The 57540-nt window shown below is 38.6% G+C and carries 62 protein-coding genes, 3 tRNA genes, 2 pseudogenes and 1 riboswitch; of the genes and pseudogenes, 7 read left to right on the top strand and 60 right to left on the bottom strand.

Features of this window, described 5'->3' with window-relative positions:
* Positions 1–7: 7 nt before the first annotated feature.
* From hprK to OZZ83_RS11120, 22 genes are all read right to left on the bottom strand, one after another.
* The gene (gene hprK, locus OZZ83_RS11225) at positions 8–946 is read right to left on the bottom strand and encodes an HPr(Ser) kinase/phosphatase (protein ID WP_002289568.1); all 939 of its coding nucleotides are present in this window, start codon (positions 944–946) and stop codon (positions 8–10) included.
* Between the two features lie 165 nt (positions 947–1111).
* Entirely contained in the window at positions 1112–1462 is a 351-nt protein-coding gene (locus OZZ83_RS11220; protein WP_002303620.1) for a phage holin family protein, read from the bottom strand.
* Positions 1462–1770, bottom strand: coding sequence for a PspC domain-containing protein (locus OZZ83_RS11215; protein WP_002292752.1), 309 nt, complete (start codon positions 1768–1770; stop codon positions 1462–1464). The genes OZZ83_RS11220 and OZZ83_RS11215 overlap by 1 nt, the downstream gene beginning before the upstream one ends.
* A 175-nt stretch (positions 1771–1945) precedes the next feature.
* Positions 1946–3514: a daptomycin-sensing surface protein LiaX gene (gene liaX, locus OZZ83_RS11210; protein WP_278023356.1), complete on the bottom strand. Its 1569-nt coding sequence runs from the start codon at positions 3512–3514 to the stop codon at positions 1946–1948.
* Positions 3515–3613: 99 nt separating this feature from the next.
* The gene (locus OZZ83_RS11205) at positions 3614–4381 is read right to left on the bottom strand and encodes a YibE/F family protein (protein ID WP_002314682.1); all 768 of its coding nucleotides are present in this window, start codon (positions 4379–4381) and stop codon (positions 3614–3616) included.
* Positions 4378–5412, bottom strand: a complete 1035-nt coding sequence (locus tag OZZ83_RS11200) for a YibE/F family protein (protein WP_278023357.1) — start codon at positions 5410–5412, stop codon at positions 4378–4380. Before OZZ83_RS11200 ends, OZZ83_RS11205 begins: the two co-directional genes overlap by 4 nt.
* Before the next feature lie 221 nt (positions 5413–5633).
* The gene (gene phoU, locus OZZ83_RS11195) at positions 5634–6311 is read right to left on the bottom strand and encodes a phosphate signaling complex protein PhoU (protein WP_002289490.1); all 678 of its coding nucleotides are present in this window, start codon (positions 6309–6311) and stop codon (positions 5634–5636) included.
* Between the two features lie 12 nt (positions 6312–6323).
* Positions 6324–7082: a phosphate ABC transporter ATP-binding protein PstB gene (gene pstB / locus OZZ83_RS11190; protein ID WP_002292757.1), complete on the bottom strand. Its 759-nt coding sequence runs from the start codon at positions 7080–7082 to the stop codon at positions 6324–6326.
* 15 nt (positions 7083–7097) lie between these two features.
* Positions 7098–7904 carry a phosphate ABC transporter ATP-binding protein PstB gene (gene pstB / locus OZZ83_RS11185; protein WP_002308601.1) on the bottom strand — a complete coding sequence of 269 codons (807 nt, stop codon included), beginning with the start codon at positions 7902–7904 and terminating at the stop codon, positions 7098–7100.
* Positions 7905–7918: 14 nt separating this feature from the next.
* Positions 7919–8803: a phosphate ABC transporter permease PstA gene (gene pstA / locus OZZ83_RS11180; protein WP_002292759.1), complete on the bottom strand. Its 885-nt coding sequence runs from the start codon at positions 8801–8803 to the stop codon at positions 7919–7921.
* Positions 8803–9723 carry a phosphate ABC transporter permease subunit PstC gene (pstC, locus tag OZZ83_RS11175; protein ID WP_002292761.1) on the bottom strand — a complete coding sequence of 307 codons (921 nt, stop codon included), beginning with the start codon at positions 9721–9723 and terminating at the stop codon, positions 8803–8805. Before pstC ends, pstA begins: the two co-directional genes overlap by 1 nt.
* A gap of 114 nt (positions 9724–9837) precedes the next feature.
* The gene (locus tag OZZ83_RS11170) at positions 9838–10695 is read right to left on the bottom strand and encodes a phosphate ABC transporter substrate-binding protein PstS (RefSeq protein ID WP_002292763.1); all 858 of its coding nucleotides are present in this window, start codon (positions 10693–10695) and stop codon (positions 9838–9840) included.
* A 336-nt stretch (positions 10696–11031) separates the two neighbouring features.
* Positions 11032–12480, bottom strand: a complete 1449-nt coding sequence (gene cls / locus OZZ83_RS11165; protein WP_002308598.1) for a cardiolipin synthase — start codon at positions 12478–12480, stop codon at positions 11032–11034.
* A 151-nt stretch (positions 12481–12631) separates the two neighbouring features.
* Complete coding sequence (gene ftsX, locus OZZ83_RS11160) at positions 12632–13516, bottom strand: permease-like cell division protein FtsX (protein ID WP_002292767.1); 885 nt, start codon at positions 13514–13516, stop codon at positions 12632–12634.
* Positions 13509–14195, bottom strand: a complete 687-nt coding sequence (gene ftsE, locus OZZ83_RS11155; RefSeq protein ID WP_278023358.1) for a cell division ATP-binding protein FtsE — start codon at positions 14193–14195, stop codon at positions 13509–13511. Before ftsE ends, ftsX begins: the two co-directional genes overlap by 8 nt.
* A 104-nt stretch (positions 14196–14299) precedes the next feature.
* Positions 14300–15401, bottom strand: a protein-coding gene (prfB, locus tag OZZ83_RS11150; RefSeq protein WP_181046553.1) for a peptide chain release factor 2 whose coding sequence is annotated in 2 segments (ribosomal slippage) — positions 14300–15328 and positions 15330–15401 — 1101 coding nt in all. Because the reading frame shifts where the segments join, the coding sequence is not laid out codon by codon here.
* Positions 15402–15527: 126 nt separating this feature from the next.
* Positions 15528–18062 (bottom strand): preprotein translocase subunit SecA, encoded by a 2535-nt coding sequence (gene secA / locus OZZ83_RS11145; protein ID WP_002308589.1) that lies wholly within the window; start codon positions 18060–18062, stop codon positions 15528–15530.
* Positions 18063–18283: 221 nt separating this feature from the next.
* On the bottom strand, positions 18284–18835 hold the full coding sequence (gene hpf / locus OZZ83_RS11140) for a ribosome hibernation-promoting factor, HPF/YfiA family (protein WP_002292771.1): 552 nt from the start codon (positions 18833–18835) through the stop codon (positions 18284–18286).
* Positions 18836–18962: 127 nt separating this feature from the next.
* A complete protein-coding gene (locus tag OZZ83_RS11135; RefSeq protein WP_002308588.1) occupies positions 18963–19682 on the bottom strand; it encodes a ComF family protein in 720 nt (239 codons plus the stop codon).
* Positions 19679–20992, bottom strand: coding sequence for a DEAD/DEAH box helicase family protein (locus tag OZZ83_RS11130; RefSeq protein WP_002308586.1), 1314 nt, complete (start codon positions 20990–20992; stop codon positions 19679–19681). Before OZZ83_RS11130 ends, OZZ83_RS11135 begins: the two co-directional genes overlap by 4 nt.
* A gap of 79 nt (positions 20993–21071) precedes the next feature.
* A complete protein-coding gene (locus OZZ83_RS11125) occupies positions 21072–21392 on the bottom strand; it encodes a PTS sugar transporter subunit IIB (RefSeq protein ID WP_002292778.1) in 321 nt (106 codons plus the stop codon).
* 107 nt (positions 21393–21499) lie between these two features.
* Positions 21500–21787: a DUF7662 domain-containing protein gene (locus OZZ83_RS11120; RefSeq protein ID WP_002292779.1), complete on the bottom strand. Its 288-nt coding sequence runs from the start codon at positions 21785–21787 to the stop codon at positions 21500–21502.
* Between the two features lie 126 nt (positions 21788–21913).
* On the opposite strand from OZZ83_RS11120, the gene OZZ83_RS11115 reads away from it, so the two are divergent.
* Positions 21914–22558, top strand: a complete 645-nt coding sequence (locus OZZ83_RS11115; RefSeq protein ID WP_002308585.1) for a YigZ family protein — start codon at positions 21914–21916, stop codon at positions 22556–22558.
* A 57-nt stretch (positions 22559–22615) separates the two neighbouring features.
* On the opposite strand, the gene OZZ83_RS11110 is transcribed toward OZZ83_RS11115, so the two are convergent.
* The 25 genes from OZZ83_RS11110 to OZZ83_RS10990 all read right to left on the bottom strand — a co-directional run bounded on the left by OZZ83_RS11110 (position 22616) and on the right by OZZ83_RS10990 (position 40959).
* Positions 22616–23323, bottom strand: a complete 708-nt coding sequence (locus tag OZZ83_RS11110) for a GntR family transcriptional regulator (RefSeq protein WP_002292782.1) — start codon at positions 23321–23323, stop codon at positions 22616–22618.
* Between the two features lie 219 nt (positions 23324–23542).
* Positions 23543–23713 (bottom strand): hypothetical protein, encoded by a 171-nt coding sequence (locus OZZ83_RS11105; RefSeq protein ID WP_002292784.1) that lies wholly within the window; start codon positions 23711–23713, stop codon positions 23543–23545.
* A 123-nt stretch (positions 23714–23836) separates the two neighbouring features.
* A tRNA-Gln gene (locus tag OZZ83_RS11100) sits at positions 23837–23908 on the bottom strand.
* Between the two features lie 6 nt (positions 23909–23914).
* Positions 23915–23995: transfer RNA gene (locus OZZ83_RS11095), tRNA-Tyr, on the bottom strand.
* A gap of 87 nt (positions 23996–24082) precedes the next feature.
* A complete protein-coding gene (locus OZZ83_RS11090; protein ID WP_002316425.1) occupies positions 24083–24319 on the bottom strand; it encodes a DUF2969 domain-containing protein in 237 nt (78 codons plus the stop codon).
* A gap of 110 nt (positions 24320–24429) precedes the next feature.
* The gene (locus tag OZZ83_RS11085) at positions 24430–25314 is read right to left on the bottom strand and encodes an ROK family protein (RefSeq protein ID WP_278023359.1); all 885 of its coding nucleotides are present in this window, start codon (positions 25312–25314) and stop codon (positions 24430–24432) included.
* Between the two features lie 81 nt (positions 25315–25395).
* Complete coding sequence (locus tag OZZ83_RS11080) at positions 25396–25866, bottom strand: GNAT family N-acetyltransferase (protein WP_002308582.1); 471 nt, start codon at positions 25864–25866, stop codon at positions 25396–25398.
* A gap of 298 nt (positions 25867–26164) precedes the next feature.
* The gene (yidD, locus tag OZZ83_RS11075; RefSeq protein WP_278023360.1) at positions 26165–26461 is read right to left on the bottom strand and encodes a membrane protein insertion efficiency factor YidD; all 297 of its coding nucleotides are present in this window, start codon (positions 26459–26461) and stop codon (positions 26165–26167) included.
* 131 nt (positions 26462–26592) lie between these two features.
* Positions 26593–26769: a DNA-directed RNA polymerase subunit beta gene (locus OZZ83_RS11070; RefSeq protein ID WP_002292789.1), complete on the bottom strand. Its 177-nt coding sequence runs from the start codon at positions 26767–26769 to the stop codon at positions 26593–26595.
* A gap of 12 nt (positions 26770–26781) precedes the next feature.
* Positions 26782–28083, bottom strand: a complete 1302-nt coding sequence (murA, locus tag OZZ83_RS11065) for a UDP-N-acetylglucosamine 1-carboxyvinyltransferase (RefSeq protein ID WP_002308580.1) — start codon at positions 28081–28083, stop codon at positions 26782–26784.
* Between the two features lie 99 nt (positions 28084–28182).
* Positions 28183–28413 carry a DUF1146 family protein gene (locus tag OZZ83_RS11060; protein WP_002300479.1) on the bottom strand — a complete coding sequence of 77 codons (231 nt, stop codon included), beginning with the start codon at positions 28411–28413 and terminating at the stop codon, positions 28183–28185.
* Between the two features lie 335 nt (positions 28414–28748).
* Positions 28749–29171 carry a F0F1 ATP synthase subunit epsilon gene (locus OZZ83_RS11055; RefSeq protein ID WP_002289005.1) on the bottom strand — a complete coding sequence of 141 codons (423 nt, stop codon included), beginning with the start codon at positions 29169–29171 and terminating at the stop codon, positions 28749–28751.
* 13 nt (positions 29172–29184) lie between these two features.
* Positions 29185–30591, bottom strand: coding sequence for a F0F1 ATP synthase subunit beta (gene atpD, locus OZZ83_RS11050; RefSeq protein ID WP_002289006.1), 1407 nt, complete (start codon positions 30589–30591; stop codon positions 29185–29187).
* 22 nt (positions 30592–30613) lie between these two features.
* Positions 30614–31516, bottom strand: a complete 903-nt coding sequence (locus tag OZZ83_RS11045; RefSeq protein WP_002292792.1) for a F0F1 ATP synthase subunit gamma — start codon at positions 31514–31516, stop codon at positions 30614–30616.
* 13 nt (positions 31517–31529) lie between these two features.
* The gene (gene atpA / locus OZZ83_RS11040) at positions 31530–33086 is read right to left on the bottom strand and encodes a F0F1 ATP synthase subunit alpha (RefSeq protein WP_002292793.1); all 1557 of its coding nucleotides are present in this window, start codon (positions 33084–33086) and stop codon (positions 31530–31532) included.
* A 22-nt stretch (positions 33087–33108) separates the two neighbouring features.
* Entirely contained in the window at positions 33109–33651 is a 543-nt protein-coding gene (locus OZZ83_RS11035) for a F0F1 ATP synthase subunit delta (protein ID WP_002292794.1), read from the bottom strand.
* The gene (atpF, locus tag OZZ83_RS11030; RefSeq protein WP_002292796.1) at positions 33638–34162 is read right to left on the bottom strand and encodes a F0F1 ATP synthase subunit B; all 525 of its coding nucleotides are present in this window, start codon (positions 34160–34162) and stop codon (positions 33638–33640) included. Before atpF ends, OZZ83_RS11035 begins: the two co-directional genes overlap by 14 nt.
* A gap of 90 nt (positions 34163–34252) precedes the next feature.
* Positions 34253–34468, bottom strand: coding sequence for an ATP synthase F0 subunit C (atpE, locus tag OZZ83_RS11025; protein ID WP_002292797.1), 216 nt, complete (start codon positions 34466–34468; stop codon positions 34253–34255).
* A 52-nt stretch (positions 34469–34520) separates the two neighbouring features.
* Positions 34521–35240 carry a F0F1 ATP synthase subunit A gene (gene atpB / locus OZZ83_RS11020; RefSeq protein WP_002300474.1) on the bottom strand — a complete coding sequence of 240 codons (720 nt, stop codon included), beginning with the start codon at positions 35238–35240 and terminating at the stop codon, positions 34521–34523.
* Between the two features lie 301 nt (positions 35241–35541).
* The gene (gene smpB, locus OZZ83_RS11015; RefSeq protein ID WP_002292799.1) at positions 35542–36006 is read right to left on the bottom strand and encodes an SsrA-binding protein SmpB; all 465 of its coding nucleotides are present in this window, start codon (positions 36004–36006) and stop codon (positions 35542–35544) included.
* Positions 36007–36027: 21 nt separating this feature from the next.
* Entirely contained in the window at positions 36028–38385 is a 2358-nt protein-coding gene (rnr, locus tag OZZ83_RS11010; protein ID WP_002308574.1) for a ribonuclease R, read from the bottom strand.
* Between the two features lie 2 nt (positions 38386–38387).
* The gene (locus tag OZZ83_RS11005; RefSeq protein ID WP_002308573.1) at positions 38388–39143 is read right to left on the bottom strand and encodes an alpha/beta hydrolase; all 756 of its coding nucleotides are present in this window, start codon (positions 39141–39143) and stop codon (positions 38388–38390) included.
* Positions 39144–39245: 102 nt separating this feature from the next.
* Positions 39246–39482: a preprotein translocase subunit SecG gene (secG, locus tag OZZ83_RS11000; protein ID WP_002292802.1), complete on the bottom strand. Its 237-nt coding sequence runs from the start codon at positions 39480–39482 to the stop codon at positions 39246–39248.
* 117 nt (positions 39483–39599) lie between these two features.
* A complete protein-coding gene (locus tag OZZ83_RS10995) occupies positions 39600–39878 on the bottom strand; it encodes a GNAT family N-acetyltransferase (RefSeq protein WP_002300467.1) in 279 nt (92 codons plus the stop codon).
* A gap of 112 nt (positions 39879–39990) precedes the next feature.
* Positions 39991–40959: an alpha/beta hydrolase gene (locus OZZ83_RS10990; protein WP_002292805.1), complete on the bottom strand. Its 969-nt coding sequence runs from the start codon at positions 40957–40959 to the stop codon at positions 39991–39993.
* A 214-nt stretch (positions 40960–41173) separates the two neighbouring features.
* Positions 41174–41218, top strand: a riboswitch (PreQ1 riboswitch).
* Between the two features lie 23 nt (positions 41219–41241).
* Between OZZ83_RS10990 and OZZ83_RS10985 the strand changes: the two genes are divergently transcribed.
* Together OZZ83_RS10985 and OZZ83_RS10980 are read left to right on the top strand one after the other, a co-directional pair.
* Positions 41242–42216 (top strand): nucleoside hydrolase, encoded by a 975-nt coding sequence (locus OZZ83_RS10985; RefSeq protein WP_002342840.1) that lies wholly within the window; start codon positions 41242–41244, stop codon positions 42214–42216.
* A 4-nt stretch (positions 42217–42220) separates the two neighbouring features.
* Entirely contained in the window at positions 42221–42796 is a 576-nt protein-coding gene (locus tag OZZ83_RS10980) for an ECF transporter S component (RefSeq protein ID WP_047937050.1), read from the top strand.
* A 64-nt stretch (positions 42797–42860) separates the two neighbouring features.
* Here OZZ83_RS10980 and OZZ83_RS10975 read toward each other — a convergent pair whose 3' ends face one another.
* The 9 genes from OZZ83_RS10975 to rpoN all read right to left on the bottom strand — a co-directional run bounded on the left by OZZ83_RS10975 (position 42861) and on the right by rpoN (position 52512).
* Positions 42861–44000, bottom strand: coding sequence for an ArgE/DapE family deacylase (locus tag OZZ83_RS10975; RefSeq protein WP_002313485.1), 1140 nt, complete (start codon positions 43998–44000; stop codon positions 42861–42863).
* 219 nt (positions 44001–44219) lie between these two features.
* Entirely contained in the window at positions 44220–44582 is a 363-nt protein-coding gene (locus OZZ83_RS10970; RefSeq protein ID WP_002346068.1) for a hypothetical protein, read from the bottom strand.
* Between the two features lie 2 nt (positions 44583–44584).
* Complete coding sequence (locus OZZ83_RS10965; RefSeq protein WP_002292811.1) at positions 44585–44746, bottom strand: hypothetical protein; 162 nt, start codon at positions 44744–44746, stop codon at positions 44585–44587.
* 578 nt (positions 44747–45324) lie between these two features.
* Entirely contained in the window at positions 45325–46623 is a 1299-nt protein-coding gene (eno, locus tag OZZ83_RS10960) for a phosphopyruvate hydratase (protein WP_002292812.1), read from the bottom strand.
* A gap of 115 nt (positions 46624–46738) precedes the next feature.
* Positions 46739–47494 (bottom strand): triose-phosphate isomerase, encoded by a 756-nt coding sequence (tpiA, locus tag OZZ83_RS10955; protein WP_002292815.1) that lies wholly within the window; start codon positions 47492–47494, stop codon positions 46739–46741.
* A gap of 103 nt (positions 47495–47597) precedes the next feature.
* On the bottom strand, positions 47598–48788 hold the full coding sequence (locus OZZ83_RS10950; RefSeq protein ID WP_002292817.1) for a phosphoglycerate kinase: 1191 nt from the start codon (positions 48786–48788) through the stop codon (positions 47598–47600).
* A 109-nt stretch (positions 48789–48897) separates the two neighbouring features.
* The gene (gene gap / locus OZZ83_RS10945; RefSeq protein ID WP_002292818.1) at positions 48898–49899 is read right to left on the bottom strand and encodes a type I glyceraldehyde-3-phosphate dehydrogenase; all 1002 of its coding nucleotides are present in this window, start codon (positions 49897–49899) and stop codon (positions 48898–48900) included.
* 40 nt (positions 49900–49939) lie between these two features.
* A complete protein-coding gene (locus OZZ83_RS10940; RefSeq protein WP_002316430.1) occupies positions 49940–51031 on the bottom strand; it encodes a sugar-binding transcriptional regulator in 1092 nt (363 codons plus the stop codon).
* A gap of 149 nt (positions 51032–51180) precedes the next feature.
* Positions 51181–52512 carry an RNA polymerase factor sigma-54 gene (gene rpoN, locus OZZ83_RS10935; protein WP_002308565.1) on the bottom strand — a complete coding sequence of 444 codons (1332 nt, stop codon included), beginning with the start codon at positions 52510–52512 and terminating at the stop codon, positions 51181–51183.
* Between the two features lie 59 nt (positions 52513–52571).
* Between rpoN and OZZ83_RS10930 the strand changes: the two genes are divergently transcribed.
* From OZZ83_RS10930 to OZZ83_RS10915, 4 genes and pseudogenes are all read left to right on the top strand, one after another.
* Positions 52572–52643: transfer RNA gene (locus OZZ83_RS10930), tRNA-Arg, on the top strand.
* A gap of 708 nt (positions 52644–53351) precedes the next feature.
* Complete coding sequence (locus OZZ83_RS10925; protein ID WP_002347791.1) at positions 53352–54278, top strand: ABC transporter ATP-binding protein; 927 nt, start codon at positions 53352–53354, stop codon at positions 54276–54278.
* Positions 54268–54896 (top strand): annotated as a pseudogene (locus tag OZZ83_RS10920) (ABC transporter permease). Before OZZ83_RS10925 ends, OZZ83_RS10920 begins: the two are co-directional and overlap by 11 nt.
* Positions 54897–54901: 5 nt before the next feature.
* Positions 54902–55105, top strand: a complete 204-nt coding sequence (locus OZZ83_RS10915; protein WP_228840951.1) for a hypothetical protein — start codon at positions 54902–54904, stop codon at positions 55103–55105.
* 159 nt (positions 55106–55264) lie between these two features.
* On the opposite strand, the gene OZZ83_RS10905 is transcribed toward OZZ83_RS10915, so the two are convergent.
* The 4 genes and pseudogenes from OZZ83_RS10905 to OZZ83_RS10890 all read right to left on the bottom strand — a co-directional run.
* Positions 55265–55891, bottom strand: a complete 627-nt coding sequence (locus OZZ83_RS10905) for a sensor histidine kinase (RefSeq protein WP_230309693.1) — start codon at positions 55889–55891, stop codon at positions 55265–55267.
* 547 nt (positions 55892–56438) lie between these two features.
* Complete coding sequence (locus OZZ83_RS10900) at positions 56439–56648, bottom strand: LytTR family transcriptional regulator DNA-binding domain-containing protein (RefSeq protein ID WP_230078816.1); 210 nt, start codon at positions 56646–56648, stop codon at positions 56439–56441.
* A 66-nt stretch (positions 56649–56714) separates the two neighbouring features.
* Positions 56715–57137 (bottom strand): LytR/AlgR family response regulator transcription factor, encoded by a 423-nt coding sequence (locus OZZ83_RS10895; protein WP_002345274.1) that lies wholly within the window; start codon positions 57135–57137, stop codon positions 56715–56717.
* A gap of 188 nt (positions 57138–57325) precedes the next feature.
* Positions 57326–57540, bottom strand: a pseudogene (locus tag OZZ83_RS10890) (polysaccharide deacetylase family protein); the annotation flags it as partial.

Below are 57540 nucleotides of genomic sequence, written 5' to 3'. Positions count from 1 at the left end.
CTCCTTGCTAGTCATTGCCTGAGTTTTCTTCAATCAAGCGACTTAATCTTTCTTCAAATGTTTTCGTTGCGTCAAAGCCCATTGTACGTGCGCGGAAATTCATTGCGGCTACTTCAATGATGATTGCAACGTTTCGTCCTGTTTTGACAGGGATTTTTATTTGTGGAATGCCCACTTCCGCGATTTCAACGGTCGTGTCTTCAGAGCCCAGACGGTCGTATTTCTTATCTTTCGCCCATGCTTCTAGATAAACAGCTAACTGGACTTGCATAGAGCCTCGTACCGCACTCGCACCGAAAAGATTCATTACATCTATGATACCGATCCCTCGAATCTCAATCAGATGTTCCAGGATTTTAGGAGGTTCTCCGATTACCGTCAGTTCATCTTGCTGATAGACATCTACTCGATCGTCTGCGATCAATCGATGTCCGCGCTTAATCAGTTCCAACGCCGTTTCACTTTTCCCTATCCCACTGTCCCCTTGAATTAGTACACCTAATCCGTAGACATCGACTAACACACCGTGGACACTTGTTCGAGGGGCTAAGCGCCCATCTAAATAACTAGATAATTCACCTAGCAGCCGGGACGTTGAGATAGGCGAACGCAGCACAGCTATCCCATTTTCATTGGCTGCTTGGATCATTTCTTCCGGAGCCGGCAATCCTCTTGAAATAATAAATGCGGGCATATCTTCACTACATAATCTTCTCATAATGATCAAACGCTCTTCTGGGATCATCCGTTCCGCAAAACTGATTTCTTTACTGCCAAATAGCTGTAAACGATTATGGGAATAATAATTAAAATAACCGGTCAACTCTAGTCCTGGGCGTGAGATGTCCCCAGTCACGATGACGCGGTCTAAACTTTTCTCGTCGCCTGTGACGATTTCCAAAGATAATTTTTTTACTAATTGGCTAACTTTTACAACTTCTGACATTCATGCTACCTCATTTCTATTAGAGTGTTCTCTATCATTTTATCATTGTCTAGCCAAAAGTACTACCAATTAAAAAAAACGTTTTTATTTAATTACCAATGTAATAGAAAACGCATTCTTTATTCTAAACAAAAAAGCTGCGCCGAGATCTCGGCACAGCTTTTTTTATTTTCTGCTGTTATGTTCACTAACAATTACATTGACAAGTGACATCAAGATAGCTACGAATAACGCTGCACCAAATGAAGAAAAACTAAAATGTTCTGCTCCTACAAAAAAGGAAGTCATTTTAAGAATCGCTGCATTGATAACAAACGTAAACAATCCCAATGTGACTAATGTAAAGGGCAGGGACAGGATCGTCAAAATCGGTTTGACAAACATGTTCAACACAGATAATACGAAGCTGGCAAGAACGGCCGTCCAAATACTGCTCACATGGACCATCGCAGGAAAAAGAACAGCCAACGATATGAATGTTAACGTATTAACCAAAATACGCTGAAAGTACGACATTAAAAGTCACTCCATTCGTCATCATCGATTTTTTCCGCTTCTTTGCGTTTTTTTGTTTGTTCACGATAATTGTTTTTTTCATAATATGCATTGTTATGTCCATAGTTTGTTCGTGCAGAACGCGCAGATGGGATAATCAAAGCTAATAAAATGTATAAAATGATTGGACTTCCAAAAGCAACTAAGCTTAAGAATACATAAAGCACACGGATAACAGTGGGATCAATCCCGATATATTCCCCAATCCCTGCTAAAGTACCTGTCAAAACAACATTTTTATTGGATTTTGTCAACTTTTTTTTCATCATGTCTCACCTCTGTTCTACTATTTTAAATGAAGAAAATCGTTGTGACAACCTTCTTCTTAATCGGTGTTCAAGAGATAGCCTATCGGCAATAAGGCACATTTTTTTAAAATAGGGGAAGCTATTTTAAAAAATCGCTTCTTATTGCTCAAGGCTGAACATCTCTTTCACAACCTCTTTATTCATCTGTATCTTTTAAATAGATACTTCCTGTTGTCGTTGAAAGCTGCACTTGTGCGATCTCATCATCTGAAACACGACGGAATTGCAACATTTGGTTTGTCCGTTCTTTTTTCTCACGAACTACTTCGTAATTGGACAGACGGCTGTTGATGCTTCCAAGACTTGTTTTAGCGTGTCCTTCCAAACCGATGCTATCTGGTAAAGCAACTTTGACATTCCCGTTCACTGAACTTGCTTCTACTTTTTTCAAATTATCTTCTTTAATCGTAAGACGTACATCACCATTTACTAAAGACACAGAAAGGTTTTCTGGTGTGGCACCAAATGTCACTGTACCGTTTACTGTTTCGATAATAGAATCTAAGATGTTCCCGTTTCGAATATCGATATTGCCGTTTACACCTTCTACTTCCAGCATCGTTGCAGTTAATTGGTTCACGATGATGTTCCCATTCGTAGATTTTGTATAAATATCTTTAGCTTCCAATGTCTCAATCATGATGTTGCCATTTAGAAGTTTGATAGCTACATGGTCGTATACTCGTTTAGGTAAGTAGAAAACAAGGTCTGCACGCACACGCTTATTTGGAATTTGAAAGGAGATATGATCTTCATTGACCTCGATCTGGCTCCGTTCAGAGAATGCTTCAAATGGTTCAGCACCCATTTTTCCGTAAAGTTTGATCTTGGCTTCCACTTTCACATCATCACTGTTCCACGTTTTTAACGTCACGTTTCCGTTTGCTGCCTTGATATCAAGGATACTTGCTGCAGGAGCTTCATAGTAAAATTCATGTTCAAATTTCGTTGTCGCAATTCCAGGGACGCGTAAGCTGACATCTTTCCATTCCATGTTATCATTTACTGTTTCTGAAACAGTTTGGAATGTTTTCTTCAAGAATTTGCCTAACTGTGATCCAGCTTCTGACATTTTTTCGCCTACTTGATTCAGCGTATCTGTCGCTTGATCTTTCCAATCATCTGGCAATTCAAACTTATCCGTAAATGTTTCTTTTTTCTCAGACCATTGGTTCTTGCGGATATCTTTTAATTCTGCTTCCAGCTTCAATTGTTCTTCTAATAGTGTATCGCCGGTTGCTTCTAACTCTTTGATTTCTGCTTCTAACGTTTGACGCTGTGCTAATTCTTCTTCTGTCAACTCGCCTAATTCTTCTTTTGTATTCAGCTGCATCAATGCTTCCTGTTTCTCATTACGTGCTGCCTTATTGTCAGCGAATTGAGCATTTACTTCGTCTAGACGCGCCGAAGTTTTATTCGCTTCAGTTGCTAGTTCATCTAAGATCTTTTCTAAGTTTTCTTGATCTTGTCTTTCTTTTTCTTTTGGATCAACTGGCTCAGAAATTTTTTCTTCACCGTTTTCAAGTTCATCGATCAATTGACTTGCCTGATCTTTTTCTTTATGACTAGCAGTTACCTTGTCTGCTTCTTTTTTGATTTGTTTTTCGTCTTTTTCAGTTGCCATGCTTTCTAATAAATCTAAGCCTTCTTCAGTCGAAAGGATTCCTTTTTTCACTAAGTCTAAAATACGTTCTCTTTCTTTCATGGAAATTGCCTCCTTAAGCAAAATTGTTTGCAAGCTTTTCCTTACATCCATATTATGCACTGATTCAGTAAAAATGTCATAGGACTTAAGTTGTAACTTTTACTCCATCTTGAGTTGTTCTTTCTTTTTTGTAAAGAGATATGCTGTAGTCACGCAAGTTAAGGGCAGGACAAGTAGTGCGGCCAGTGTGGTAAGAATAGCCATCGTATATTCCAAGACAAATGATTTTTCATTGATTATTTGCTGAAAAGGAATGTCTAAGTCAATAAACCAAAGAATCAACGCTAAAGAACTCCCCATAAACGCAAAAAGAAGCGTCATCACTGTTGATGCCAATATTTTTTTAGCAATGGCAAAGCTAGCATGGCGCAATTGGTTAAAAGACATTTGCGGATTTGCCTGATATACTTCGAATGTTCCACTAGAAATCGCTACACTCGCATCTAAAACAGCTCCGCTAAGACTGATCAGAAGCAACGACCTCGTAAGTAGTCTAAAATCAATTGCTAACGTCTTATCTAAGCCAGATAGTTCTTCTAGTTCTATCGAAGTAAAGCCTTGGATCGCTAAAAAATCAGTGATAGGAATCAATAGTAGGAAACAAAACAAAAAGATCAGTATACTGGCAAAAGCGGCTCGCATTTTCAGATTATAACCATTGATAAAAAATAAGATAACCACAGCGATCAATAGGAACCCTATAATCGACAATACCAATATCGGCCACTTCTGATGATAGCCGAATAATAATAGGAAAAAGATTCCTAAATTAATAAATAATCCTAAAAGAATATACATACCTTGCGTACCACCGACAAATAGCACACTGATTGCAAAAATCCCAACAAGTATAATAAGTACATTCATTTTTTTAACCTCCTTACAGCGAGAAAAAAGAGGACCGCGATGGGGATTGATAATACTATTCCTAAGCTGCCAGCAATGACGCGTAAAAGTTCTAATGATAAATGTCGTTCTACCGTTTCTTTGAAAGACCATTGATTTCCTAAATATAACAGAAGCGATGGAATCGCTCCGCTGATATAGACGAATAAAAGGATATTAGCCATCGAACCAATCACATCTCGGCCCACTTGCCTTCCTGAAAGCCATAACTGTTTCGCTGATATTTTCGGTTGTTGCTTGGTCAATTCTTCTAATGTCGCAATAACTGTGATCACGGTATCGAGTGTCCCTCCAGCTGTCCCAATCAGCACGCTGGAAAGAAAAACAGATCGATACGGTCGTGTCAGATAATTCAGTTCTTCATAGCGAAGTCCTTGATCTTTCCAATGATTCATTGTCAAAAGACAAATAAAAAATGCTAAAAAAACACTTATAACTGCAGCCGAAATTTTGATTATACTGCTTCTATTCCATCCGTCTAACGCCAATATACTAACGATTATCCCTATAACGACAAATAAGATTGCTATATTTAAGAGAGAGATACCTTCTGTTTTGGTAAAGAGGAGCAACAAAAGTAAAAGTAAAACGATGTTGATGATGAGACTTTCTAAAGCAAATACGCCCTGTTTTCCACCAATAAGCAACATGGTGCCAATGAAGACACTTGTAAAGAAAAAAAGCCAGCCATCATTTTTTTTTGCTACTAGTTGCCATTCATCTCCATGCATTTGGACAAGATAGATTTGTCTTGTTGTTATATTTGCTGTTTCGATTTGATTTTTTTGATAAGGAGCCGATAAAGAAATCACTTCTCCTTTTTGGTCCGTATTCATCAATCTTCCTGTAATCAATTGTTGATCCTCTTCTATTCTCACTCTTTCGATCTCGATGACAGGTACGTCATATAGAGCAGATTGACGCTGAATAAACCATGAAGCAAGTATACAAATAAAAAATAGAGTGATGATGATGCTAATCTTTTTTTGCATTCTTTATCCTTTCTATTGGAATAATGAAAAGGGTTTGTGACATGTTTTGTCACAAACCCTTTTCCAGAATAAACGGTGTTCAATCAGCTGACCTTCGGTATTAGCTCAAAAAACGGCAAAATATGAGGAACTATTTTACCGTTTGTTTCTCTAATACTCAGGACAAAACGCTGATTTCACAACCTCTTTTCCTAAATAAACAGCAGAATCACAACTTCAGTTTAGAAAATCTCATTGTGGTTCGTATTTAATTCAGTGATTTTCCCTGTAGCCAAGTAGACGATCCATTCACAGATGTTTGTCACATAGTCTCCGATTCGTTCTAGATAGCTGGCAACATTCAAATAGTCTGTGCCACTGATGACTGTTTCAGGATTTTCTTGCATGTTTTTGATGGTTGCATTATAGATTCGATTGAAATAGTCATTGACTCTTTGATCCATATTGGCGATTGTACGCGCATCTTTTTCGTCTGTTTTGACATACGCAACTAGGACGTTGTCCACCATTTTTTTCACGTAATCGGACATATCGGAGATCTCTTTTTCGATTTCCGGTATTCTCGTCTGTCCTTTTACGCGGATTGTGGATTTAGCAACGGACACCGCATGATCGGCCATACGTTCTAAATCAGAGCTAGCTTTCATGACCGTGATAATCATACGCAAGTCAGTTGTAACTGGCTGTTGTAATGCAATCATTTCAAAACTTTTCTTCTCCAAACGCGTTTCCATATTATTGATATTTATATCGTTTTCGATAACTTCTTGGGCTAAGATTTTATCGTGTTTGATGTATGCACGAACTGACTTGTGCACAGCGCTGCTCACCATCATCCCCATTTCGTAGAACTGATTATGGAGATTCAGCAATTCTTCTTCAAATTGTGTACGTAGCATTCCGTTTCCTCCTTATCCAAATCGACCTGAAATATAATCTTCTGTCTCTTGTTTTTCTGGATTCATGAATATCTTCTTCGTATCGTTGTATTCGATCAAGTGACCATCTAAAAAGAATGCCGTCTTATCTGAAATACGTGAAGCTTGAGACATATTATGGGTCACGATGATCATCGTATACCGCTCTCTTAATTCTAACAGCATACTTTCGATTTTCCCAGTAGAAACAGGGTCAAGTGCACTTGTTGGTTCGTCCAATAAGATGATTTCGGGATTCACTGCCAAAACACGTGCGATACATACACGCTGCTGCTGCCCACCGGATAAAGACAAGGCACTTTTATGCAGTTTATCTTTCACATCCTCCCAAACGGACGCTGCCTTCAGACTTTCTTCCACTACTTGATCAAGGACTTTTTTATCTTTTTCACCTTTTAACTTCAATCCATAGATGACATTTTCATAAATAGAAAAAGGAAATGGATTTGGCTGTTGGAACACCATGCCGATTTCTTTTCTTAGTTCAACAACATCTGTTTTCGGACCATAGATGTCTTTGTCTTTATATAAAACACTTCCGGTGATCGTTACATTTGGAATCAGATCGTTCATTCGATTCAACGAACGTAGATAGGTAGATTTCCCGCAACCAGAAGGACCGATCATCGCTGTGATTTCACCTTGATTGAAACTTAGATCAATTCCCTTTAGTGCTTCTTTCTTTCCATAATACAGATGAAGATCTTTGGATGAGATAATTTCTTTTGTCATGTTGAGGCCTCCGTCTTAACCAAAATGACCGGACACATAATCTTCGGTTGCCTGAATTTTTGGTCTGGTAAATATCTTGTTTGTTTTGTCATATTCCATTACTTTTCCTAGATAGAAAAAGGCAGTATAGTCGCTGATACGAGCTGCTTGTTGCATATTATGCGTCACGATAATGATCGTGTAGTCTTCTTTCAAGTTTACAAGTGTTTCTTCAACCGTTCCTGTCGAAATAGGATCCAAGGCACTTGCCGGCTCGTCTAACAGCAAGATATCGGGTTTCATCGCGATTGCACGAGCGATACACAAACGTTGCTGTTGTCCGCCAGATAAAGCCAAGGCACTTTTATCCAAGCTATCTTTTACTTGATCCCACAAAGCTGCTTGTTTCAAGCTTGTTTCAACGATTTCATCTAATTTCTTTTTGTTTTTTTCACCATGCTGTTTCAAAGCAAAAGTTATATTGTCATAAATCGATTTGCTAAAAGGGTTGGGGCGTTGGAACACCATGCCGATCCGTTTACGCATTTCATAAACATCCACTTGAGGCGCATTGATATCCACGTCTTTATACATAATCTTTCCAGTAATTTTCGTATTAGCAATCCCATCATTCATACGATTCAAAGAACGAAGATACGTGGATTTTCCGCAGCCAGAGGGACCAATCAATGCAGTGATCTTATTTTTTTCGAATTCTAGATCCACTCCCTTGATTGCTTCATTGTCGCCATACCAAACATGCAGATCATTCGTATATAATGCAACTTCCTTATCTTTTGGCATGGTAATGACATTTGTTTCATTCCAATTATATTTTTTCATTTTACTTCTTCTCCTTAGGCTGAAGTCATTTTTCGGTATAATCGTTTGCCAATCGCACGAGCGCCGAAGTTGAACAGTAAAACAGCAATGATCAACACGGCAGAAGCGCCAGCCGAAACAGAAACACCATCAGGCATCGTACCTTCTGTGTTGATTTTCCAAATATGGACAGCCAGTGTTTCAGCTTGGCGGAAAATGCTGATCGGACTAGAAACACTTAATGGATTCCAGTTCGTAAAATCTAATGCTGGCGCGCTTTGACCAGCTGTATAAATCAATGCGGCAGCTTCACCAAAAATTCTTCCTGAACTTAGGATCACACCAGTCAAAATTCCTGGTGTCGCTTCTGGAACAACCACTTTTATCACTGTTTCCCAGCGTGACAAACCTAACGCCAATCCAGCTTCTCGTTGTGTGTAATGGACCGCTTGTAAAGATTCCTCGACCGTTCGAGTCAAAAGAGGCAAGTTGAATACGGTCAAAGCTAATGCACCAGAAATGATTGAGAAACCATACTGGAATTGAATAACGAAAACCAAGAAACCGAATAAACCGACAACAACAGAAGGCAAAGAGCTCAAGATTTCGATAGACGTACGGATCACGTCTGTCAGCCAGTTTTTTCCGGCATATTCCGAAAGGTAGATACCCGCACCTAAAGAGATAGGAAAACTGATGATCATGGTAATCAAAAGCAAATAAATCGAGTTAAATAATTGAATCCCGATCCCACCGCCTTCTTGGTAGGCTTTGGAAGGTTCAGTCAAGAATGACCATGAAATGTGCGGTATTCCTCGAACTAAGATATAAAGTAATAAAGCTGCTAAGATCAATACGATGATCCCTGAAACCACATATAGAACACCTGTAGCAATTTTATCTGAGCGTTTTGCGTTCATTATTTCAGCTCTCCTTTCTTCCCAATCATACGGATCACGATATTAAAGAATAATGACATCAATAGCAAGATCAGCGCTAATGACCATAACACATTATTTTCAACTGTTCCCATGATTGTATTTCCGATTCCCATTGTCAAGATGGACGTCAATGTAGAAGCAGGAGTAGTAAGTCCTGTTGGCATTAATGCCGCATTACCAATAACCATTTGGATAGCTAAGGCTTCGCCAAACGCACGAGCCATACCAAAAACGACTGCTGTTAAAATCCCGGGCACTGCTGCTCGCAGCACCACTTTGTAGATTGTTTGCCATCTTGTGGCACCTAGCGCTAATGAAGCTTCCCGATAGTGTCGCGGCACTGCCTTTAATGCATCCACAGTCATCGTTGTGACAGTCGGTAAGATCATAACGAATAACACAAATGTACCAGCTAAGATACCGAACCCTGTCCCGCCAAAGATACTTCTGACAAAAGGCACGATAACAGATAAACCGATAAATCCGTAAACGACAGACGGAATACCTACAAGTAGCTCGATGACCGGTTGCAAGATCTTCGTTCCGTTTTTAGGAGAAATCTCCGTCATGAACACTGCTGCTCCAATAGCAAATGGTGTGGCAACAATAGCAGATAAAAAGGTCACAATAAATGAACCTGTGATCATAGGCAATGCCCCTACCATGGGTTTCCCATTTGCTCCTATTTGGCTTGGATTCCAATCTGTACCAAACAGAAAATCAAATACATTGATCTTATCAGTAAAAAAGGTGGCCAATCCTTTACTAGCGACAAAATAAAAAATAGATAATACAACCAACACGATCAGCGCGATACACAAAAAACTAATGAATTTTCCACGCTGTTCCATTTTGGAACGTTTTGATTTTGTTAATAATACTTTTTTCACATCTTCCACAGATGACTCCCCCTTAATCAGGTTTAACATACTCACTCAGTGTACAAATTGAACATCAATTTGGTTTTAATAACATGTAAAAGTTTAGCTAAGTTTGTAAATTTTGTGTAAAGATTACTCTTTAACAATGTTTCCTTGCCAATCACGTTCAACTTTCATATGTGAAACAGGGATATAGCCTAGCTCTCCGACAATATTATCTTGTACTTCATCCGATAAGATATAGTCTAAAAATTCTTTTGTCAGTTTTTTTGGATGATCTCTTGTGTACATATGCTCATATGCCCAAATCGTCCATTTGTTCGTTGTCACATTTTCATCTGTCGGTTCCACACCGTTAACATTCAACGTATCCACATCATCGGAAACGTAAGAAAAAGCAACATAGCTGATTGCTCCGGGTGTGTCTGCAACGATTTGGCGCACCATTCCGCTTGAATCTTGTTCCTGTGCCTGAACAGCTGTTTCTCCGTCCAACACCCATTTCTCAAACGTACTACGGGTCCCGCTTCCTGATGCACGGTTCAGTATAACTACTGGCTGATCTTTCCCACCGACTTCACTCCAGTTTTTGATCTCACCTGTAAATAATTTTTTCAGGTTCTCCATACTGATATCTTTTACGCCAATATCCTTGTTCACAATAGGAGTGATTCCAACAACTGCTACTCGATGATCGACTAATGCCGAAGCATCAATCCCTGATTTTTCTTCCGCGAACAAATCAGAATTTCCGATATCGACTGCTCCTGACTGTACTTGAGACAAACCAGTTCCGCTTCCGCCCCCTTGTACATTGATGAATTTTCCAGGATTTTCTGTCTGGTAGGTTTCAGCAACCGTTTCTACTAAAGGCTGTAAGGCAGAAGAGCCAACTGCAGTAATGGATTCTCCTCGATCAATCCACTTTGAACAGCCTGATAAAAGAATAGCTAATCCTATTATTGGTAAGAATAATTTTAGTTTTTTCATTAGAAATCTCCTTTAATCCTAAAGTATGTCTATTCTATCATTTTCATTACTTGATGAAAACGAATCAAAACCATTAAATAACAAAATAAATTCTCATAATTGCAAAAAAAGCTATCTCATTAAAAGTTTCTATGCTATACTGGCTTTGAAATGTGTCTCTTTTAATAGCATATATTAGCTTATTTCTTGCTTTCCCCAAAAAACAAGAGATACCCCAAAGTTAATTTCGCTCATGCGAGACGCTTTCTCCATTTCTGACGTACTCTCAGAAATGGCCCCGAGAAAAAAGGACACGAGATTTCCATCTATTGGTGGCTCTCCTGTCCTTTTTGTATTTTAAAGGAGCGGCGAAATCAGTCTTGCTAATCCTTCTTTCATCTTGATCATCATCCCTCGGTTTTCATACACTTCTTTTGTGAGATGCGTCGAAATCTTTGAATCTTCAAAGAATGCTTTTCTTACGCGAGAAGCCATTCGTTCATCATAGATCAGTGTATTGACCTCAAAATCCAATCTAAATGAGCGAACGTCGATATTAGCTGAACCAACGGAAACGATGCCGCCATCGATAATCATCGTCTTTGCATGGATAAATCCATTTTCATATGTTTCGATTCTTGCCCCATACTCGATCAGCTCTGCAGCGAAAGAATACGTTGCCCAGTAAACGAGAAGATGATCTGGTTTGTTAGGTATTTGGATATGGACTTTTACGCCTGAGAGAAGAGCCAACTTCAATGCCTCATGAATCGATCCATCCGGTATGTAATACGGCGTTTGGATCAATATCTCCCGTTTGGCTAACGAAATCATTTTCAAATATGTCATTTTGATTTGCTCATGTTCGGTATCTGGTCCGCTTGTCACGATTTGAACAGCCATATCACCTGCAGAATGAATGGTCGGGAAAAATTCCGGTGAATATCCTACTTCTTTTGTATGCTGAGAATTCCAGTCCATCAAAAAACGGTTTTGCAAGGTGTAAACCGCTTCTCCATAGATACGCAGATGATTGTCTCGCCAATAACCAAATTTCTTTACCAATCCTAGATATTCGTTTCCAACATTGAACCCACCTGTATATCCGATTTTCCCATCAATCACTACGATTTTACGATGATTGCGATAATTGATTCGAGGATTGATATACGGAACGAATAGAGGAAAGAAAAATGCGACTTCTCCACCTGCTTTTTTCAAATTCTGAAAAAAACTAGAAGAAACTTGTGTGGAACCCCATGCATCAAGAAGGACTCTGACTTTTACTCCGCGTCTTGCTGCCTCTGTCAATGCCTCTCGAACTTCTTCACCTAATGTATCACTGCGGTAAATATAATATTGGAAATGGATATGGTCTTCTGCCTGTTTGATATCCTCGATCAGCGCATCGAATTTTTCACGACCATCTGTAAATAAAGTGATTTCATTTTTAGTCGTATAAAGCGTACTTTCAAATACAGTAAGCATATAGATCAATTGTTTCACATCTACTTGTCCAGTAGGCGGATGAGGATAAAGTCCTCGCATCAATGCTTGTTTATCTTCTTCGATTTCTAGATTCTTACCGATTTTCCCTTGGATCTTCAAATCAAAGATTTTCTCTTTGGAAATCCCTCTTCCTAAAAAAATATATAAAATAAATCCTACAACTGGAATGAACATCAAAACGAGCAGCCATGCCCATGTTTGCGCAGTTTCCTTTCTTTCTCGAAAAACGATAATAAAGGAAAGCAAAATATTCATAATCAAAAGGATCGTAAAAAAATTGTCAACGATAATCTTCACGGCTTCACCTCTTTTTCTACCAACTTAAGAATACCCAAGTTGTTTTTTAAAGTAAAGAGAAAAAAGCCGCCCCATTTACTCCACCTAGCTGATAAAAAAAGAAAGCTGGAACGAAATCGTCCAACTTTCTGATTATATTTATCTTGTGACACTAGAATTTCAAGAAACGTCTCATAGAGATAATCGAGCCGAGTGAACCAATGATCACACCAATACCGACCATCAAAAGATTGATTTTCCAAACGATATTTTCTGGATGGATCAATGAATAATGAGATCGTAATAATGACGGATTGATCAATTGGTAAAACCATGCGTAACCAAATGTAATGATCAGTATCGGAAGAATGGCACCGATTAAGCCGATCCAACCACCTTCAAGGAAAAATGGCCAGCGGATATATCCATTTTTTGCTCCTACTAAACGCATGATTTGAATTTCACGCTGTCTAGATAAAATCGTGATCCGAATCGTGTTAGAAATGAGAAACATTGCTACAAACAACAGCAATGCCGCCGCAACTAATCCCCATGTTCGAACTGCACCAGCAATTTGGAAAATCCGATCTGAGGAAGCCCCACCGTAATCAGAACGAGAAACATTCTTCAAATCTGCCGCTTTTTCTGCTACTTGTTTTGTATAAGAAGGATCGGTAGCACTTACTACGTATACATCATATAACGGGTTATTATCCCCTTCAAACAATTTCCAAGAATCGCCCATTTCGTTTTGGATTTTCTTCAATTCCTGTTCTTTGCTTGAAAATTCGACTTTTTTGACATGATCTAAGTCATTTAATTCTTTTTCTAGTTTTTTCATCTCTTCGTCTTTTGTACCAATGTCTACGAACACAGATACATCCACGTTTCCTTCTATATCTTGTGCTAGTTTGGTTGCGTTCATGATGACCGCCATGAACACACCAACTAAAGTCAACGTGATCGTTACCGCACTGACCGAAGCTACTGTCATCCAGCCGTTACGTTTCAAACTCTTGATACTTTCTAATAAATGGCGGAAAAAGGTTCTAATCATCGTATCCATATTCCCCTTCCGCTTGGTCTCGAATAATGCGGCCGTTTTCGATAGCAATTACTCGGTGTCGAATCGTATTTACGATCGTACTGTTATGTGTAGCCATCACGACAGTTGTTCCTTGTCCATTGATCCGATCTAATAGTTTCATGATTTCCCATGAGTTTTCCGGATCTAGATTCCCTGTCGGTTCATCCGCAATAAGTACTTTAGGTGTATTTACGATTGCTCGGGCAATAGAAACACGTTGTTGTTCCCCACCAGATAATTCGCTAGGAAAGACTCGGACTTTGTGTTTCAAACCAACAAGATCCAGCACTTCCATTACTCGTTTTTTGATATCCCGAGGTTTTCTGCCGATAACTTGCATGGCGTACGCAACATTTTCATATACTGTTTTTCTTGGTAATAATTTATAGTCTTGGAACACCACGCCGATTTCTCTGCGTAGATAAGGAACTTCGCGGTTTTTGATGGCTATTAGATCATGACCTGCGACGTTCAAAGTTCCTTTTGAAGCTTTTTCTTCTCGATACATCAATTTGATGAATGTAGATTTACCAGCTCCAGACGGACCAACAACATACACAAACTCTCCTTGTTCGATGACAATCGAGAGATTGCGGATAGCAGTGGTACCGTTTGAGTACTTCTTCATTACATCCTTCATTTCAATCATGGCGTTCTCTCCATATCTTTTTCAGTCTTTAGCTATTATAGCATGGCAATGTTTCAACTTGCTTGCAAAATCTTACAATTTTATTTCAATTTAACAAAGGGCTCTTATTGCAGATGCATTTTCAAATAGCCGTCAATAAATAAATCAAGATCTCCGTCCATAACAGCTTGGACATTTCCTGTCTCTACGTTTGTCCGATGGTCTTTTACCATAGAATATGGATGGAAAACATAAGAACGGATCTGTGATCCCCAGCCGATTTCTTTTTGTTCTCCTCTCAGTGCAGCTGCTTCTTGTTCTTTCTTTTCCACTTCTAATTGGTAAAGCTTAGCTTTCAGCATCCCCATCGCTTGTTCCCGGTTTTTCAATTGTGAACGTTGTGCCTGACTCGCTACTACTGTTCCTGTAGGCAAGTGAGTGATTCGTACAGCGGATTCTGTCTTATTGATGTGCTGACCACCTGCACCACTTGCCCGATATGTGTCGATCTTCAAATCATCTGGATTGATTTCTATATCGATCGTTTCATCAAGCTCTGGCATCACATCTACCGAACAAAAAGAAGTATGACGACGTTTTGCTGAGTCAAAAGGCGAGATACGTACAAGGCGATGAACACCTTTTTCTGATTTCAGATAGCCAAATGCGTTGTGTCCTTTGATCAGCAGGGTCACACTCTTGATTCCTGCTTCATCGCCTGCTTGATAATCTAGTGTCTCTACTTGATACCCATGCTGCTCTGCCCAGCGTGTATACATGCGTAAAAGCATGCTGCCCCAGTCTTGGGACTCCGTTCCTCCAGCCCCTGGATGCAATTCGACGATGGCGTTGTTTCGATCATAAGGACCATCTAACAACATAGATAATTCATACGTATTCATTTTTTCATCTAGCGCATTGATACGTGTTTCTGCTTCTTCTTGCATTACTGCATCAGGTTCTTCCTGCAACATCTCCACCATCAATTCGATTTCTTCCAGTTCTTCAGCAAGAGAATGGAATTGATCATAAGTTTCTTTATTTGCATTGTTTTCACTGATCACTTTTTGAGCAGCTTCGCTATCATCCCAAAAACCAGGTTCAGCCATTTTTGCTTCTGCTTCCGCAATGTCTTCTTCCAGCTGGTCTAAGTCAAAGAGACCTCCTGAAGCTTGTGACCTTTTCCTGCATTTCTGTCAGGAGATTTCGAATTTCGGATATTTCCATGTTTTTTTCCTTCTTTCACTATACTTTTTTTATTATATCTAGTCTAACAGAATCGTCAAATAACAGAAAGAAGGTGAGACAAATTCTTTAAAAAAGAATTTGTCTCACCAATCCTGCTGTCAGAAACTAGTTTGCATCTTTTCCGTGACAGTTCTTATATTTTTTCCCGCTTCCACAAGGACAAGGATCATTTCTACCAACCTTGTTCACATGGATTGGTTGTTTTTTCGCGCTAGTATTACTGTTTTCTTTGGCATCTCCATCTTCTGAGTGAGAAGCTGTTCCTTGAGAAACTTGCTCACGTTGTACATTTTGACGGATCTCAGCTTTCATGAAGATACGAGTGACTTCATATTCAATGGCACCTACCATATCTTCGAACATCTTATAACCTTCTGTTTGGTATTCGACTAATGGATTGTTTTGACCATAGGCACGCAAGCCGATTGACTGACGTAATTGGTCCATTGCATCGATATGATCTGTCCATTTAGAGTCCACGACACGTAAGATCACGACTTTTTCAAATTCAAGCAGTTGCTCTGGTCCGTTCAATTGAGCTGCTTTGGTATTGAATACTTCTTGTGCTCGTTCGTTTAGATATTCTTTGATTTCTTGAGAGGTTTTTCCTTCGATATCTGTAAGGGAAATACTGTCTTCATGGACAAGCGTGCTGCCAGCAAAATCGACGATACTTTCCAAATTCCAATTTTCTTTTTCTAATTGCGTATGCGCATCTACCACACGACTGATTGTCCGTTTGACCATATTCATCAGTGGTTTAGATAAGCTTTTTTCTTCCATGATCACTTCTTGACGCTGTTTATAGATTACTTCACGTTGCTCACGCATCACGTCATCGTATTGCAAGACGTTCTTACGTGTGTCGTAGTTGTTTCCTTCTACGCGTTTTTGTGCAGCTTCTACTTGTTTCGTCAGCATCTTGCTTTGGATCACAGCATCTTCGTCACCGATCTTCATTCGATCTAAGAAAGCTTTGATTCGTTCTGAACCGAATCGTTTCATCAAATCATCTTCTAAAGACAAGTAGAATTGTGACATACCAGGGTCTCCTTGACGTCCTGCACGTCCTCGAAGCTGGTTATCGATACGACGAGATTCATGTCGTTCTGTCCCGATAACTGCTAGGCCACCAAGTTCTCTTACGCCAAGCCCTAGTTTGATATCTGTTCCCCGACCAGCCATGTTGGTAGCAATCGTCACTGCACCTTTTTGACCCGCATTCATGATGATTTCTGCTTCTTTAAAGTGATTTTTCGCATTCAGTACTTCATGAGGAATACGTTCTTGATTCAGCATATCTGATAATAACTCAGATGTTTCAACTGCAACAGTTCCGACTAAGACAGGCTGTCCTTTGCGGTAGCGATCTTTGATATCTTGTACGACAGCATGGAACTTGCTTTGTAATGTTGGGTAAAGCAAATCTGGTCGATCGTCACGGATGACCGGACGGTTTGTCGGAATCTGGTATACTTGAATATTATAAATCTCTCTGAACTCTTCTTCTTCTGTCTTAGCTGTACCAGTCATCCCCGCAAGTTTCTTGTACATACGGAAATAGTTCTGGAAAGTGATCGTCGCCATCGTTTTCGTTTCGTCTTCGATCTCTACGCCTTCTTTAGCTTCGATCGCTTGATGAAGACCATCTGAATAACGGCGTCCATCCATGATCCGACCCGTAAATTGGTCAACAATCAATACTTTTCCATCTTGAACAACATAATCAATGTCTAAAAGCATGATGTAGTTGGCTCTCAATGCTTGATCCAAGTGATGGGTCAATGCAGTATTTTCAATGTCATATAAGTTGTCCAAACCGAATGTTTCTTCAGCTTTTTCGATCCCTGCTTCAGTTAAACTGATTGTTTTTGATTGTATATCGATTTTGTAATCTTCTTCTTCTTTCAAACGTTTCACGAAGTTGTCTGCTCTTGTATATAAAGCTGTTGATTTTTCTGCTTGCCCTGAAATGATCAGCGGCGTTCTCGCTTCATCAATCAAGATCGAGTCAACTTCATCGACAATGGCATAATTCAGCGGACGTTGTACCATTTGATGACGGTAAACGACCATGTTGTCTCTCAAATAGTCAAATCCTAATTCATTATTCGTGCTATAAGTGATATCGCAATTATAAGCCTCGCGTTTTTCATCCGAAGATTTTGAGTTGATATTCAACCCAACTGTCAATCCTAAGAAATTATAAAGCTCGCCCATTTCCGTCGAGTCACGGGTTGCTAAATATTCATTGACGGTAACTACGTGGACCCCTTCGCCAGTCAACGCATTCAGATACACCGGCATCGTTGCGGTCAAGGTTTTACCTTCACCAGTACGCATTTCAGGGATATTCCCATCGTGAAGCACGATCCCACCCATCAATTGTACGTGGTATGGATATAACCCCAATACACGTTTTGCTGCTTCCCGAACGACTGCAAAAGCTTCCGGAAGTAATTGATCTAATGTTTCTCCTTTTTGGTATCTGCTCTTGAATTCAGCAGTTTTTGCTTGTAATTGTTCATCAGTTAATGCTGCCATTTGGTCAGCGTATGATTCAACTTTTTTTGCAATGCTATCTAAACGTTTTAGTTCTTTCTTATCATTTTCGATAAGTGAACGAATCAAATTGGCCATGCGTTGTGTAATCTCCTTTTCCTTCTGTGTATTATCCAGACTATGTAGACTCTACTTTTTATTTTATCATTAGTTATAGATAATTGAAATATCTTAATCGTATTAAAGTAAGAACTTCATAATTTATTCATATTTTAACTAAAAAAGAGACGAACTCAAAAAAACTTGCGGCAGCTATTGACAGCTGCTGCAAGTTTTTGATGTTATTTAAGTATGGATGATCAGTCTGTTTCGATCAATCCGTATTTTCCATCTTTTCGGCGGTAAACGATACTTGTACCATTTGTTTCTGCATCTTCAAAAATAAAGAAGTTATGTCCCAGCATGTTCATTTGTAAGACTGCTTCTTCACTGTCCATTGGTTTCAATGAAAGGCGTTTTGTACGTACGATATCTAATTCAGAATCGTTTTCGTTTTCTTCCTCTCCATTGAATAAAACAGCAGCATCTGCAGTATTCATGCCCGTTTCACGGGATTTACGATTGATTTTTGTTTTGAATTTGCGGATTTGGCGTTCCAATTTGTCAACAACCAAATCGATACTTGCGTATAGATCTGGAGAAGTTTCTTCGGCACGTAATACAAGATAAGGTAATGGGATCGTTACTTCCACTTTGGCTGTTTTTTCTGTATAAACTTTTAAGTTCACATGCGCCGTAGCATCGGGTGCGTCACTGAAATAGCGTTCTAGTTTGCCTACTTTTTTCTCAACGTAGTCGCGAATCGCTTCAGTTACTTCGATATTTTCGCCGCGTACATTATATCTAAACATAAAAATTACCCCTTTCGTCTACCACAATCAAGAAGGAGAAGGACCACTCTTTCCCTCTTCTTAATTCTATTATATCGAACTCTAAGTTATTTGCAAATTAAATCGCTATCAAATTTCCACATCTGATTCATCTTGCCAAAGAAATGGTTCGGATGATTTTTGGCTGTGCGGTCTGCAAGCAATCTGCTGCATGAAAAAGTGTCTGACCTGTTGTATAGACATCGTCAATAATCAATATTTTTTTATGTTGTATCTTAGAAATAGGTACAGCAAGCTCAAAAGGCTGAGGCATCTCCAATCTTTCCTTTCGCGTGTTTTTTGCTTGAGCAAGCAGATGTTGCTCTCTTTTGAGCAGCATCTGAAAAGGAATTTTTGCTGCTTTCAACATCTCGCTTACTTGATTGAATCCTCTTTCTAGCCACCTTTTTTCAGATAAAGGTATTGGACAATAAATATATGCCGGGTAATCTTTTTTTATCTGAGTCCATTTATATGCAAAAGTCCCTGCTAATCGGATGTCTCCCATAAACTTGTACCGATTGATCCAAGTCTGCATCTTTTCATCGTACGTAAAAAAGGCGCGGTGTTGAAAATCATATGCAGGATATTTCTTCTTCCATTCTTGACAGTCGTTGCAGAAAACGAAACTAGTCTTTGCTTTCTTTTTCGTCTCCTCGTATGTCAAATGGTTTGGTTTTTGACAACCTGCACAACCTTTTGCTTCCAATAAATGGAATTGTGCGCGGCAAACTGAACAGGTCTGAGGAAGTCTATATTTCGACACACCGATGATCTCGCTGAATGTTAAATTTTGGATGATGTCTTTACTGCAGCAACTACATCTCACAGCATCTTCTTCCCTTCTTCGTTCATTTCTTTGATTTCCTGACAGGCTTTTCGAATAGCTGAAGTTTTTTCTTCATAGAAAAAATAGACCCGACTGTTCGTATAAGGACCTTTACGATCAGCTCTTCCTGCGATTTGCACCAAAGAGGATTTAGTAAAAACTGGATGATCTGCTCCTAAAACGATGACAGAGATTCTTTCAAATGTGACTCCTCGTTCTAGGATCATCGTGGTTAACAGTATCTCGTATGTTGCTTCTCGCATTTTCTGAACTTTCTTTGCCCGTTGATCGTCTTGTGAAGAAACATCTGTTATCTCATATTCTGGAAAAGCTTCTTGCAGTGTGACTTTTAAACGATGCATCATCGTAATACTTGGACAAAATAAAAGGATATGGTTTTCTTTGATTAGTTGCTGAATGATCCGCACCAAAGAGTTGATTTTCTTTTTGTTCCCACATTTTTGTCGCCAATTATTCATGAAAACAAGTACGGGTTCAGGAAGCAAGCGCCGATGAAAGCGCAAGGCAAGTTTGTGGATCTCAAATGTCTGCTTGATTTCCTTTAGTAACTTTTCATCAGGCGTGGCGCTTAAGTAGATGAATCGACCGTCTGATTTGATTGCTGTTTGCACAGCGTGAGCTAGCCCAGCATCCCCGCTATAAGGAAAAGCATCAATCTCATCAATTACTAATAAGTCAAAGGATCGATAAAAACGATATAGTTGATGAATCGTACAGATAACAAAAGAACTAAAGGTATAAGCTGTTGATGTATTCCCATGGAGCAACATGATTGTTTCTTCTGGAAAAACAGGACGATAACGTAAAAACAATTCATTACAAACGTCGATTCGCGGTGTACAAATGGCTACTCTTCCTCCAGCTTTTAACGTTTTCACTAAAATCGGATAAAGCATTTCTGTTTTTCCTGCACCTGTTACTGCCCAAATAAGATGGTGTCTTTTTTCTGAATGATAAAGTATCCTATCTGCGATTTCCGTTTGTTTTTCAGTAAGCTGTCCTGTCCAAGAAAAGACGACTTCTCGAGATTCTGCTTTTGGCTGATCAAATAAATATAACTCTTGTTGACTGTCGCATCGCCCTAAAGACAGGCAATGTATGCAAAAATAGCCATAGTCTGCAAGCTGTCCCTCAAAGAAAGGCGTTTTCACTCCACAACGATGACAAAGAATCCTGTTACCTAAACGTTCTACAGCTGCGATCTTCTTATAATTTGGTAAGTTTCCCTCCTCACAATCCATTGCTTCAATCTCTCTCGTAAGAAGCCTTCTGCCCCAAAAATGATTCATATCATTCGCCCTAAAAAAATATACGAAAAAACAAGCAATCTTTTTTTGATTGCTTGTTTGATAGTTCTATATAATCTATTTATTCACCAATCAATGTAATTGCTTGGTCTAATACTTTTTCGCCATTCATCATTCCATAATCAGCCATATTGATGACGTCTAAAGGAATGCCTTTTGGTTCCAGACGTTTTTCAAAATCAGCTTTCATAAAGCGAACTTGAGGTCCTAATAACAGTACATCTACATCTTTATTTGCAAGATTATTATCTGCATCAGAAGCTGACACAGCGAAAATATCAGAATCGATTCCTTTTGCTTCCGCAGCTTTTTGCATTTTTGTTACTAGCAAACTTGTGCTCATACCAGCCGAACATACAAGCATGATTGTTTTTTTAGCCATACTTTTCTCTCCTTTTTAAAACAGACTACGCAAACGTTTTCTTAGCGTTTGTTACTCTATTATATAAAAAGAAAGAAATTTGTCAACGTTTTCTAAACACGGTTTATTTAATCAAATAGCCAGCTAGATTTCACTAATTTATTGAATACGACATATTCTTTATCCAAATTGATGACCACTACTTCATAGCCTGCATTTAACCAGCCGTAGGCACCCTTTTCTGGATGTCTATAGTCATTTGCCCACCAATCTGTACTTTCCCTGGCTGTTTTGGGAAGTCCGTTACTGGGAAACAACAGTTCATCAAATTGGGTAAAGGTTAATGTTACTTGGGAGCCGCCGTTGTTCTTCAAATAATGCGTAATTGCATCATACTTTTTCATTCGTTCCTTCATCCCCGGATCCACCTGCCTTTGTCTTTATTATCGCATACTACAGTAATTGCGCAACCGTTATAGTGTTGAAACAACCTAGAACTTTCTTTATACTGAATAAAGCAACCGAAAAAAAGAGGTGACAAGATGATCGAACGTTATCGTACAATCAAAGAAAATGGACAAAGTGAGATTGAAATCAAGAAATCACGCTTTATCTGTTCTCTTAAACGAATAGAATCAGAAGAAGAAGCGAAAAACTTCATCCAAGAAATCAAAAAAGAACATTGGAAAGCAAACCATAACTGCAGCGCCTTCGTCATTGGCGAAAAAAATGAGATCCAACGTAGTAGCGATGATGGCGAACCAAGTGGAACGGCGGGCGTACCGATGTTGGAAGTCCTCAAAAAAAATCAACTGATCAATGTAGCTGCAGTAGTCACTCGATATTTTGGAGGAACGAAACTCGGCACGGGCGGATTGATACGTGCATATACTCATGCGGTCTCTCAAGCATTGTCCGACATTGGAATCGTAGAAGGTACCTTGCAACAGGAGATCTCCGTAGTGATCACGTATCCGCAACTAGGAAAATTACAAAATTATCTTGAACTACAGCATTTTTTCATAAAAGAAATCCAATACACTGATCAAGTCATCGTCATCTGTGCAGTGGATGAAAAAAATGCTGACAGCTTTAAAGAATCCATCATTGAGCTGCTGAACGGACAAGTCCAATTTGAAGAAGGTCCTGTTTCTTATCACGAGCAACTGATAACTGATCATAGATAAAAACAGGTGATTCTGATTCTCTTTTTTTCGAATAAGGAATCAGGGATCACCTGTTTTTTATTTTTCCAAATAAAACTCAAAACGATTTCCTACATATTGCGTACGCACATACTCAAATGGCGTACCATCTTCAAAATAGGAAATCTGACGCAAACGAAGAACTGCATCTCCTCGTTTCACCTCTAAATAGTCTGCGATTTTCTCAGAAGCCAATACAGCAGTAATCGTTTGATTCGCTGGACCGATTTTTTTCCCGCCTTTTTCTTCTAATGTGCGATACAGCGATTCAGTAATCTCTGCTTTGCTGTAGCCATCGATCAGCTTTTGCGGAACACTGGCTACTTCAAAACAAATAGGGACATCGTCTGCAAAACGAATACGCTCCATTCGCAAGATCGTGTCATCTTTACTCAAGTTTAGTTTTTCCATTTCACTTGAGCTTGGCGAAGTCAAAAAGTAAGAGATTGTTCGACTAGAAGGTACTCTATTTTGCGATTCCATGATTTCTGTAAAACTTGTCGCGCCAGACATCTTTTCTTGTACTTTTTCTCGCGCAACATATGTACCCGAACCGATCTTTCTTTCTAAGATTCCTTCATCTGCCAAGTTTTGAATTGCTTGTCTCAACGTCATACGGCTGACATTGAATTTCACTGCTAATTCTCTTTCTGAAGGAAGACGGTCTCCGACTTTCCATATACCTTGTTCGATTTCATTTTTTAATTGGTCATGAATCTGTATATATACAGGTAATTGATTCGACATAACGTACACCCGTCCTTTCGTTTCTTCTATTATAACTGGTATATACCTGATTCACAACTGAAAAAGATAAAGGATTCTATCCATAAACAGATGATGTAGGTACAAATCCTTCTTCCCATTCCTATTAATAGAATTCATTTTCTAGATATGTCCTATTGAGAAAATAACAAAAGACCCTATAATCGCTGAAAATGCCGATTTATGGATCTTTTGTTATTATTAGCGGTTTTTAGCCATCCATTTTTTGGTATGATTCGTTGGGCGTTTTGATTTTACATGGACTGCTTTTTCACCTTTTTTAGGAATGTTCACTTCGATATCGTATTTTTCTGATTTGACCAAGTCATATAACTTTTCAGCTGCTTCGTCTACTTTTTCTTTCCACTTCATTTTGATCCCTCCAATTTTTTTTGTTAACTTAACTCTATCTTAATTTGACAGAATCTTCAAGGAACAAGGTAGCAAAGCAAAAAAAGAGCTCTCGAACTTACGAGAGCCTACGGTTGTGCTATACTGGGGTAGCTGGATTCGAACCAACGCATGAGGGAGTCAAAGTCCCTTGCCTTACCGCTTGGCTATACCCCAATGAAATGGAGGAGAGTGGATTCGAACCACTGAACCCTAAGGAACGGATTTACAGTCCGTCGCGTTTAGCCACTTCGCTACTCCTCCGAAAGGTTTGTATCAACCTGACTTAGTTATAATACCTAATTTTCCAGATTTTTGCAACCCTTTATTGAAAGTTTTTTTGATATTTTTTTATTCGTGCAGATTCCAGTGACGAATCACTGTTTCTATCGCGTTTTCAAGACTTTTTTCTTTTCCAAAATCTTCTTCACCAAAGAAAATTTCATATTCTTTTGGTCCATAGGCTAAAATTTCACCAATCATTTTTTTTCCTATAAATAACTGAGTGACTTCATAATTCTTACCTTTGATATCTTTTTTTACTTCTTCGATACGTACTTCAATATCTTTATTTTTTTTTGACATCATTTTCACCTCTCAGACATTTTATCATATTGCAGCCAATAAAACATTCCTTAGGCAAAAATCTCTTGTCCATTTCATCTTCTTTTATGCAAGAAGTGACTTCTCTAAAGCTTTTAATTCTCCCCTTGACCTATAGCGATATAGTTGGCCGCTGCGCCTACAAGGTTAGCATCGTTTCTGTATTCACACAATAGGATCTGTGGCTCGAAATCATGCAGGTCGAATTGATCTGTCAACTTCTTCATTCTACTTTGGATCTCATCGATGAGCCCATCCTTTGCAGAAACGCCACCGCCTAATACGATAACTTCCGGATCGAATGAAAATTGGATACTGAATAAACCTTTTGCAAGGTACGTATAAAAACTCTCAACTTCTTCTTTTGCTATTTCATCCCCAGTTTCTGCTAATTCAAAGACGTCTTTTCCGGTATAAGTATTCTTATCGACTCCTTTGCGTTCACAATACCGCCAAGCCATCTGTACGGCTGTACCAAGTTTACTAAATGTCTGATCGCCCTCTAAGAACATCAAACCGAACTCTCCACCATAAAGATGTGCACCTTTATTGATTTGGCCTTTCGTGAACATCGCCCCACCAATCCCAGTTCCTACCACGACAAAAGCAACATCTTGATAATCACGAGCAGCTCCTTCATAAAACTCAGCCATTCCGGCACAGTTGGCGTCATTTTCAATCGTTACCGGAAGTTGAAACAAAGTTTCCAAATCTCTAAAAATATTAAAGCCATGAATATAAGGGATCGCACTGATTCCCTCAATTACCTGTTTCTCATTATTCACTACTCCAGGTGAGCTGATCCCAATTCCTTCAATCTCAAAAGAAAGACACATGTCTTTATAGACTTTTAATAATTGCGCTTTCATTTCTTCCCAAGATTCGGGCGTTGCAAATTGGCCCTTGCCTTTGACATCTTTACTATCCCAACATCCATATTTGACAGCCGACCCGCCAAAATCAAAAACTAATATCCCCATAAACATATTCTCCTTTTTGCTTGCTAAAGCTATTGTAATGTATATGTTTAGTATTTGAAAGCATTTTCTCGGATCACAAGTCTATTCGTTAAAGCTGGTTTTGTGTAAGTGAATTGCTAAAATCACTTGATCTCGCAATTGTTCTCCGTTCTCAAAAATCGGTTTAGAATAATGATGGATAAAATAGTCTTTGACTCGACCAATCTCCACATAGCCCATTTTTTGATAGAGATGTAACGCAGCACTGCTAGTACTGCCGGTTCGTATGATGATCTGAGTTTGACTGGAAGCGAGCTGTGAAAGCTCCTGAAAAGCTGTCTCAAGGAGTTTCCCACCAATCCCTTTTCCTTGATGCGAAGGTTCTACAGCTACGTTAACGATTTCGAATTCTTTTTCCCTTACTATATAGATCAGTATACCTATTGTTTTTTCTTTTTCTTTCCATATCCAGCCGTTCCCCTTTGAAACATATACCTGAACTTTTTCTTTATCAGGATCTGCATCTAATAACAAGGACCATGGTAAATCTATCTTATTGAGTTCTTCGATCATTTTTGACCTCCATATATGTAGTCATGAAGTCGTTGCTTTGATAGTCACTCGCTCTTTTCTTTATTGCCCAGTACTACCCGTATTTTTCACAACCTTTTTTGACGGTGTTCAAAATCCAGCACTTCGGCAATAACTCACAATTTTGCAAAATATGGGAAGCTATTTTCCAAATTATTTCTTTATTGCTCAGTGCTACCCGTATTTTTCACAACCTTTTTTGACGGTGTTCCAAATCCAGCACTTCGGCAATAACTCACAATTTTGCAAAATATGGGAAGCTATTTTCCAAATTATTTCTTTATTGCTCAGTGCTACCCGTATTTTTCACAACCTTTTCATAATCTGGTTCTTTTTTATCTTTCTTATTTCTCGTTAATTGAAAGGTCAAAGGTACATAATCAATACCGCCTTTGACAAAGGGATGACAGCGTAAGATCCGAGCCGTTCCCATTACCGTCCCTTTTAGCGCACCATGAGTTTGAATTGCTTTTATCATATAATTAGAACAGGTTGGATAATAGCAGCAACTAGGAGGAAATGCAGGCGAAATAAAGCGCTGATATCCTCTAACTAAATAAATCAATATCTTCTTCATCAACTAGATTCCTTCTTTTCTTTTACTAAAAAAAGGGATCGCGACTAAAGTCAACGTTCCCTTCTGTTTTCTTTTATCCTATGCTGCTTCATGGCTCATTTCCTATCGACTAGAACCACCGTAATTAATTATCAATGAAAAAAGTCTCGAATATGAATCCACAAGCTTGGTTGAAATACTTTAAATGGATTGCCACCACCGATGACACCATATCCAATCATCGTTCCGGCTACAAAAAGAAGGATAAGTAATAAGATCACCACTAAAATCTTTATCAGAGTTAATAAGATATATCGTTGGTTACTCATTCAGCCACTTCCTTATGCAATCGTTTGTGCTGTTTTTTCAGCAGGAGTTTGATCCATGTCTACACGTTCAACATCTGCACCTAATTTTTGTAGTTTGATATGGAAGTTATAATAGCCACGATCTAGATAATTCAAGTTACGGACACGTGTGATTCCATTTGCTTTCAAGCCAGCTAAAACTAATGCTGCTGCTGCACGCAAGTCTGTTGCATACACTTCCGCACCTTGCAATTCATGGTTTCCATCCATGATTGCTACATTTCCATCGATTTTGACGTGGGCGTTCATACGGCGCATTTCTTCTAAATGTTGGAACCGATTTTCAAAAACTGTTTCAGTTACTACGCTTGTACCTTCTGCCACTAATTGGATGGCTGTCATTTGAGCTTGCATATCTGTAGGGAAACCAGGATGAGGCATCGTTTTTACATCTGTAGGTAAGATATGTTTTGGTCCGATGACACGGATTCCGCCTTCTTCTTCAATGATTTCTGCACCCATTTCGATCAATTTAGAAATCAATGGGCGGTTATGTTCAGAGATAGCATCAGCAATCAGTACATTGCCTTCTGTCATTGCAGCAGCGACCATAAAGGTACCAGCTTCGATACGATCTTGTACGATTGAATGGTTGACTGCATGTAAATGATCAACGCCTTCGATACGCATTGTTTCAGTACCCGCTCCATAGACATGAGCACCCATTTTATTTAAAATATTTGCTAAATCAACGATTTCTGGTTCGCGAGCTACGTTTTCAATGATGGTTGTTCCTTTTGCTTTTACGGCAGCCATCATGATATTTTGAGTAGCACCTACACTAGGAAAATCTAAATAAATCGTGTTACCGATCAATTCATCTGCAATTGCTTCAATATAGCCGTTTTTTTGAATAATTTTTGCTCCTAAAGCTTGAAATCCTTTTAAATGTAAATCGATTGGGCGTTTACCAATCGCACATCCACCAGGCATAGCCACTTTTGCATGTCCATTTCTAGCAAGTAGCGGTCCCATCACAACGATTGAAGCACGCATTTGACTAACATATTCATAAGGCGCTTCGATCTCTAATTGTCTTGAAGCGTCGATTGTTACTTGATTCTTTTGTTCATCAAAATCTACATCTACATTTAAGTGACGAATCACTTGATTCATAGTGAAGACATCAGAAAGAATCGGAACGTTGTCTAATGTCGTAATACCTTCTTCTGCTAACAAACTGGCAGCTAAAATAGGCAATACAGCATTTTTAGCTCCTTCAATTCTTACTGTTCCATTTAATTGATTGCCACCTCTTACGATGATCTCTTCCATGTTGTTGTTCCCTCCAAAAAATTCCAATGAGCATACACTTACTCAAAATCTTTTCTATTATAACACCCTTGCTTTTAAAATAGTACCTTTTTTTAAAATTTACAGGCTAACGAAAAGATTTCGGCATAAAGCGATAACTTCTAAGAAAAAATTACTTGCAGTGTACCCTAAAAAGATTGAAAAAAGTACGATTGCCATTCTAATTTGCGTATTATGCATTGGTCTAAAAAAAGTCTCAATGCGTAACGAACGTAAAGACCAGAAGGCTAAGTAGATAAACGCCAAATGACTCACGATTCGAAGTATCGCATCAATTCCGTATACTTGCATAATGACGTCCTTTCTAACAGTTGTTTTTATAATAACTAATAAAATGATAATACCATAAAATGTATAAAAGGAAAAACAAGTATACTTAAAAATAGAGGAATACCCTTACATTTTTAGGAAATAAGGGAAAAAATATGCAAAAAAAGAGACTGAGACAAAAGTCTTGTCTCAGTCCTTTATTCTAAATAAACGGTGTTCTCCTGCCAACTCCTCGGTCACAAGCCACAATATTCATCAAACATGAGAACCTGTTTTTTTTAATTTGTTCCTTGTGACTCGGAGCTGAATGGCAGGCTCACGACCTCTGAAACACGGATAAACATCCGCTTCTCATTTTATGAGTGCTTAGATACTTTAATACGATTGATTGCTCGATGCAACGCAACAGTTGCCCGCTTCAATTCGTTCGTATCTTGTTTTGCTTTTGCTTCTTCGATCTGGCGTTCTGCACGTTGTTTTGCACGTTCCGCACGAGATACATCGATATCCCGTTCACGTTCCGCACTATCAGCAACGATTGAAACAACATTATCACGCACTTCCATGATTCCGCCATTCACAGCAATCCAATCGACATGGGTATCTGAATCTGTCCGTTTTACACGAACTTCATCAATCGTCAAAGGAACGATGATCGGTGCATGTTTAGGCAAAATCCCAAGCTCACCAGCTGTCGTACGTGCGACGACGATAGCTGCATGGTGATCATAGACCAAACCGGCAGGAGTTACCACATTTACTGTTAAATATTGATCCATGGGGCACCCCTTTCTAGTAGCCTAGTGTTTTCGCTTTTTCTACGACGTCTTCGATTCGGCCAACACTTCGGAAAGCTTCTTCAGGAAGATCATCGTATTTGCCTTCCAAGATTTCGCGGAATCCTTTCACTGTTTCTTCTACAGGAACATAAGAACCTGGAAGACCAGTAAATTGTTCAGCCACGTTAAAGTTTTGTGACAAGAAGAATTGGACTCTGCGGGCACGAGAAACTAACACTTTTTCCTGATCGGATAATTCATCCATACCTAAGATAGCAATAATATCTTGTAATTCACGATATCGTTGCAATACGTGTTGGACTTCTGTTGCTACTTTATAGTGTTCTTCTCCCACGATTTCAGGTGCTAAAGCACTTGAAGAAGAAGCCAATGGATCTACCGCTGGATAAATCCCTTGTTCTGTTAATTTACGTTCCAAGTTGGTTGTCGCATCCAAATGGGCGAATGCTGTTGCCGGCGCCGGGTCAGTGTAGTCATCGGCTGGCACATAGATGGCTTGGATCGATGTAATCGAACCTTTTTTCGTAGATGTGATACGTTCTTGCAATTGACCCATTTCTGTTGCCAATGTTGGTTGATAACCAACCGCAGAAGGCATCCGTCCTAACAAGGCTGATACTTCAGATCCAGCTTGAGTGAAACGGAAAATATTGTCGATAAACAACAGTACATCTTGGCCTTCTACATCACGGAAATATTCCGCAATCGTCAAACCAGTTAACGCAACACGCATACGTGCACCTGGTGGTTCGTTCATTTGACCGAACACCATGGCTGTCTTTTCGATAACTCCTGAATCTTTCATTTCATAATACAAGTCATTACCTTCACGAGTACGTTCACCAACACCGGTAAATACAGAAATACCACCGTGTTCTTGGGCGATATTATGGATTAGTTCCTGGATCAGTACGGTTTTACCAACACCGGCACCACCAAATAGTCCAACTTTCCCACCTTTTAAATATGGGGCAAGCAAGTCGATAACTTTGATCCCTGTTTCCAAAATTTCTGTACTTGTACTTAATTCGTCAAAGGCTGGTGCTTTTTTATGAATTTCGCTTCTTTCCGCATCTTCTGGGAAAGGTGTTTCTAAATCGATCGTATCTCCTAGTACGTTGAATACGCGACCTAATGTTTCTTTACCTACAGGAACAGAGATTGCTTTGCCTGTATCAATGACTTCCATTCCTCTTTGTAAACCATCTGTTGATTCCATTGCAATGGTTCGGATCACTCCGTCCCCTAATTCTAATGCTGCTTCAAGAACAACTTTTGATTTATTTTCGTCATTTTTATAAACAACTAATGCGTTGTTGATATCTGGTAAGGATTGGTCTAAAGAAAATTCCACGTCGACAACGGGACCGATTACTTGAACAATCTTGCCTGAACTCATCTTTTTTCCTCCAATCTCAATACTATTCTAGTGCCGAAGCTCCGGCAACAATTTCGGTAATTTCTTGGGTAATAGCCCCTTGTCTTGCACGGTTGTAAGAAACCGTCAGCTCATCAATGATATTAGCAGCATTATCAGTTGCTGTTTTCATTGCTGTCATACCAGCAGCATGTTCTGCTGTTTTGGCGTCAACGATCGCACCGTAGATCAAACTTTCAGCATACTGAGGCAATAACTGAGACAAGATTTCTTCTTTTGAAGGTTCAAAAATATATTCTTGTTCGAAAGTCGTTGCTTCTTCTGGATCTAAGTCTGAGATTGGCAGCATTTTTTCTACACGAAACTGACTAGTTAGCGAATTGATATGATGGTTATAACATACGTATAATTCATCGAATACTTCGTTTTGGTACATAGTTGTTGCCATATTTACGATTTTGCGGACTTCATCAAAGCTTGGCTGATCAGATAAATTGCGCAGCTCATATGCTAGGTTGATACCGCGTGCTTTAAAGAAGTCTGCACCAGTTCCGCCAATTGCGATCATCACGTAATCATCGGGTGATTGGTGGTCTTCTTCTAAAATAGACATCGTTTGTTTCAATATCGAACTGTTATATCCACCGACCAGACCGCCATCTGCAGTGATGACGATATAACCGGTTTTCTTCACAGGACGGCTGAGCAGCATGCTGTTGTAATTGATATCCCCTCTAGGATTTTCTGAGGCAATATCATTTAACTGAGTAGCAGTCAAATGCGTAACGATTTCCCTTACTTTTGTTGCATAAACCTGAAACTTCTGTGAAGAAGCTTCAGATTTTGTCAACTTAGAAGCAGACACCATCTGCATTGCCCGCGTGATTTGGCTCGTTTTTTTCGTTGAAGCGATACGTGTCTTGATTTCATTTAATGAAGCACCCATTCATCTCACCTCACTATGCATTTTGAATGGATTTCAATTTATCTTCTGTAGAGGAATTATTTCCTTTTGTAGCTAAGAACATGTCTTTATATTCCTGAATCGCACTGTTCAACGTTTCTTCTTCTGGAAGATCTTTTGTTGTACGGATTGTTTCAAAAATATCTGAATGATTGGTATCCAGATATTCGAATAATTCATGTTCGAAGTCTAAAATACTGTCTACAGGGATACTGTCCAAGAATCCATGCGTCAAGGCATACAAAATCACTACTTGTTTTTCAACAGCTAGCGGTGCATGCAGTTTTTGTTTCAAGATTTCTACTGTACGGCGTCCACGATTTAGTTTTGCTTGTGTTGCCGCATCCAAATCAGAACCGAATTGTGTAAATGCTTCTAATTCACGATAACTTGCTAAATCTAGACGTAAAGTCCCAGCAACTTTTTTCATTGCTTTGATTTGCGCAGAACCCCCTACACGAGAGACAGATAGTCCGGCATCAACCGCTGGACGAGTACCTGCGTAGAACAAGTCGCTTTCTAAGAAGATTTGTCCGTCAGTGATTGAAATAACGTTTGTTGGGATATAAGCAGAGATATCTCCAGCTTGCGTTTCAACAAATGGCAAAGCAGTCATTGAACCGCCGCCTAAATCATCACTTAATTTTGCTGCACGTTCTAATAAACGTGAGTGCAAGTAGAAAACATCCCCAGGATAAGCTTCACGACCTGGTGGACGGCGAAGTAGCAAGGAAAGTTCACGATAAGCAACAGCTTGTTTTGAAAGATCATCAAAAATGATCAATACATGTTTACCATTGTACATGAATTCTTCACCCATTGCAGTACCAGCATATGGTGCGATATAAAGCAATGGTGCTGGTTGAGACGCACCGGCATTCACAACGATTGTGTAATCCATTGCGCCATATTTTTTCAATGTTTCAACTTGTGTACGAACTGTAGAATCTTTTTGTCCGATTGCTACATAGATACAGATCATATCTTGGCCTTTTTGGTTGATGATCGTATCGATCGCAATAGAAGTTTTCCCTGTTTTACGGTCACCGATGACTAATTCACGTTGTCCGCGTCCGATTGGCACAAGGGCGTCGATCGCTTTTAGCCCTGTTTGCATTGGTTCGTTAACAGATTTACGTTGCATAACGCCTGGTGCCATCGCTTCTACTGGACGAGCTTTGTCAGTAACGATTTCACCTAGTCCGTCGATTGGTTGACCTAGCGGATTGACTACCCGACCAATCAAGGCCTCTCCAACTGGAACTTCCATGATCTTACCTGTTCGTTTTACTTTATCTCCTTCACGAATGGACTCGAAATCGCCAAGGATAATGATACCTACATCATTTGACTCTAAGTTTTGCGCCATTCCGTATGAGCCGTTTGAAAATTCAAGCAACTCACCACTCATCGCGTTTTCTAAACCATGTGCACGAGCGATCCCGTCACCTACATAAGTTACGGTACCGATTTCTTCGACTGAAAGCACGTTTTGATAATTTTCAATTTGTTCTTTAATCAAGGCACTAATTTCTTCTGCTTTGATGGCCATTCGATTCACCTACCTCTTTGTACTATCTATTTAATTGATTACGCATTTTTTCTAATTGCGTGCGAATGCTTCCGTCGATTACTCGATGGTTGGCTTCAACAATCGCGCCACCAATAATAGAAGAATCAACGATTTGTTTTAATTCAACTGATTGATAGTCCATTGTTTTTGCAACATTCTTTTCTAATTGTATTCGTTGTTCGTCTGAAAGTGGGACTGCTGTTGTGACACTTCCCAATAGTAACCCTTGATGTTCATCATATCGACGTTCATATTCTTCGATCATGAACAAAAGGTCATCCATTCGGTTATACTCATAAACAACTTCTAAAAAGTTTTTAACGATCCCATCATAACCGCTGACAAGCTTGTCCATGATTTCTCGTTTTTCATGAGGTTCTAGACGAACATCACTTAACATATTCCCTAATCCAGGTACTTGTTCATAGATTTGACGTAAACTTACGAGATCTTGATAGATTTCTTCTGCTTGATTTGAATCGATCGCCAGTTCAAATAAAGCTTTCCCGTAACGTCTTCCTACTGTATATTTATCTAGTTTCATTTGAAGAACCTAGACCTTCAATGTATTGATTGATTAATGATTCATGCATTTCTGGAGATAATTCTTTGTTCAAGATTTTTTCCGCGATTTGAAGAGAGAGTTCTGCAACGTCGTCTTTTACAGAGTTCAGCGCTGAATCACGTTCTACAGTGATATCAGCTTGGGCTTTGCTTTTTAGACGAGCTGCTTCTTCTTGAGCATCCTTCAAAATATTTTGGCGGCTTAATTCTCCACTTTCTTTCGCATTTTTGATGATATCAGCTGCATCAGAACGAGAGGCTAACAATTGTTGTTCGCGTTCTTGTTCCATTTTCGCTGAGTTGATGCGAGATTGTTCTGCAGAATCTAAATCATTGGCGATCTTGTCTTCACGTTTTTTCAAAATATCGCTGATTGGTCCCCAAGCAAAGTGCTTCAAGAGAGCCAGTAGTATCAAAAATGAGCCGCTGACAACGATGATGTTACCTAACATCGCATTGCCAACTTCTGCAATTGCCAATTGATTCAGCATAGGCGAGCCTTCCTTTCTTTGGAGTATTTCTAGTTTCCATGTAAAAAAGCAGTAACAAACGATGTTGTTTCTGCCTTAATACTGATTCAATTAAACGGCAAAAACTAGAATCAAGGCGATAACTACCCCTAAGATAGGAACAGCTTCAACTAGAGCTACCCCGATAAACATTGTTGTACGGAATTGACCAGACATTTCAGGTTGGCGAGCCATTGATTCGATTGTTTTAGAGATAACTTGACCGTTACCATAACCGGCTCCGATTGCTGCTCCCATGATTGCGATTGCTGCTGCGATATAATTCATAATTGTTTTCCTCCTAAAATAGATAAATAGTAGTTTGTTTTTTAACCGAGTATTATTCTTCTACTTCAATCTTATGGCTCATATAAACCATTGACAAAGTAACAAAGACAAATGCTTGGATGCTCCCAATAAACAAGGAGAACGCGATCCAGACCATCTCTAATGGAATTGCTAATGGTAATGAGAACCAGCCTAAGCTTGTCATCATTTTTGCAATCAAGGTTAGCAAAACTTCCCCCGCATAAATATTCCCATAAAGACGTAAAGCAAGTGTTAATAAGTTTGTAAATTCTTCAATCAGTTTCATCGGAAACATAAAACTATAGGGTTTCAAGAACGAATTTACGAAATATCCTTTGAAGCCTAACTTTTTCACCCCGAATAAGTGAGTAAGTAAGATCATTATAAATGCCAAAGTTAAAGTAACAAACGGGTCTGCTGTCGGGCTTTTCCAAAGTGTTGTTTCGTTAGGTAAGACGATTTTTGTTACTAAACCGATGTTGTTTGCAACAAAAACAAATAAAAACAATGTAAATGCCAACAAATGGAAATTGCTCAATTCTTTTCTAGGCAGATTATCTGTTACGATTCCTCGACTAAAATCAATGACCCATTCTATCGCATTTTGTTTGCCTGTTGGTTTCAACTTAAGATTTCTTGTAAAAAAGTAAGCTAAGAAGAAAACAATCAAACAGGTCAGTAACACCATTATACAAACTGTACCATCAAACCAAATTGGTCCAATGTGGAACGTTAGCGAGCGTTCATCCAATCCATTTCACCTCTTTTCCCCGAAATTCACATAAAATCAATTCATGTGCGTATCTGGTTTTTTCCAATCGGTTTCTAACCACACGGTATCATACCACCATGAAACAGAAAATTCAAAACATTTTCATGAAAATTAGACACTTTTTTATTTCAGTCAAAAACGAAGCGAATTTTTCCCCATGCACGGTGCTCCTGATCTAAGAAAAAACCTGTGATAATCATGTTTTATCAGATTAAATGCTAACAAATTTTATCATTAAGTAAAAGCAAAAGCACCGAATATGCGAAAAAGGATAATGAAATTATCTAGAGAAATTTTTTAATGTTCGATCAATTTGTCGATCGATATCTTTTCGTTTCAAATCTTCCCGTTTATCATACGATTTTTTCCCTTTTGCCAGACCAATCAATACCTTGGCATAGCCGTTACGAATATAGACTTTTAAAGGAACAACAGTGATTCCCGTGTTTTTCAATTCGTTTTCAAGACGAACGATTTGTTTCTTGTGCAATAATAGTTTTCTCGTGCGCAACGGATCATGATTAAAAATATTTCCTTGTTCATAAGGACTGATATGAACATTATGCAAGAAAGCTTCCCCGTTGCGGACACGAATAAATCCATCTTTCAGATTGATCCGGCTGTTTCGTATCGACTTGATCTCCGTTCCTTGCAAGACCATCCCTGCTTCCATCGTGTCGATGATCGAATAATCATGGCGAGCTTTCTTGTTTTGTGCAATTAATTTTCCCTCGCCTTTTGGCATAGCTGTTTCCTCCAACTCATTTTATTTTTTCTTTTTCTTCTTTTTGACACCTTTGTAAAATGGCTTTTTCCCTTTTTTCTTACCGAACGTTTGCTTACTATCACTATATCGTTTGTTCTTCTTGCCATTTTTTTCTGAGCGTTTGCCTGCTTGTTTTCCTTCTCGTTTTCCAGATTTTCCATTGCGTGATTTTGGACGTTCCAACGCAGTGACCTCTTCTGCGGAAACGAGTTCAAAATCCACTGCTCGTTCATCTGGATCAGCTTTGACTACTTTTACGCGCACTTTTTGTCCGATTTTAAAAGTCAGACCGGTTCTTTCACCTACAAGTGCTAAATGATTTTCAATAAAATGGAAGTAGTCTTGTTTCAATTCATTGATATGGATCAATCCTTCTACTGTATTCGGCAGTTCGATAAACAGTCCGAATTTCACAACAGAGCTGATGATCCCGTCGAATTCTTCTCCCACTTTGTCCATCATGAATTCTGCTTTCTTCATCGCATCTACTTCACGTTCTGTTTCTACTGCGCGACGCTCCATCTTAGAACTATGATCTGCAATTTCAGGAAGTTCCTCAGCCCATAAACTTTGAATGCTTTCACTTTTATCTTGGCTATAGGAACGGATCAGCCGATGGACGATCAGATCGGGATATCGCCGAATAGGAGATGTAAAATGTGTGTAGTAATCTGCTGCTAAGCCATAATGTCCAAAATTATCTTCTGAATAGCGTGCTTGTTGCATACTTCTTAGCAACATAGTATTGATAACTGCTGCTTCTGGTTTATCTTCTACTCCTTCGATCACATGCTGTAAATCTTTTGGTGTGATCGTTCCTTTCGTTCCTCGTACCAGAATGCCCAAAGCTGAAGCAAAATCAAAGAAGCGCTGCATTTTTTCTTCTTTTGGCTGTTCATGGATTCGATAAATAAACGGAAGATTTAATTTATTATAATGTTCAGCTACTGTTTCGTTGGCGGCAAGCATAAAGGATTCGATCAAGCGTTCACCTATCCCTCTGCTTCTTAGCTGGATGTCATTTGGATGTCCTTCAGCATCAACAAGGATCTTCGCTTCACGATCCTCAAAAGAAATCGCTCCACGTTTGATTCGCATCGTTTCAAGGATTCGATGCAATTCACCCATTTCTTGGAACATAGGCACGAGCTGAGCATAGCGTTGCATCGTTTCTTCATCTTGATCTTCTAAGATTTGATTGACAGCTGTGTAGGTCATCCGTTCTGTTGTTTGGATCACACTTGGAAAAATCTCATGTGAGACAACTTGTCCATTTGGATCGATCTCCATTTCACAACTCATGGTGAGTCGTGGAACATGGGGATTCAATGAACAGATACCATTGGATAAACGTTGTGGGATCATCGGAATCACTCGATCGGTCAAATAGACACTTGTTCCTCTTTCGTATGCTTCTCTGTCCAGTTGACTGCCTTGCGTCACATAGTAAGATACATCTGCAATGTGTACTCCAAGAAAATAATTACCATTTTCTAATTTTTTTACCGTTACTGCATCATCTAGATCTTTTGCATCTTCTCCATCAATTGTAACAATGAGCTGATTTCTTAAATCTCTGCGTCCAACAATATCCGTTTCGCTGATCTGGTCTGGAACTTCATCTGCCTCAGACAACACATCATCAGGAAATTTTGTAGGAATACCGTTAGCCACGACAATCGAGAGGATATCCATGCCAGGGTCATTCTTATGACCAATCACTTGCTTGATTATCCCTTCTAAACTAGTCGCATATCCTTTTTCAGGGTAATGGGTCAGTTCGATCAGTACAATACTTCCGTCAACTGGACGAACTCCCTCTGCCGCTGCATACACTTTGAATTGGTTAAGCTTTCTATCTTTCGGGATGACCACACCATAAAGATCCGTTTCCTGTATCTCTTCGTCTGAATAAGCAACAAATTCTCCGGCTAACTGAGTAGTCGCTCGGTCTCGAATCTCCACTACTTTTCCCTCTGCTCCGCGATCCATATCTGTATTTGCTCGCTTCATGATATCAATTGCTACGGTATCCCCATCCATTGCGAAGCCAGTCGCTTCTTTCGGGATATAGATATCATCTTCTTCGGGATCAATCGTTACAAATCCAAATCCTCGTTCATTTGCCCGAAATGTCCCTTCGACCAAGATTGGTTTTAAAGGAAGTTTCACTTTTCCTTTTTTATTGAAAACGATACTCTGTTCTCTTTCCATTTGAGCAATCGTTTGTACTAGTAATTTAAAATCATCGCTTTTTTGAAAGCCTAGACCTTCAGCGATTTCTTCCATAGAAAAACTACGTTTGCGACTGCTTTCCATGAAAAAGAGAATTTTCTCTTTTATTGTTTCTTTTGTCATATTTATTCCTCATTCCAAGGTAATTTTTCTAAAAATTCCAACACGTCTTTTTCTAATTCGCGTCTTGCTGTGCCAACTGTAATCACATGACCGCTTTCAGGATACCATTGAAGTGTCACCCGTTGGCGGCTCAATTTGCGTGCCGTTTCAAATACACCATTTGGGTCGATCATTTCATCTTTCCCAGCTTGAGCTAAAAATATCGGCTGTTGGATATCTGATAGTCTACTTTCTGCGATTGCTGCTTGGTCTTGTATATCCATTAATTGATGTTCAGCTAACGAGCGATAAGACACTGCTTTTTCATTGATTTCTTTTTCAGATTTGCCTGCTATCTTCAGCACTTGACGTACATATTTTTCAAAATTTTCAGGCACGTTTGTTTTTACAGGAGACAGGGGCGAACAGAAAAAACCGCCGCCAATTACTGATTCTTCTTCTAGTGCCCGTACAGCAAAGATGCCGCCCATTGATAGTCCCAATACGGCAATATCAGAAAACTGTTCAGACTGTAAAAAATGGATGGCTTTTTTAGTATCTGCCCACCAGATTTCTGCTTTTTCTTGCAAGATATCATATGGCTCCATCGTTCCATGTCCTTTAAATAGCGGCGCATAGACTGTATAATCTGCTTTTTCTAAAAACCGTGCGAGCATCCGGACATCATTTGGACTTCCTGAGTACGCATGAAGCAGCAAAACTGCTCGTTTTCCATGTTTTGCATAAAGGGGTTTTGGTAATTGTTTCACTCGTTTCACCTCTTTCGCCTCATTTTACCATAGTTTCTTTCATAACTTCTTCTTAAGCGTTCTCTTTGCAATAAAAAAAGCCGCCCGCCGTTGTGCGAGAGGCTTATTCGACTACTTCGAAGATAAAAATGCTAGGACAAATAATAAGATCATCCAGACAGCTCCCATGACTGCAGTTGATCGCTGCATGACAGCTTCAAAGCCGCGAGCTTTTTGTTTGCCGAATAGTTGATCCGCACCGCCGGTAAATGCACTCGCTGCACTATTTTGCTTGCTTGGCTGCATCATAATCGCAATGACCATAACAATTGATAAAACGATCACGATTCCCAAAATTAAATTATACATATAGCAGCCTCCTTCCCAAAAGATATCGTCTCTTTAACTTTATCATAGATAAAACTCCGTGACAACTCTATATAAATGGAAAAACAGCTGAAAGTGCAAAACTTTCAGCTGTTATTATTATGATTGGCGTAAGACGTCATGATATTCTGGTTTCTTCTCAAACTCTTTTTTTGCGTAAGGGCATAAAGGGATGATCTTTTTCCCTTCACGTCTTGCTAGTTCTACTCCAGTATACACTAGCTTTTCAGCTAATTTTTGACCACGATATGCTGGATCGACAAATGTATGGTCAATGATCATGATGTCTGGCCCCGCATCCGACCATGTCATTTCTCCGATTTCTTGTTGCTCATCATTGAATAAAGCAAGACGATTTTTTTCCTCTTTGATTTCCATATGCCGCACTCCTCAAATAACTGATATTTTTTTATTCCTACCTTATTTTAACAGTCTCCTGGTCTATAAACAATTATTTATCCTCGGATTGCTTACAAAAAGGAAGAGGAAATCAATCCATCGTTATTCTTTGTTCAATAAATGAAAAAATCACTGTCCAATAGGTCTTCGGATCTTTCATCGATGCTTCCAAATGTTCTGCTTCTGGAACAAGCAGTAATGCTTTATCCCCTGCCGTAGCGTTTTGAATCGTGTATGCTGCTTCTGTAGGAACAAAATGATCTCTTTCACCATGGATGACTAACAAAGGCAAATGGTTACTACCAAGCTGCCTTGTAGCTGATGCTTGCTTTAAAGAATAACCTGCGTATTTCTGAGCATAGTGATTCGCATATCTCATGATCATTTTTTTAGGAAAGACCGTGATTTTACTTAACATGTACCGAAATTCCGCATAAACAGAAACATATCCGCTGTCTAAGATAAATCCTTTGACTGCAGATGGAAGCTTTTCACCACTTGCCATCATAATTGTAGAAGCGCCCATTGAACCCCCGTGCAAAATAATGGATGCATCTGGTTGTTCATCTAAGATGAGTTGGATCCATGCAATTAAATCTAGCCGGTCTAGCCATCCCATTCCGATGATTTCTCCTTCACTTTCTCCATGCGCACGTAAATCGGGTATAAGAACGTTGAATCCTTTCTCTGCATATCTTTTACCTATATGAGACATATCTCTTTTCCCTGTACTTCGATAATCATGTACACAAATGACCCATTTATTCTGCTGAGTTGGTTGGATGAACATCTGTCCAGCTAGTTTCAACCCGTCATAACTTTTGATCGTTTTCGGTATTCCTTGTTCCCAGAAGCTTTCACACTCTTCTTCTAATTTTTGTCGCTTTTTTTCTACTGACGTGACTGCAGCAGGATCCATCAAGCGGTGCCCAGTGTCTTCATACCAGTCATAGCCTCTCTGTACTCCCGCTCTTACTAATTTCTTTGCATAAAAATAAGAAAGAAAATGGTAACTGATTCCTATAATTATCAGAATAAGAATGAAATAAAAAATAACCATCGTACACCCGCCGCTTTCTGCCAAACTATAATCTATTTATTATACAATATACCGATCAATAGGATTCTTTTTCTTCGGCACACGTAAATTCCATTTCCTTTTCATTGTATCATTTACTTAAAGTTCTTCTCAATAGATTTACTTGTAAGAGAGCATTTACATTCACAATAAAAGCCAGTATACTAATTTCGTGCATTATAAACAAGACGCTCGTCTTGGACTGGTTCGGAAACTTCCCAGAATAAAAAACTAAGTATCTCTAAAGAAAGGAGATTGGAAATAATGCGAAAAGTAATTATTGATTGCGATCCAGGGATCGACGACACTTTAGCTTTATCACTAGCTGTCAAATCCCCTGATATCGAAGTAGTTGCTATTACCGTTGTTTGCGGGAATGTCCCTGTAGATATCGGTACGCAGAATGTGCTGAAATGTTTGGAACGCTGTGATCGTTTAGATATTCCTGTTTATCAAGGAATGGAAAAACCTTTGAAGCAACCTTTCATTAGTGCGCAAGACACTCATGGGTTGGATGGATTAGGGGACACAAATTTCCCGATGGTCTTAGCAAAACAGGCAGAATCGCTCCATGCAGTTGATTTTCTGGCTGATTATTTCAAAGAAAAAACAGATACATCAGTCATTGCTTTGGGTCCTTTGACCAATATCGCTTCTGCTTTGAAAAACAACCCATCTGTTGGAAAACATATGGATCGTTTTGTCTCAATGGGCGGAACTTACAAAAGCCATGGTAACTGTTCACCAGTTGCTGAATACAATTACTGGTGTGATCCTGAAGCAGCTTCTTATGTATTCGAGAAGCTCAAACAACCGATAGAAATGGTTGGGTTAGATGTGACAAGAGAAATCGTCTTGACACCGACTATCCTTGAATATTGCTGCCAAATGAATCCTGAAGTGGGAGAGTATCTAAAAACGATCACTCGTTTTTATTTTGACTTTCACTGGAAACAAGAAAGAATCTTGGGGTGTGTCATCAATGATCCGTTAGCTGTTGCTTATTTTATCGATGAGTCCATCTGTGAAGGCTTTAAAAGCTTCACTGCTGTAGAAACTGAAGGACTAAGTCGTGGACAAACATTGGTTGACCGTTATGAATTTTGGCAGAAACCTGCTAACAGTAAAATTATGACAAAAGTAGATACTCGTCTTTTTTTCCAAAAGTTTTTAACCGTTCTTTTAAATGCACAAGAAGAAACGATTATGAAAGATTTGGAAAGGTTAAAGATGGGCTGACAAAATGAATAAAAACAAGATGGCAACTCGCGTACTTACAATGATGGCTTTGTGTATTGGGATCAATTATGTTGGAGGAACGATTGCTTTATGGCTTCGTTTGCCAATCTATCTAGACTCTATTGGAACGATTTTTGCTGGCGCGTTACTTGGTCCCATACCAGGAATGTTGACAGGACTATCCAGTGGGGTATTAAGCGGGGTGACTACAGATATTTTTTCACTGTATTATTCACCGATCCAAATCCTCACAGGTTTGTTGGCTGGATTGATTTTACCAAGGTATCTCGACAAAGATAAAAAACGTTTGAAACTCTTATTACTCGCTTTGATTTTGTCTGTACCTGGAACGATTGTCTCTTCGATCATTACCGTTCAGTTATTTGGCGGAATCACTTCCTCAGGATCTAGCATGATCGTCCAATTGTTACATGGGTTAGGTTTCGATCAAACCATCAGTGTGATTTTGGTACAGGCGGGCACAGACTACCTTGACCGTCTGCTATCTATCGTCGTTGTTACATTAGTCATCACTATGTTGCCGCAGCGCTTGATATATTCCAAGAGAAAAATAGGATGAACAAACAGAGCCAAATGAGCAAAAAGTTGCTCATCTGGCTCTATTTTTCATCGATTAAAAAAACTTACGCTAAGTAAGATAAAATAATGGCTTGATATTTTTCGATCATATCTAAATAATTATCGAGCTCGACATACTCATCTACTTGATGAGGCAAAGTAACGACACCAGGCCCAAAGACGACAAAATCGAAGGAGTGGTCAGCTTTTGTAAATTCGGCTGCATCTGTGGTTGCTGCCGCTCCAACTAAAGGTAATGGCTGACTGAATTGTTGCTGAATGCAATGAATCAAAGGAGAATCTGGATCAGCTTTGACAGGTATTTTGTTGTAATCGATCGTCAATTCCAAATGGTAGTCTGTCTCTTGATTCAATTCCTTGACGATTGATTGCAGTAATGTAATGATTTTATCATTTGGATATTCAGGAATCGATCGGATATTCCCTTGAAGCTGTGCGTGGCTCGGAATGCTGTTTACTTGATTGCCGCCGCTGATCAACGTGACATTATGGATTGTTTTTCCTAAGACGGGATTCTCGATTGTTTCAGCGAGGTAATTCATTTCAGCATTTGCTTTCGTAATGAATTCATTTAGATGATTGATCGCATTATAGCCTTGGTCTGGCATAGAGCTATGCGCTTCTTTTCCGTGCGAGATGACCGTATAGTTGATTGATCCCATGTGTGTGTACATCAAACTGTAATTAGTTGGCTCTCCGATGATCAAGGCATCTAAGTCATCCACATAGCCTGCTTTCGTGAGCTGTTCCCCACCTAATTCACCCACTTCTTCTCCGACAGTGGCTAATAATTTGACTGTTCCGTTAAATGGTTTTCCTGACTCTTTGAGCTCGATCATGGCAATCACCATCGCCGCCAAGCCACTCTTCATATCTGTAGCACCACGTCCATACAAACGATTCCCATGGATTTCTGCTGCAAAGGGCGCATAGGTCCAAGACGATTCATTCCCCGCCGCCACGACATCCATATGACCAGATAGGCCTAACACTTTTCCTGATTGCCCTTTTTGGAATTGAGCAATCAGATTATCTCTACCATTACTGTAAGAAACGATTTCACCTATTATGCCATGTTTTTCCAAAATCTTATTCAAATAAGCTGCTACTTCGCCTTCGTTCCCATTCACTGATTTTATTCGGATGATCTCTTGTAAAATCGCAATTTTTTCTTCTTTTTTCATCTAATCTTCTCCTTTGCTGTTTCTTTTATTGTATTGGAGTGCACCTAGATTTACAAATAAGAGAGGCCACAGAAAAAAAGGGCGTGACAAAAGCAGCGTCACATTCCCCTTTTCCAAGTAAATGGCTTTCCAATTCTTGCCTCTACGCTAGTAAATCCAACCAAGTAAAAAAACAAGAGAAGCTACTTCGTTGAACTGTTCTTCTATAGTCAAATCATTTTATTCCTCATCATTGAAAATAAGAGTATCACATGATCTATAGCTACTCCTACTTACGTAATAACCACGTAGCCAATTATTTTCTTCAAGAGAGTAGTCATATTCATACACATACACACTATTCCTTACCATGAAAAAAATACTGACACCGCCTCTACCACTTTTCGTATCTTTCACCACTCTTGAAATAAAAATATCATAATCGGTTAATTGGTATTCCTCCTCTAATAATTGATACAGTGCTCGTGTAGCTATATGTTTCTTGATTGGAAATTGATAGAGCCATGTACCCCCTAACAGTAAACCTATCGAAATAAAAATCTTAGAACAGTAATTTCTTTTTTTAGAAATCCTCCTTCTCATCATCAATTCTCCCATGTTAAGATATGGATCGCTCTTTCATCAAAATAATCAGGAAGATCGTATGGCAAAGCAATAAGCGGCTGATACATCCCTCCTACTTGCACGGCAGCCGAAGCATACCAATAAGCTTGCCAGACGATTTTAGAACAGTAAGTCGGATCCATCCCAAAAATATTTGTAGTTATCCCATATTTATAATTTTTATCATTGTAATTATCTAAATTTTTTCATTTTTCTGTCTCCCTGTTCAAATGATTTTTATCGAAAGAGGAAGATTGCCATCCCCTTTTTGAAGAGAATCATCCTATCCGAGCGTAAAAGGATATGAATGAAACGAAGACTGCTTCCTCCTTTCTTATTGTTCTATCCTTAAAAGGTCCTATACGATGTTATCTCTTGATCACTGATTTTTTTCGATACTATTATCTCGTATCGATATTTGTAAATATTATATACAGAAGCCAGTTACAAAAATAAAATTATGAGTTATTTTTAATTAATACGGATATTTATATAATATGGTTTATATGATATATATAAATAAACAGTTGTTATTATAATAATTTATGTACTCTCCCGATTTTTCTGTTCTTAAAAAAGAGATTTATTCATCAAATGATTTTCACAACAAAAAAACTCTCTACTTGCTAAAATCAGCAGGTAGAGAGTCTGATTACTTAACTAAGTGATCATGCTCGTCTATCTTTCAATCGGTCGATCATGTATCTTCATTAGAAAAGAATTATTTGTTTTTCAAGTTGTAGAAAGATTTCAAACCTTTGTATTCTGCAACTTCACCAAGTTGGTCTTCGATACGTAGTAATTGATTGTATTTAGCAATACGGTCAGTACGTGATAGAGAACCTGTTTTGATTTGACCAGCGTTTGTTGCAACAGCGATATCAGAGATTGTTGAATCTTCTGTTTCACCAGAACGGTGAGATACAACTGCTGTGTAGCCAGCTTCTTTAGCCATTTCGATAGCTTCGAAAGTTTCTGTTAATGTACCGATTTGGTTCACTTTGATAAGGATTGAGTTAGCAATTCCTTTTTCGATACCTTCAGATAATTTTTGAGTGTTTGTTACGAACAAGTCGTCACCAACTAATTGAACTTTGTCGCCTAATACGTCAGTTAATTTCTTGAATCCGTCCCAGTCGTTTTCGTCTAATCCATCTTCGATTGAGATGATTGGATATTTAGAAACTAATTCTTCGTAGAATTTGATCATTTCGTCAGTTGTTTTTTCGCCTTCGCCTGAGTCAGCTAGTACGTAAACACCTTTTTCTTTGTCGTAGAATTCTGAAGAAGCAGCATCCATAGCAAGAACAACGTCTTTACCAGGTACATAGCCAGCTTTTTCGATTGCTTCGATGATTACTTCGAAACCTTCTTCGTTTGAACCAAGGTTTGGAGCAAATCCACCTTCGTCACCAACAGAAGTTGCTAATCCGCGAGCTTTCAAGATTGAAGCTAATGCGTGGAATACTTCAGCACCCATACGTAGAGCTTCTTTGAATGTTGGAGCGCCAACAGGCATGATCATGAATTCTTGGAAGTCGATTGAGTTATCAGCATGTGATCCGCCGTTGATAATGTTCATCATTGGTGTTGGCAATACTTTCGTGTTGAATCCGCCTAGGTAGTGGTATAAAGGTACTTCTAGGTAGTCAGCAGCTGCACGTGCAACAGCGATAGAAACACCTAAAATAGCGTTCGCACCTAATTTACCTTTGTTAGGAGTTCCGTCTAAAGCGATCATAGCTTTGTCGATAGCCATTTGGTCACGAACATCGTAGCCAATGATTGCTTCAGCAATGATGTTGTTTACGTTGTCGACAGCTTTAGTTACACCTTTACCGCCATAACGAGCTTTGTCTCCGTCACGTAATTCAACTGCTTCGTATTCACCAGTTGAAGCACCTGAAGGAACCATTCCGCGGCCAAAAGCTCCGCTTTCTGTGTATACTTCTACTTCGATTGTTGGGTTACCACGTGAGTCTAAGATCTCGCGAGCGTAAACATCAGTAATAATTGACATGTTTTGTCTCTCCTTTGAGTTTGTTTTTTCCTAAGGGATTTCCCTCATATACGATTTTAGTTAATTTTGCTCATTAGTGCAAACATTTCTTGCATTTTTCGCAAATTTTCACCAATTATTTTACAGCGTCTAACAATGACAAGAATGAATCTGCTTGCAAGCTTGCGCCGCCGACTAAAGCACCGTCAACATTTTCTTTTGCCATGTATTCAGCAATATTTTCTGGTTTTACAGAACCGCCGTATTGGATACGAACAGCTTCTGATACTTCTTTTCCATAAAGTTTTTCAACTGTTTGACGTACAACACCACAAATTTCGTCAGCGATTTGTGCGTCAGCTGATTTACCAGTACCGATTGCCCAGATTGGTTCATAAGCAATCACCATGTTTGACACTTGCTCAGCTGAAAGATCAGCTAAACCAGCTGTAATTTGTCCTTCGATCCATTCAGCAGTTTTGCCTGCTTCATATGTTTCTAAAGATTCGCCACAGCATAAGATTGGTGTCATACCGTTTGCAAAGATAGCTTTTGCTTTTTTATTGATGTCTTCGTCTGTTTCATGGAAATATTCACGACGTTCTGAATGTCCGATGATCACATAGTGAACACCTAGATCAGCAAGAGCTGCTGGTGAAGTTTCACCAGTGAACGCACCTGAGTTTTCCCAGTAGCAGTTTTGTGCTGAGATTTTTAGTTCTGTACCTTCAGCTGATGTCATTAATTCTTGTAAGAATAATGCAGGAGATCCGATGACTGAATCAACCTTGTCATTTGAAGGGATTTTGTTTTTTACTGCTTCAGCAAATTCTTTTGCTTCGGATGCAGTTTTGTTCATTTTCCAGTTACCTGCGATAATAGGTTTACGCATTGAGGAACACACTCCTTAATTTATTGAAAAATGGCTAGGGAGTCATGAAAACTCCCTTCACCTTTTGATCGATTACTCGTCAGAATAGAGCAAAATTGGCTGTTTATTTATCGTTGATTGCTGCTAGTCCTGGTAATTCTTTACCTTCAAGCAATTCCAAGCTTGCGCCGCCACCTGTTGAGATGTGTGTGAATTTGTCAGCAAAACCTAATTGTTCTGCTGCTGCAGCTGAGTCTCCTCCGCCGATGATTGTTGTTGCGCCTTCTAAGTTAGCGATTGCTTCACAAACACCGATTGTACCTTTAGCAAAGTTACTCATTTCAAATACACCCATAGGTCCGTTCCAAACAACTGTTTTTGCACCTTGTAATGTATCAGCAAATAATTTTACTGATGCTGGGCCGATGTCTAAAGCCATCAAACCGTCAGGAATGTCTCCTTCGATTACTTGTGTTTCTACATCATTTGAAAATTCTGGTGCACAGACATTGTCGATTGGCAAGACAAGTTTGTCGCCTGCTTTTTCGATCAATTCTTTTGCTAGTTCTACTTTGTCAGCTTCTACTAGAGAGTTACCGATCTTGATTCCTTTTGCTTCGTAGAATGTGTAAGTCATTCCGCCACCAATCAAGATTTTGTCTGCTTTAGGAATCAAGTTTTCGATTACGCCGATTTTATCAGAAACTTTTGCGCCACCAAGGATTGCGATCATTGGGCGTTTTGGTTCTTCTACTGCTTCACCGATGAACTTGATTTCTTTTTCCATCAAGAATCCAGCAACTGTTGGGATACCAGTTGAAGCGATACCTACGTTAGAAGCATGCGCACGGTGAGCTGTACCGAAAGCATCGTTAACAAATACATCACCTAATGAAGCCCAGTATTTACCTAGCTCTGTATCGTTTTTGCTTTCTTTTTTACCATCAACATCTTCAAAACGTGTGTTTTCAAATACGACAACGTCGCCATCTTTCATGTTGCGGATTGCTTCTTCTAATTGTTCTCCGCGAGTTTCAGGTACGAATGTTACTTCTTTACCTAATAATTCGCCTAGACGTTTTGCAACTGGAGCTAAAGATTTTCCTTCTTTATCTTCTTCTGTTTTTACACGTCCAAGGTGAGAGAAAAGGATTGCTTTTCCGCCTTGTTCTAAAACGTAGTTGATTGTTGGCAATGCTGCTTTGATACGAGTGTCGTCAGTGATCACGCCGTCTTTCAAAGGAACATTGAAGTCAACACGGACAAGAACTTTTTTGTCTTTTAAATCGATATCTTTCACTGTTTTCTTAGCCATTTTATTTCCTCCTGAATAAACTTATTATCAAAAAAAGCGGAAGAAGCGCGATTGCTTCCCCGCTTTTAAATGTACATGTCTATCATTTACACTTGTACGTTTGTCTATCTTATAAGTTAGCGAAGTATTCTAAAGTACGTACTAATTGTGCAGTGTATGACATTTCGTTGTCGTACCAAGCAACAGTTTTAACTAATTGTTTGTCGCCAACTGTCATTACTTTAGTTTGTGTAGCATCAAATAATGAACCGTAAGTCATACCAACGATATCTGAAGAAACGATTTCGTCTGTGTTGTATCCGTAAGATTCGTTTGAAGCTTCTTTCATTGCTGCGTTGATTTCGTCAACAGTTACTTCTTTTTCAAGAACTGTTACTAATTCTGTTAATGAACCTGTTGGTACAGGAACACGTTGAGCAGCTCCGTCTAATTTACCGTTCAATTCAGGGATTACTAAACCGATAGCTTTAGCAGCACCTGTTGAGTTAGGAACGATGTTTGCAGCAGCAGCGCGTGCACGGCGGAAGTCACCTTTAGGATGAGGTCCGTCTAGAGTCATTTGGTCACCTGTGTAAGCGTGGATAGTTGTCATTAATCCTTCAACAACACCAAATTTGTCGTTCAATGTTTTAGCCATAGGAGCTAAACAGTTAGTTGTACATGAAGCACCTGAGATAACTGTTTCTTTACCAGTTAATGTTTCGTGGTTTGTGTTATAAACGATTGTTGGAACATCGTTTCCGCCAGGAGCAGAGATAACAACGCGTTTAGCACCAGCTGTCAAATGTTTTTCAGCTGCTGATTTAGAAGTGAAGAAACCAGTACATTCTAGAACGATATCTACGCCTAGTTCGCCCCATGGTAATTCTTCTGGGTTGCGGTTAGCTAATACTTTAACTTCTTTTCCGTTTACGTTGAATGAACCTTCATGAACTTCAACTGTTCCGTTGAAACGTCCTTGAGTTGTGTCGTATTTTAACAAGTGTGCCAACATTTTAGCATCTGTCAAGTCGTTGATTGCTACTACTTCGATTCCATCTACATCTTGGATACGACGGAATGCTAGACGTCCAATACGTCCAAAACCATTAATACCTACTTTAACTGTCATTTAAGATTTCCTCCTTATGAAAATCAAAAAAATATTTATTTTAAAGGGTTACCCCTTTTAAAATCTCGTTTGCAGCAGCTTCATCAGTGATGAGCCACGTTTGTTTTGGTGCATTTTTCATATAAGCTCGAATTGCTTTGGCTTTTGATTTTCCGCCCGCTATCGCCATGATGATTGGGACTTTCGCCAAATCTTGCAATTCTATGCCGATCCTAGGGACCTTATAAACAACTTCGCCTTTTTCATTGAAAAAGTATCCAAAGGATTCCGCTACAGCATTTGCTTGTTTCAGCATGACTAATTCTTTTTCAGTCATCTTTCGACGTGCTGCCATGTGTAATGCACGCCCAATACTATGAATAACACAATTCGCCTCACTAATCAAGTTTAAGACTTCTTGGATAGATGGCTCATTGAGTAAAGAATTGTAAGTTGCCAGACTTAATTGCTCCGGAACATAAAGTGCACGGTGGTTTCCGTTTGCTTTGGCAGCCATTCTTGCACTGACAGAATTTGCCTGTACAGTTATCGCTTCACCGATCCCGCCTCTTGCAGGGACAAATAGGTTATGCCGTTTTTTATTTTCCAGATTAGACAACTGTTCTGCTACAACTGCCATGGTGGTTCCTCCCATCACAGCGATGATATTCTCGCCTTCCGGAAGCAGTCGGTCTAAGGCTTCACTCAGCGCTTCGCCGAATGCATCAGCCACTTTGGTTTGCTCTTCGCTGTTTCCTGAAACAACGATACAGCGCTGATTACCAAAATATTCTGCCAACTGTTGTTCGGTTTGATGCGTACCTAAAAGCTGATCCATGAAGTTTTCAAGACTTTGATAAACTTCTTCACCCTTAGTTGTCAGCGTCATACCGCTTTTTGAGGTATCGATCAAATTCAGATTTTTCAAAAGGTCTGTTTCTGTTCGCAATACTCGTTCTGTTATCCCCATACTTTCTGATAAACTTCGACGTCCAATCGGCTGCATCCAATAGATATTTCGTAAAATTTTATAGCGTTCTTGCAACACTTCGATAATATCTGGTGCAACAGATTCAATCATTTTTATTTCATCTAGCATAGCGATCTCCTTAGTTGGACACTTTGCGTCCAATGTAGACTTAAAACGACCCATATACGATAAAAAAAAGAAATTAACTTTTCGAATTTCACATCAATAAAGGGAAAACTCAACCTCACGACTGTTAGTCTAACAGTTTTGCTTTCGTTTTTCAACTAAAAAGATCAGAAAAAGTAAAATACTTTTTCTGATTTTTTGGATGATTAATTATCATAACGTTTTCTTTTTGATGAACTCGGGATTCCTAATAAATCACGGTATTTTGCTACTGTCCGTCTTGAGATCGCTATCTCATCTTTTTTCAGCAATTCAACCAATTTCTGGTCCGACAACGGCTTGCTTTTGTCTTCTTGATCAACTAATTCCTGCAACTTTTTCTTCGCAGTATCTGCCGAAAGATCTTCTGTCTGTTCTGCACCGTTAGTAGGGATTCTTGCAGTGAAAAATTTCTTTAACTCAAATACACCGAAATCTGTTTCCAAATATTTCCCGTTGACTGCTCGACTGACCGTAGATTCATGCACATTTATCTCGGTCGCAACTTCCTTTAACGTAAGAGGTTTGATGGGCCGCTCCTTGTCGATAAAGAAAGCTTTTTGCCGAGAAACAATGACTTGAGCAACCCGCAAAATTGTATCCCCGCGTTGGAGGATCGTTTTCTTCAACCATTCGAATTCCTGTTTCCGTTCTTTTAAATAATTTTCAGTTTCTTTATCTGCTTGTTGTGACATTTGCTTGAAGTAGGTCTCTTGAAATCGGATATTCGGTTGTTTTTTTCGGTTTGAGATGACTTGTACATTTCCATCGTCCACTAATACCCGGACATCAGGAATAATGTACAATTCGCTACTACGATCGAAAATTCGTCCTGGACTTGGGCTCAATGTTTGCAAATAGTCGAATATTTGCTGAACAGCGTGTAAATCAACAGAAAAACGCTGCGCAATCTCTTTCCATTTTCGCTCCACCAATTGCTCAAAACATTCTTCTAGCACGATGTAGGCTAGTTCCGGCGCATAATCATCCCGTTCCGTTTGAAGCATGAGGCATTCTTGCAAACTACGTGCACCTACTCCAGCTGGTTCTAATTGCTGGATTAGTGTCAACGCATCGAGCATTTGGATAGGCGTCGCTCCGATCTCTTTTCCAGCTTCCTCTAAACTAATCGTCAAAAATCCGTTCAAATCGATGTATTCTACAAGATAAAGAACGATTTTCCTTAAAAAAGTATCTCGGTAATTCAAGTGGACTTGTTCGATCAATGAATCAAATAAAGACCCTTTTGTATCAGGAATCTGATTTAGGTAATTTGTCTCTTCTCCTTCATAAGAAGATGAAGAAGCTTTTATGTAATCTGGCTGCCATTCCGGCTCAACAACTTCCACCAATGGGTTTTCCATTGCTTGGTTCTCAACGAATGCCAACAGCTCTTCACTGTTATATTGTAAAACTTGGATGGACTGCTGCAACTGTTGCGTCATGGCTAGTTTCTGTGTCTGCTGCTGTTTTTGTGAAAAATTTTGCTCAAATTTCATTTTTTTGTCCAATCCCCTTGTAATTTTTTATCTGTTTAGTTACAATTATCCCAGTGCTTGCGTCCTTAGTGTAGTGGATATCACGTAAGATTCCGGTTCTTGAGACGGGGGTTCGATTCCCTCAGGACGCGTTCTATTTTTTTATAGTAGGATTCACGACACTTTCTACCAGAGACGGAAAGTGTCTTTTTTTTGCTTTTCCTAAAATTTGCCTACCCATTAATTCCTACCCTCAACGTTACGCAAGTCACTTTTATTTTTGAAATGCTGATGTTTGAATGTCTTCCATAGCAACATGCTAAAGTAGATACGCACTTATTATACCTGTTCATCTAACCACTTATCAATCACATTTCGACTAAATCACCAGAATCTATTCACTCCAACATAAAATGTACATATAATTGACTTTTATCCCTTTTGTTTATGGACATATTCTAACACTTCTAATTTTTTGTTGATTCATCTCTTTTGTATGAATAACTTTATTTTCAAGTTAAATCATCTTGTTTATACACTAAAGTTTGAATAAGGTTAAATATTACAGCTACTTGGTTAATTGTATCATTTAGATTGTTGAACGTATTTTTGTTTTATTATTAATTTATCGAATTTGATGATAAAACATTGATTCGACGATCTTAATGCTTGGCAATTTCGAGTCTACAGTATAACTGACATACGTTTAACTTTAAACATGATTAGGGATGATCCTTTTTTGTTTGATAACAAGACTTGCCATTCGAAATTAATCCTTGCTCTAGGAATGGGTGCAGATATATTCATTCTTTTAGTGTGGTTAATACCAACAATCAACTACTTTAGGACGTGATTTTACTATGAACAATCATTTAAGTATCCATTCTCTTTCAAAAAAATATAAGAATAGTAGTAATTTTGCCAATAAAAATATAACTATCGTTTTTTCCCCTGGAGAAATTGTTGCTGTAACTGGACACAACGGTGCAGGAAAAACAACTTTCTTAAATCAAATCATAGGCGGAACAAAACCTACTTCCGGTAGTATTACTTTTCAAGGCCACTCTTTAGATAAAAACTGGAAAATGGCTAGGCAATTTGCAGCAATGATGCCCCAATTTCATGCACCATTAGATGGGGTTACCATGCAACAGTCTATTGAAGCTATTTTAAGGATACGAGGATTGAATAAATCTGATACCCAGACTCACGTTATAGAGATTATGCAAGAACTTAAAATTTCGAAATGGGCACATGTACAAGGGCAGAAACTATCAGGCGGATTGCAAAGGCTTACTTCATTTGCCATGTCTATTGTTGCCCCTCCACCAATCTTACTGCTTGATGAACCTACAAATAATGTTGATCCGATAAGAAGAAAAATCATTTGGAATTCCTTAAGAAAATTAGCTCAAAAAGGACACATTGTAATTGTGGTAACTCACAATTTACTCGAAGTAGATCAATATGCAGATAGATATCTACTCTTTGATAAGGGAACTTTAATTAAAGATGCGTATGTTCGCGAATCGTTAGAAAAAACGTTGATCCAAATGCACCTTGTACTATTCTCTGATAAGGAATTTGAAATGCAAGAATTACCTAGAAATATTGGCTGTATCTTACAAAAGGGTGAGTTACGTTACGATGTCACTTTGTCACAAGAACAAGTAGTTGATGCAATGATATGGATTAATGAAAAGATTTCATCAAGAGAAGTAACGAACTATAGCTTATCACCTCAAACATTAGAAAACACATACGGAGGATTAACGAATGAAAAATAAGCAAAGCTACGATTCCTATTCACGCCCTTCCGATAGTCGATTATTTCAATTATACGCTTTACTTAGATGGAGTCTAGTAAGATACAAGGTACTTTTGCCAGTCTTTACAGTGGCCCAACTGCTACTATCATTAGCAATTGTTTACGGACTCACTTTTTTAATTCCTACAATGGATGATACAACCGCTGTCTATTTATCCTCTGGTGCAATAGTACTTGGGATTATTGCTGTTGGGGGCGTCTTATCGGCACAGATAGTAAGCACTGCTAAGCAAAATGGGATCGTTTCTTATCAAAGAACACTGCCCGTTTCCCGATTCAATCTCCTATTGGCTGATTTTATTATCTGGGGATTCGCTTCTTTACCAGGAATCCTGATGTCTTTTCTTGCTTCATCCCTAAAATTTGGTCTAGCGATTCATTTTTCTGTCCTGTCTGTCGCTTTATTGATTTTAGCTCAAATGTCGATGATTTCTTACCTTTTGTCCCAACAGCCAATTTGATTCGTACTTCTTTTTTTGGCTCTGGATTTATTCAACTAAAAAATATCCTAACAGTTAGTATTTGGTTAATCATCACCGGCGCATTGTCATTAAGAGCACTATCACGGAGGAATTGAAGATTTTGAGAAGAATTGAAATAGCTGAATTATATAAAACCACCTCTATCACTGCTGTTATAAACATTATAGGTGTTTCAAATATTGTCGTTTTAGGTGTATTGAATTACACAATATTAACATTTATACTGTCAGTTTTTATCGCTCTGATTATTGGAATGACACTAATCACCTTTACACAACGCATAGAAAAAACAGAAATACTTTAAATTCCAATAATGGAAAACTAGACAAACTAACTTTTAAATTCTGTAGTCTCTATTCATAAACGTCAAACAATACGATGCTTGCAAAGTATCTATCAGCTTCAGTCCAAGTATGATAGATTCCACCATTTTTCTCGACTAAAGATCTTATACTTTTTGTACCTATACCAGCACTCTGTCTTCCTTTCTTGTATATCTCTCATTGACTAAATAAGCATTATTTATCTCTATGAAAAGATCACTTTTAAACTGCTTAATAATCACGGTGATATCTTTGCCTTTTCCGTTATTTCGAGTGCATGCTTCGATTGCATTATCCATTAGGTTTCCCACAATGATTGCTATAATATCATAATCAATTTTTACATTTTCTGATATAAAAATCGATGTATTGACCTGAATTTCCGATTGTTCTGCTATAGTCAGTTTTTCATTTAAAATATAATTCAAGATAGGATCCGAAGTATAAAAGTCAGTAATCATTTCTTGTTGTTTCATCGTCTTCCTCAGATATTTCTTAGCTGAAGAAATATCTTCATTTTCTAACAGCCCCGATAGAACTAAAAAATGATTTCGCAAATCGTGTCTAATTTGTTTCAGATTCTCTTGGCTCTTTTTAATTTCCTCCACATATTTTATTTCTGATTCAAGCGCCTTCTTCTCTAGAGAGATTTGATTGATATGTGCTTGATGAAAAGAAATACTGTGATAAAGGTATAAAACACAAATATTCATGATTACAATTCCCATCGTTATAAAAATATCTATTATCCTTCTATTGATGGCCATGTTTACTTCTGACATAAGAAACCCGAAAGGTATGATACTTGAAATAATCGGAATTGAACTCATTGTTAAGAGAGATATAGTATTAATTTGATTATGTAGCGTTTCTTTTCGTGAAAGGAATAGTCGCATGCCAAAGAAAAATAAAATTTCGATAAGTAACGTGAGACTAGTGCTAAATAGGATCGAATAATGAGTAATTGTATTTTCTACCTGATTCAAAATTATTAACTGAATCAACTTGACGGAAACCGATTCGCAGATGAAATTAACTGCTAGTAGAAACAACATCCAAAAGAAAATCTCACTATCTGATAAAAAATATTTCTTCGCAATACTCGCAATTACAAAAAGACTCAAGAAAATATTAATATAAGGTAAATATTCAAACGGTAAAAAAAGATTCGAAAGGAAATTGAATAAAATAATCGTACAAATAATTAAATTTATCAAGAAAGTCTTACTTTTTTTACTGCCACTCCAGAGAAAAAATAATCGAGCAAAAAAACGTACATTATTAGACTAATATTTCGAAGTAACTCATCTTCCATTAGAATAAATCTCTCTTTCGCATAAGTATCTTTGTTAGAGCGTCTGTTTTAAACTTTCTGCTTATAGGCAATTCAATGATATTTTCGCAATTGCTTAATCGAACATAGTTTTTTCCTATTTCTCTTATATGCTCCATGTTTATAATAAATGAAGTATGTGTTTGAACAAATGTTGATGTCAACTTAGCAATGATCTCCAAAGTTGACATATTTGTTTTGAGATGTCATATTGATGAATACTTGACGTCTATTTTTTTCAAAAAACAAAATGTCATTTAACGCGATTCGATAATCCGTTTTTCTATAGGAAAACTCAATTTATTATTTAAAACTCCTAAATATTTGATAGCCCTTTCAATCACTTGAAAAAAATAGTTCTGTTCCAACGGTTTCAGAATATAATCAAACGTATGTAATTTAAAGACTTTTTCCATATATTCTCGATAACTCGTTAAAAAAATAATCGGAACATTGAAATCATTTTGCCGAATAAAATCTGCTACCTCCATTCCATTCTTTCCTGGAAATTCAATATCTAAAATATACATATCAAAATTTAATTGATCCATTTGTTTAATCAACTTTGACGGATCATAATATACATAAGGTTCAAATAAAACTGGATCATAATTTTGCAACAAATTACCTACATAGTTAGTAATGCCAAGTTCATCATCGCAGATAGCAACCTTCAACATAATATCACTCCTATTGTATGCTGACATACCTTGAATGTGTACAACTATTAGGGTTCGATTCCCTCAGGACGCGTTCTATTGCCATTTTAGCATAACTTCCGAATGTTTGCTTCTTTACTTTTCAAGTGAAAACTGTCCACCAAAAAAATTAGCGGACAGTTTTTTTATTATAGTATACTTGTTTTCACTTACTGGACTGGCCGATGATCGTTTCTGCCATAATAATTCTCGACAGTCGTTGGATGTCCTAATAAATCCCCCACTGTCGTAATGCGGTACCCTTGCTCTTGCAGATAATCGATCACTTGAGGGACGGCACGAATCGTTTCAGGATAAATATCATGGAATAAAATAATTGCACCATCGTATACTGTTGCTTGGATCTTCTGCAAAATCAAATCAG

Source organism: Enterococcus sp. E5-162, from assembly GCF_035725965.1.
In the GTDB taxonomy this organism is placed as follows: Bacteria; Bacillota; Bacilli; order Lactobacillales; family Enterococcaceae; genus Enterococcus_B; species Enterococcus_B lactis.
Note: the sequence above shows the minus strand (reverse complement) of the source record. Positions and strands in the feature narration are given on the sequence as shown.

Excerpts from the sequence above, each read along its gene's own strand:
- hprK (WP_002289568.1), bottom strand. The coding sequence starts at position 946 with ATGTCAGAAGTTGTAAAAGTTAGCCAATTAGTAAAAAAATTATCTTTG.
- OZZ83_RS11220 (WP_002303620.1), bottom strand. The coding sequence starts at position 1,462 with ATGTCGTACTTTCAGCGTATTTTGGTTAATACGTTAACATTCATATCG.
- OZZ83_RS11215 (WP_002292752.1), bottom strand. The coding sequence starts at position 1,770 with ATGATGAAAAAAAAGTTGACAAAATCCAATAAAAATGTTGTTTTGACA.
- liaX (WP_278023356.1), bottom strand. The coding sequence starts at position 3,514 with ATGAAAGAAAGAGAACGTATTTTAGACTTAGTGAAAAAAGGAATCCTT.
- OZZ83_RS11205 (WP_002314682.1), bottom strand. The coding sequence starts at position 4,381 with ATGAATGTACTTATTATACTTGTTGGGATTTTTGCAATCAGTGTGCTA.
- OZZ83_RS11200 (WP_278023357.1), bottom strand. The coding sequence starts at position 5,412 with ATGCAAAAAAAGATTAGCATCATCATCACTCTATTTTTTATTTGTATA.
- phoU (WP_002289490.1), bottom strand. The coding sequence starts at position 6,311 with ATGCTACGTACACAATTTGAAGAAGAATTGCTGAATCTCCATAATCAG.
- pstB (WP_002292757.1), bottom strand. The coding sequence starts at position 7,082 with ATGACAAAAGAAATTATCTCATCCAAAGATCTTCATCTGTATTATGGA.
- pstB (WP_002308601.1), bottom strand. The coding sequence starts at position 7,904 with ATGAAAAAATATAATTGGAATGAAACAAATGTCATTACCATGCCAAAA.
- pstA (WP_002292759.1), bottom strand. The coding sequence starts at position 8,803 with ATGAACGCAAAACGCTCAGATAAAATTGCTACAGGTGTTCTATATGTG.
- OZZ83_RS11170 (WP_002292763.1), bottom strand. The coding sequence starts at position 10,695 with ATGAAAAAACTAAAATTATTCTTACCAATAATAGGATTAGCTATTCTT.
- ftsX (WP_002292767.1), bottom strand. The coding sequence starts at position 13,516 with ATGATTAGAACCTTTTTCCGCCATTTATTAGAAAGTATCAAGAGTTTG.
- ftsE (WP_278023358.1), bottom strand. The coding sequence starts at position 14,195 with ATGATTGAAATGAAGGATGTAATGAAGAAGTACTCAAACGGTACCACT.
- secA (WP_002308589.1), bottom strand. The coding sequence starts at position 18,062 with ATGGCCAATTTGATTCGTTCACTTATCGAAAATGATAAGAAAGAACTA.
- hpf (WP_002292771.1), bottom strand. The coding sequence starts at position 18,835 with ATGTTTAGATATAATGTACGCGGCGAAAATATCGAAGTAACTGAAGCG.
- OZZ83_RS11130 (WP_002308586.1), bottom strand. The coding sequence starts at position 20,992 with ATGAATCATTTTTGGGGCAGAAGGCTTCTTACGAGAGAGATTGAAGCA.
- OZZ83_RS11125 (WP_002292778.1), bottom strand. The coding sequence starts at position 21,392 with ATGGCTAAAAAAACAATCATGCTTGTATGTTCGGCTGGTATGAGCACA.
- OZZ83_RS11120 (WP_002292779.1), bottom strand. The coding sequence starts at position 21,787 with ATGAAGGAACGAATGAAAAAGTATGATGCAATTACGCATTATTTGAAG.
- OZZ83_RS11115 (WP_002308585.1), top strand. The coding sequence starts at position 21,914 with ATGATCGAACGTTATCGTACAATCAAAGAAAATGGACAAAGTGAGATT.
- OZZ83_RS11110 (WP_002292782.1), bottom strand. The coding sequence starts at position 23,323 with ATGTCGAATCAATTACCTGTATATATACAGATTCATGACCAATTAAAA.
- OZZ83_RS11105 (WP_002292784.1), bottom strand. The coding sequence starts at position 23,713 with ATGAAGTGGAAAGAAAAAGTAGACGAAGCAGCTGAAAAGTTATATGAC.
- OZZ83_RS11090 (WP_002316425.1), bottom strand. The coding sequence starts at position 24,319 with ATGATGTCAAAAAAAAATAAAGATATTGAAGTACGTATCGAAGAAGTA.
- OZZ83_RS11085 (WP_278023359.1), bottom strand. The coding sequence starts at position 25,314 with ATGGGGATATTAGTTTTTGATTTTGGCGGGTCGGCTGTCAAATATGGA.
- OZZ83_RS11080 (WP_002308582.1), bottom strand. The coding sequence starts at position 25,866 with ATGATCGAAGAACTCAATAAGATAGATTTACCATGGTCCTTGTTATTA.
- yidD (WP_278023360.1), bottom strand. The coding sequence starts at position 26,461 with ATGAAGAAGATATTGATTTATTTAGTTAGAGGATATCAGCGCTTTATT.
- OZZ83_RS11070 (WP_002292789.1), bottom strand. The coding sequence starts at position 26,769 with ATGAGTAACCAACGATATATCTTATTAACTCTGATAAAGATTTTAGTG.
- murA (WP_002308580.1), bottom strand. The coding sequence starts at position 28,083 with ATGGAAGAGATCATCGTAAGAGGTGGCAATCAATTAAATGGAACAGTA.
- OZZ83_RS11060 (WP_002300479.1), bottom strand. The coding sequence starts at position 28,413 with ATGCAAGTATACGGAATTGATGCGATACTTCGAATCGTGAGTCATTTG.
- OZZ83_RS11055 (WP_002289005.1), bottom strand. The coding sequence starts at position 29,171 with ATGGATCAATATTTAACAGTAAATGTGGTAACTCCTGCCGGTTTGGTC.
- atpD (WP_002289006.1), bottom strand. The coding sequence starts at position 30,591 with ATGAGTTCAGGCAAGATTGTTCAAGTAATCGGTCCCGTTGTCGACGTG.
- OZZ83_RS11045 (WP_002292792.1), bottom strand. The coding sequence starts at position 31,516 with ATGGGTGCTTCATTAAATGAAATCAAGACACGTATCGCTTCAACGAAA.
- atpA (WP_002292793.1), bottom strand. The coding sequence starts at position 33,086 with ATGGCCATCAAAGCAGAAGAAATTAGTGCCTTGATTAAAGAACAAATT.
- OZZ83_RS11035 (WP_002292794.1), bottom strand. The coding sequence starts at position 33,651 with ATGAAACTAGATAAATATACAGTAGGAAGACGTTACGGGAAAGCTTTA.
- atpF (WP_002292796.1), bottom strand. The coding sequence starts at position 34,162 with ATGCTGAATCAATTGGCAATTGCAGAAGTTGGCAATGCGATGTTAGGT.
- atpE (WP_002292797.1), bottom strand. The coding sequence starts at position 34,468 with ATGAATTATATCGCAGCAGCAATCGCAATCATGGGAGCAGCAATCGGA.
- smpB (WP_002292799.1), bottom strand. The coding sequence starts at position 36,006 with ATGCCAAAAGGCGAGGGAAAATTAATTGCACAAAACAAGAAAGCTCGC.
- rnr (WP_002308574.1), bottom strand. The coding sequence starts at position 38,385 with ATGACAAAAGAAACAATAAAAGAGAAAATTCTCTTTTTCATGGAAAGC.
- secG (WP_002292802.1), bottom strand. The coding sequence starts at position 39,482 with ATGTATAATTTAATTTTGGGAATCGTGATCGTTTTATCAATTGTTATG.
- OZZ83_RS10995 (WP_002300467.1), bottom strand. The coding sequence starts at position 39,878 with ATGGAAATCAAAGAGGAAAAAAATCGTCTTGCTTTATTCAATGATGAG.
- OZZ83_RS10990 (WP_002292805.1), bottom strand. The coding sequence starts at position 40,959 with ATGGTTATTTTTTATTTCATTCTTATTCTGATAATTATAGGAATCAGT.
- OZZ83_RS10985 (WP_002342840.1), top strand. The coding sequence starts at position 41,242 with ATGCGAAAAGTAATTATTGATTGCGATCCAGGGATCGACGACACTTTA.
- OZZ83_RS10980 (WP_047937050.1), top strand. The coding sequence starts at position 42,221 with ATGAATAAAAACAAGATGGCAACTCGCGTACTTACAATGATGGCTTTG.
- OZZ83_RS10975 (WP_002313485.1), bottom strand. The coding sequence starts at position 44,000 with ATGAAAAAAGAAGAAAAAATTGCGATTTTACAAGAGATCATCCGAATA.
- OZZ83_RS10970 (WP_002346068.1), bottom strand. The coding sequence starts at position 44,582 with ATGAGAAGGAGGATTTCTAAAAAAAGAAATTACTGTTCTAAGATTTTT.
- OZZ83_RS10965 (WP_002292811.1), bottom strand. The coding sequence starts at position 44,746 with ATGGATCCGACTTACTGTTCTAAAATCGTCTGGCAAGCTTATTGGTAT.
- eno (WP_002292812.1), bottom strand. The coding sequence starts at position 46,623 with ATGTCAATTATTACTGATGTTTACGCTCGCGAGATCTTAGACTCACGT.
- tpiA (WP_002292815.1), bottom strand. The coding sequence starts at position 47,494 with ATGCGTAAACCTATTATCGCAGGTAACTGGAAAATGAACAAAACTGCA.
- OZZ83_RS10950 (WP_002292817.1), bottom strand. The coding sequence starts at position 48,788 with ATGGCTAAGAAAACAGTGAAAGATATCGATTTAAAAGACAAAAAAGTT.
- gap (WP_002292818.1), bottom strand. The coding sequence starts at position 49,899 with ATGACAGTTAAAGTAGGTATTAATGGTTTTGGACGTATTGGACGTCTA.
- OZZ83_RS10940 (WP_002316430.1), bottom strand. The coding sequence starts at position 51,031 with ATGGGTCGTTTTAAGTCTACATTGGACGCAAAGTGTCCAACTAAGGAG.
- rpoN (WP_002308565.1), bottom strand. The coding sequence starts at position 52,512 with ATGAAATTTGAGCAAAATTTTTCACAAAAACAGCAGCAGACACAGAAA.
- OZZ83_RS10925 (WP_002347791.1), top strand. The coding sequence starts at position 53,352 with ATGAACAATCATTTAAGTATCCATTCTCTTTCAAAAAAATATAAGAAT.
- OZZ83_RS10905 (WP_230309693.1), bottom strand. The coding sequence starts at position 55,891 with ATGGCCATCAATAGAAGGATAATAGATATTTTTATAACGATGGGAATT.
- OZZ83_RS10900 (WP_230078816.1), bottom strand. The coding sequence starts at position 56,648 with ATGTCAACTTTGGAGATCATTGCTAAGTTGACATCAACATTTGTTCAA.
- OZZ83_RS10895 (WP_002345274.1), bottom strand. The coding sequence starts at position 57,137 with ATGTTGAAGGTTGCTATCTGCGATGATGAACTTGGCATTACTAACTAT.